Origin of the sequence: Paraburkholderia madseniana (genome assembly GCF_009690905.1) — a bacterium.
GTDB classification, from domain to species: Bacteria; Pseudomonadota; Gammaproteobacteria; order Burkholderiales; family Burkholderiaceae; genus Paraburkholderia; species Paraburkholderia madseniana.
Map to the genome: position 1 here is coordinate 1 of NZ_VOSW01000037.1, position 57,671 is coordinate 57,671.

The 57,671-nt window shown below is 62.1% G+C and carries 46 protein-coding genes (1 of these 46 running past the window's edge); 32 read left to right on the forward strand and 14 right to left on the reverse strand.

The genetic code is table 11. The annotated features are described in order from the left end of the window. Window positions 1–321: 321 nt before the first annotated feature. The 3 genes from FSO04_RS20125 to FSO04_RS20135 all read left to right on the forward strand — a co-directional run bounded on the left by FSO04_RS20125 (window position 322) and on the right by FSO04_RS20135 (window position 3,329). A complete protein-coding gene (locus FSO04_RS20125; protein ID WP_154561753.1) occupies window positions 322–981 on the forward strand; it encodes an alpha/beta hydrolase in 660 nt (219 codons plus the stop codon). A gap of 191 nt (window positions 982–1,172) precedes the next feature. Further along, window positions 1,173–2,225 carry a rod shape-determining protein gene (mreB, locus tag FSO04_RS20130; RefSeq protein WP_154561755.1) on the forward strand — a complete coding sequence of 351 codons (1,053 nt, stop codon included), beginning with the start codon at window positions 1,173–1,175 and terminating at the stop codon, window positions 2,223–2,225. A 318-nt stretch (window positions 2,226–2,543) separates the two neighbouring features. Continuing rightward, window positions 2,544–3,329, forward strand: a complete 786-nt coding sequence (locus tag FSO04_RS20135; RefSeq protein ID WP_154561869.1) for an alpha/beta fold hydrolase — start codon at window positions 2,544–2,546, stop codon at window positions 3,327–3,329. A gap of 14 nt (window positions 3,330–3,343) precedes the next feature. Here FSO04_RS20135 and FSO04_RS20140 read toward each other — a convergent pair whose 3' ends face one another. Continuing rightward, complete coding sequence (locus FSO04_RS20140) at window positions 3,344–3,745, reverse strand: hypothetical protein (protein ID WP_154561757.1); 402 nt, start codon at window positions 3,743–3,745, stop codon at window positions 3,344–3,346. A 434-nt stretch (window positions 3,746–4,179) separates the two neighbouring features. Between FSO04_RS20140 and gltA the strand changes: the two genes are divergently transcribed. The 3 genes from gltA to FSO04_RS20155 all read left to right on the forward strand — a co-directional run bounded on the left by gltA (window position 4,180) and on the right by FSO04_RS20155 (window position 9,523). Beyond that, window positions 4,180–5,478: a citrate synthase gene (gltA, locus tag FSO04_RS20145; RefSeq protein ID WP_154561759.1), complete on the forward strand. Its 1,299-nt coding sequence runs from the start codon at window positions 4,180–4,182 to the stop codon at window positions 5,476–5,478. Between the two features lie 1,030 nt (window positions 5,479–6,508). Then, window positions 6,509–8,791, forward strand: coding sequence for an amylo-alpha-1,6-glucosidase (locus tag FSO04_RS20150; RefSeq protein ID WP_154561761.1), 2,283 nt, complete (start codon window positions 6,509–6,511; stop codon window positions 8,789–8,791). A gap of 453 nt (window positions 8,792–9,244) precedes the next feature. After that, on the forward strand, window positions 9,245–9,523 hold the full coding sequence (locus FSO04_RS20155; protein ID WP_154561763.1) for a hypothetical protein: 279 nt from the start codon (window positions 9,245–9,247) through the stop codon (window positions 9,521–9,523). Between the two features lie 90 nt (window positions 9,524–9,613). Here the strand turns inward: FSO04_RS20155 and FSO04_RS20160 are convergent, their stop codons facing one another. Together FSO04_RS20160 and FSO04_RS20165 are read right to left on the reverse strand one after the other, a co-directional pair. Continuing rightward, a complete protein-coding gene (locus tag FSO04_RS20160) occupies window positions 9,614–10,825 on the reverse strand; it encodes an MFS transporter (protein WP_154561765.1) in 1,212 nt (403 codons plus the stop codon). Window positions 10,826–10,926: 101 nt separating this feature from the next. Beyond that, the gene (locus tag FSO04_RS20165) at window positions 10,927–11,982 is read right to left on the reverse strand and encodes a LacI family DNA-binding transcriptional regulator (RefSeq protein ID WP_154561767.1); all 1,056 of its coding nucleotides are present in this window, start codon (window positions 11,980–11,982) and stop codon (window positions 10,927–10,929) included. A gap of 223 nt (window positions 11,983–12,205) precedes the next feature. Between FSO04_RS20165 and FSO04_RS20170 the strand changes: the two genes are divergently transcribed. The 15 genes from FSO04_RS20170 (at window position 12,206) to FSO04_RS20240 (ending at window position 27,179) form a co-directional block, all read left to right on the forward strand. Further along, window positions 12,206–13,198, forward strand: a complete 993-nt coding sequence (locus tag FSO04_RS20170) for a substrate-binding domain-containing protein (RefSeq protein WP_154561769.1) — start codon at window positions 12,206–12,208, stop codon at window positions 13,196–13,198. 170 nt (window positions 13,199–13,368) lie between these two features. Continuing rightward, window positions 13,369–14,883, forward strand: coding sequence for a sugar ABC transporter ATP-binding protein (locus tag FSO04_RS20175; RefSeq protein ID WP_166618220.1), 1,515 nt, complete (start codon window positions 13,369–13,371; stop codon window positions 14,881–14,883). After that, window positions 14,876–15,889, forward strand: a complete 1,014-nt coding sequence (locus tag FSO04_RS20180; RefSeq protein ID WP_154561773.1) for an ABC transporter permease — start codon at window positions 14,876–14,878, stop codon at window positions 15,887–15,889. The genes FSO04_RS20175 and FSO04_RS20180 overlap by 8 nt, the downstream gene beginning before the upstream one ends. A 2-nt stretch (window positions 15,890–15,891) precedes the next feature. Next, entirely contained in the window at window positions 15,892–16,917 is a 1,026-nt protein-coding gene (locus FSO04_RS20185) for an ABC transporter permease (RefSeq protein WP_166618221.1), read from the forward strand. Next, window positions 16,914–17,789 carry a sugar phosphate isomerase/epimerase family protein gene (locus FSO04_RS20190; RefSeq protein ID WP_154561777.1) on the forward strand — a complete coding sequence of 292 codons (876 nt, stop codon included), beginning with the start codon at window positions 16,914–16,916 and terminating at the stop codon, window positions 17,787–17,789. Before FSO04_RS20185 ends, FSO04_RS20190 begins: the two co-directional genes overlap by 4 nt. Before the next feature lie 136 nt (window positions 17,790–17,925). After that, window positions 17,926–18,552, forward strand: coding sequence for a nucleoside/nucleotide kinase family protein (locus tag FSO04_RS20195; protein WP_154561871.1), 627 nt, complete (start codon window positions 17,926–17,928; stop codon window positions 18,550–18,552). A gap of 222 nt (window positions 18,553–18,774) precedes the next feature. Next, window positions 18,775–19,281: a gamma-glutamylcyclotransferase family protein gene (locus FSO04_RS20200; protein WP_154561779.1), complete on the forward strand. Its 507-nt coding sequence runs from the start codon at window positions 18,775–18,777 to the stop codon at window positions 19,279–19,281. A gap of 421 nt (window positions 19,282–19,702) precedes the next feature. Next, on the forward strand, window positions 19,703–20,557 hold the full coding sequence (locus FSO04_RS20205; protein WP_093635902.1) for a MurR/RpiR family transcriptional regulator: 855 nt from the start codon (window positions 19,703–19,705) through the stop codon (window positions 20,555–20,557). 231 nt (window positions 20,558–20,788) lie between these two features. Continuing rightward, on the forward strand, window positions 20,789–21,811 hold the full coding sequence (locus tag FSO04_RS20210) for an aspartate aminotransferase family protein (protein ID WP_168435760.1): 1,023 nt from the start codon (window positions 20,789–20,791) through the stop codon (window positions 21,809–21,811). 28 nt (window positions 21,812–21,839) lie between these two features. Beyond that, window positions 21,840–22,394: a carboxymuconolactone decarboxylase family protein gene (locus tag FSO04_RS20215; protein ID WP_154561783.1), complete on the forward strand. Its 555-nt coding sequence runs from the start codon at window positions 21,840–21,842 to the stop codon at window positions 22,392–22,394. 280 nt (window positions 22,395–22,674) lie between these two features. Then, window positions 22,675–23,100, forward strand: coding sequence for an OsmC family protein (locus FSO04_RS20220; RefSeq protein WP_054035350.1), 426 nt, complete (start codon window positions 22,675–22,677; stop codon window positions 23,098–23,100). A gap of 181 nt (window positions 23,101–23,281) precedes the next feature. Further along, on the forward strand, window positions 23,282–24,124 hold the full coding sequence (locus FSO04_RS20225) for an isocitrate lyase/PEP mutase family protein (RefSeq protein WP_154561785.1): 843 nt from the start codon (window positions 23,282–23,284) through the stop codon (window positions 24,122–24,124). 63 nt (window positions 24,125–24,187) lie between these two features. Further along, a complete protein-coding gene (locus tag FSO04_RS20230; protein ID WP_154561787.1) occupies window positions 24,188–24,826 on the forward strand; it encodes a TetR/AcrR family transcriptional regulator in 639 nt (212 codons plus the stop codon). Window positions 24,827–24,857: 31 nt separating this feature from the next. Then, entirely contained in the window at window positions 24,858–26,420 is a 1,563-nt protein-coding gene (locus tag FSO04_RS20235; RefSeq protein WP_154561789.1) for an MFS transporter, read from the forward strand. Window positions 26,421–26,906: 486 nt separating this feature from the next. Then, the gene (locus tag FSO04_RS20240; protein WP_054035352.1) at window positions 26,907–27,179 is read left to right on the forward strand and encodes a YodC family protein; all 273 of its coding nucleotides are present in this window, start codon (window positions 26,907–26,909) and stop codon (window positions 27,177–27,179) included. A gap of 40 nt (window positions 27,180–27,219) precedes the next feature. Here the strand turns inward: FSO04_RS20240 and FSO04_RS20245 are convergent, their stop codons facing one another. Beyond that, window positions 27,220–27,537 (reverse strand): DMT family transporter, encoded by a 318-nt coding sequence (locus tag FSO04_RS20245; protein WP_120345089.1) that lies wholly within the window; start codon window positions 27,535–27,537, stop codon window positions 27,220–27,222. Window positions 27,538–27,621: 84 nt separating this feature from the next. On the opposite strand from FSO04_RS20245, the gene FSO04_RS20250 reads away from it, so the two are divergent. Next, window positions 27,622–28,041, forward strand: coding sequence for a winged helix-turn-helix transcriptional regulator (locus FSO04_RS20250; protein WP_154561791.1), 420 nt, complete (start codon window positions 27,622–27,624; stop codon window positions 28,039–28,041). 38 nt (window positions 28,042–28,079) lie between these two features. Here FSO04_RS20250 and FSO04_RS20255 read toward each other — a convergent pair whose 3' ends face one another. Next, window positions 28,080–28,400, reverse strand: coding sequence for a superinfection immunity protein (locus FSO04_RS20255; protein ID WP_154561793.1), 321 nt, complete (start codon window positions 28,398–28,400; stop codon window positions 28,080–28,082). A gap of 164 nt (window positions 28,401–28,564) precedes the next feature. Between FSO04_RS20255 and FSO04_RS20260 the strand changes: the two genes are divergently transcribed. Together FSO04_RS20260 and FSO04_RS20265 are read left to right on the forward strand one after the other, a co-directional pair. After that, on the forward strand, window positions 28,565–30,028 hold the full coding sequence (locus tag FSO04_RS20260) for a M20 family metallopeptidase (protein WP_154561795.1): 1,464 nt from the start codon (window positions 28,565–28,567) through the stop codon (window positions 30,026–30,028). A gap of 454 nt (window positions 30,029–30,482) precedes the next feature. After that, window positions 30,483–31,370 (forward strand): crotonase/enoyl-CoA hydratase family protein, encoded by an 888-nt coding sequence (locus tag FSO04_RS20265; protein ID WP_154561797.1) that lies wholly within the window; start codon window positions 30,483–30,485, stop codon window positions 31,368–31,370. A 111-nt stretch (window positions 31,371–31,481) separates the two neighbouring features. Here FSO04_RS20265 and pdeR read toward each other — a convergent pair whose 3' ends face one another. The 3 genes from pdeR to FSO04_RS20280 all read right to left on the reverse strand — a co-directional run bounded on the left by pdeR (window position 31,482) and on the right by FSO04_RS20280 (window position 38,594). Further along, on the reverse strand, window positions 31,482–33,485 hold the full coding sequence (gene pdeR, locus FSO04_RS20270; protein WP_154561799.1) for a cyclic di-GMP phosphodiesterase: 2,004 nt from the start codon (window positions 33,483–33,485) through the stop codon (window positions 31,482–31,484). A gap of 240 nt (window positions 33,486–33,725) precedes the next feature. Next, window positions 33,726–38,204 (reverse strand): DEAD/DEAH box helicase, encoded by a 4,479-nt coding sequence (locus FSO04_RS20275; protein WP_414693441.1) that lies wholly within the window; start codon window positions 38,202–38,204, stop codon window positions 33,726–33,728. A gap of 198 nt (window positions 38,205–38,402) precedes the next feature. Next, on the reverse strand, window positions 38,403–38,594 hold the full coding sequence (locus FSO04_RS20280; RefSeq protein WP_154561803.1) for a hypothetical protein: 192 nt from the start codon (window positions 38,592–38,594) through the stop codon (window positions 38,403–38,405). Window positions 38,595–38,932: 338 nt separating this feature from the next. On the opposite strand from FSO04_RS20280, the gene FSO04_RS20285 reads away from it, so the two are divergent. Next, window positions 38,933–39,982, forward strand: a complete 1,050-nt coding sequence (locus FSO04_RS20285; protein ID WP_154561805.1) for an aldo/keto reductase — start codon at window positions 38,933–38,935, stop codon at window positions 39,980–39,982. A 25-nt stretch (window positions 39,983–40,007) separates the two neighbouring features. Here FSO04_RS20285 and FSO04_RS20290 read toward each other — a convergent pair whose 3' ends face one another. Then, window positions 40,008–40,364 carry a carboxymuconolactone decarboxylase family protein gene (locus FSO04_RS20290; protein ID WP_154561807.1) on the reverse strand — a complete coding sequence of 119 codons (357 nt, stop codon included), beginning with the start codon at window positions 40,362–40,364 and terminating at the stop codon, window positions 40,008–40,010. 117 nt (window positions 40,365–40,481) lie between these two features. Here FSO04_RS20290 and FSO04_RS20295 point away from each other — a divergent pair, with 117 nt between their 5' ends. Continuing rightward, entirely contained in the window at window positions 40,482–41,435 is a 954-nt protein-coding gene (locus tag FSO04_RS20295) for an AraC family transcriptional regulator (protein WP_154561809.1), read from the forward strand. Here FSO04_RS20295 and FSO04_RS20300 read toward each other — a convergent pair. Further along, on the reverse strand, window positions 41,432–42,001 hold the full coding sequence (locus FSO04_RS20300; RefSeq protein WP_154561811.1) for an FUSC family protein: 570 nt from the start codon (window positions 41,999–42,001) through the stop codon (window positions 41,432–41,434). The two genes, FSO04_RS20295 and FSO04_RS20300, sit on opposite strands and share 4 nt — an antisense overlap. A 193-nt stretch (window positions 42,002–42,194) precedes the next feature. Continuing rightward, on the reverse strand, window positions 42,195–42,533 hold the full coding sequence (locus FSO04_RS20305) for a BON domain-containing protein (protein ID WP_154561813.1): 339 nt from the start codon (window positions 42,531–42,533) through the stop codon (window positions 42,195–42,197). A 333-nt stretch (window positions 42,534–42,866) separates the two neighbouring features. Here FSO04_RS20305 and FSO04_RS20310 point away from each other — a divergent pair, with 333 nt between their 5' ends. The 6 genes from FSO04_RS20310 (at window position 42,867) to FSO04_RS20335 (ending at window position 52,908) form a co-directional block, all read left to right on the forward strand. Beyond that, on the forward strand, window positions 42,867–44,348 hold the full coding sequence (locus FSO04_RS20310; protein ID WP_154561815.1) for an RNA polymerase factor sigma-54: 1,482 nt from the start codon (window positions 42,867–42,869) through the stop codon (window positions 44,346–44,348). Window positions 44,349–44,484: 136 nt separating this feature from the next. After that, window positions 44,485–45,672, forward strand: coding sequence for a pyridoxal phosphate-dependent aminotransferase (locus FSO04_RS20315; protein WP_154561817.1), 1,188 nt, complete (start codon window positions 44,485–44,487; stop codon window positions 45,670–45,672). A gap of 257 nt (window positions 45,673–45,929) precedes the next feature. After that, complete coding sequence (locus tag FSO04_RS20320; RefSeq protein WP_154561819.1) at window positions 45,930–47,726, forward strand: S10 family peptidase; 1,797 nt, start codon at window positions 45,930–45,932, stop codon at window positions 47,724–47,726. 118 nt (window positions 47,727–47,844) lie between these two features. After that, window positions 47,845–49,611 (forward strand): VRR-NUC domain-containing protein, encoded by a 1,767-nt coding sequence (locus FSO04_RS20325; protein ID WP_168435758.1) that lies wholly within the window; start codon window positions 47,845–47,847, stop codon window positions 49,609–49,611. After that, window positions 49,608–51,884: an ATP-dependent DNA helicase gene (locus FSO04_RS20330; protein WP_154561821.1), complete on the forward strand. Its 2,277-nt coding sequence runs from the start codon at window positions 49,608–49,610 to the stop codon at window positions 51,882–51,884. Before FSO04_RS20325 ends, FSO04_RS20330 begins: the two co-directional genes overlap by 4 nt. A gap of 172 nt (window positions 51,885–52,056) precedes the next feature. Further along, complete coding sequence (locus FSO04_RS20335; protein ID WP_154561823.1) at window positions 52,057–52,908, forward strand: alpha/beta fold hydrolase; 852 nt, start codon at window positions 52,057–52,059, stop codon at window positions 52,906–52,908. Here the strand turns inward: FSO04_RS20335 and FSO04_RS20340 are convergent. The 3 genes from FSO04_RS20340 to FSO04_RS20350 all read right to left on the reverse strand — a co-directional run. Beyond that, the gene (locus FSO04_RS20340) at window positions 52,847–54,895 is read right to left on the reverse strand and encodes a mechanosensitive ion channel family protein (RefSeq protein WP_414693442.1); all 2,049 of its coding nucleotides are present in this window, start codon (window positions 54,893–54,895) and stop codon (window positions 52,847–52,849) included. The genes FSO04_RS20335 and FSO04_RS20340 overlap by 62 nt on opposite strands. An 878-nt stretch (window positions 54,896–55,773) precedes the next feature. Continuing rightward, window positions 55,774–56,124, reverse strand: a complete 351-nt coding sequence (locus FSO04_RS20345; protein WP_154561825.1) for an NIPSNAP family protein — start codon at window positions 56,122–56,124, stop codon at window positions 55,774–55,776. Between the two features lie 190 nt (window positions 56,125–56,314). After that, window positions 56,315–57,671, reverse strand: the 3' portion of a protein-coding gene (locus FSO04_RS20350) for an MFS transporter (protein ID WP_154561827.1). The gene runs 317 nt beyond the window's last position; only the last 1,357 of its 1,674 coding nucleotides appear in the window; its start codon lies beyond the right edge, outside the window; its stop codon occupies window positions 56,315–56,317.

The window sequence follows — 57,671 nt, forward strand, 5'->3', positions numbered from 1 at the left end:
AGATGTGTATAAGAGACAGGTGTAGGTGGTGCAGGCGGGGCAGCGGCGGGCGCGGAAGAGGGCTGGCTCAAACGATTCTCCGGATGGCGATGCGACGGACGTTCTGCACGGCTTTCTATTCACCACCCGGGCAATGAGCTGGGCGGTCCCTCGAATGCTCGCAAAAAAGCATACCTGTATTCGCGTTTTGGCGTCGTCGAGCCATGCAGATCGGGCGACAGAACTGAATCCGGCAGCGTATGCTCCCGCCTGAGGCCGCATGGAGCGACACCACGCGCGGTGAAACCGAAAGTACGGCGGGTACAGAGAGAGGAATTGAATATGGCTTGGGAGCAATTCGAACACGGCTGGCGGCGCGCGCCGGCGATCACGCCGGCCAAGGCACTCGTGGTGCTGATGCACGGCGTGGGCAGCAATGCGCGCGATCTGATGCCGCTCGCGGACATCTGGAGCGAGAGTCTGCCGGACGTGGCGTTTGTCTCGCTCGACGGCACTGACGCTTTCGACGGCGGCTTTGGCGGCCGCCAGTGGTTCAGCCTGCGCGATGTCAACGAGGGCAATCGCGAGGCGCGTGTGGCCGCCGCCTATCCGGCATTGCGGCACATGCTCGAGGTGGAACTGGCGCACTGGCAGCTTTCTTTCGATCGGCTTGCATTGGTCGGTTTCTCGCAAGGCTCCATCATGGCGATGCATCACGTGGCGACTAGCGCGGAAGGCGCTGCGGCCGTCGTCGCATTTTCGGGGCGGCTCGCCTCGGTGATCGTCGCGCAGAACGGTACGCCGCTCACGCTCGTGCACGGCGAAGAAGACGAAGTGATCCCGGTACAGGAACTGGAATACGCTGCGGATGCCTTCAGCAACGCCGGCTACACGGTCGATGCGTACGCCTTGCCCGGCATTGGCCACACGATTAACGCGGACGGCGTCGAACTCGGCAAGCAGGCGCTGGAGCATGCGCTCGGCGCTTTGTCGCGCGACTGACACGGTCCCAATTGAAAAGTGGCCCTAAAGATTCTGATCTGCTTGCCGTTAACTGCTCATTAGCATGAAAATCACTCCCGCCGCGCGGACCGCGCAACGCCCATCTGGGCGTGCCACGCGGTTCGGGTGACCGGGGGCGCATTTTCCATATTGCCCTGCAAGGGCGGATAACGACACATCAGAGCCTTCCTATGGCCAGACCGACGCCGTATTACCCGCTTTTCGATCGACTGTTCCGTCATTCCGTGGCGGTGGACCTCGGCACGGCCAATACCCTCATCTATACCGACAACGGCGGCATCGTGCTGAACGAGCCGTCCGTCGTGGCTTTCCAGAAAGAGTCGGCCGCCGGGCAAAAACGCGTGACGGCCGTGGGCACCGAAGCGCGCCAGTTGCTCGGCCGCGCGCCGGGCAACGTCGAAGCCATACGGCCGATGCGGCACGGCGTGATCGCCAACTTTTCCGCTGCCGAACAGATGATCCGGCAATTCGTCGACATGGCCCGGCCGCGGCCGCTGTTCAGCCGGCGCGCCGCATTCACCCTGTGCGTGCCGGCTGGCGCCACCCAGGTCGAGCGTCGCGCGATCAAGGAAGCCGCGGTGGCAGCCGGCGCTTGGAAGGTCAGTCTGATCGGCGAATCGCTGGCGTCGGCGGTCGGCGCGGGCCTGCCGGTTTCGGAGGCGACTGGCTCGATGGTGGTCGACATCGGCGGTGGCACGACCGAAGTCGGCGTGATCTCGCTCGGCGGCCTCGCGTATAGCGGCTCGATTCGCGTGGGCGGCGACAGTTTCGACATGGCGATCGTCAGTTACGTGCGCAATCTGTATGGCGTGCTGCTCGGCGAACAAACCGCCGAACACGTCAAGAAGGGCATCGGTTCGGCCTTGCGCGAGGTGCCGATCGAGCATATGAACGCGACCGGGCGCAGCGTCGATGACGGCTTGCCGCGCACGGTTCAGTTGAGCAATCACGATGTCGCCGATGCGATCGAGGGTCCGCTGCGTCAGGTGATCGGCGCGGTGAAACGTGCGCTTGAAACGGCGCCGGCCGAACTGGTGACCGATATTGCGCACAGCGGCATCGTGTTGACCGGCGGTGGCGCGCTGCTCGGCAATCTGGGGCGCCGCCTGACCAATGAACTCGGGCTCGAGGTCCGCGTCGCCGATGAACCGCTCACTTGCGCGGTGCGTGGCGCGGGCGCGGCGGCCGCCGCCGGTTTGCTCGACGATACCGCCTACGAATGATTTGATGCGGGACGTCCCGCGTTGCAGGTGGCATGACCCTTCGGGCACGGCGCGCGGCTCGCGAGGCGCTCGGCATATAAGGCGCGACACGCACGCCGAACGAGCCTCGGCGCATATTGAATGGCTGTGTGACAATACGCCCCTTGTCCCAAATTCAGGGACGCGAACACGCTTTCTTCTTCAAATCCTTTTCTAGCCGGCACCGCTGATGGTTTCAGCCGTTGCCGCGCCGTTCGTGAACCACCTGTGAATCAATCCGTTTCCGCTTCTTCCTCTCCCGCATCCCCGTCCTTTATCGAACTGCATAGCGGCTTGCGCATGCCCTATGTGGAAGCCGGGGAAGGTGAACTGCTGCTGTTCGTGCATGGCTCGCTGTGCGATTACCGCTATTGGCAGCCACAACTCGCGGGTCTGGCGAAGCAATACCGCTGCGTCACGGTGAGTCTCACGCATTACTGGCCGGTGACGGATACCGAGCCCGACCAGCCGTTTAGCTGGAGCGAACATGCGGATGACGTGGCCGAATTCATCGATCGTTTCGGTGCCGGGCCGGCGCACGTGGTGGGTCATTCTCGCGGCGGGTGTGTGGCCTTTCATTTCGCCCGGCGCCATCCGCAGTACGTGCGCACGTTGACGCTCGCCGACCCTGGCGGACCGTTGCAGATTGCCGGGCGACCGCCCGCGAGTTTGCCGGAGACCGTGAACGCATTGCGCGCAAAAGCCGCGCAGTTGATCGAAACAGGTGAGGTGGAAGCGGGCTTGCAACTGTTCGTCGATTCGGTGAGCCGCCCTGGTTTCTGGGCGATGAGCACGCCGGGTTTTCGCAAGATGGCGACTGACAACGCACACACGCTCGCGCGTCAATTCCGCGACCCGTTGCCGGCTTACCTACCCGAGCAGGCGGCCGAGGTGCGCTGCCCGGTGCTGCTGATCGACGGAGAAAAGAGTCCCGACATGTTCCGCCGCACGGCGACGGCCCTGCAAACATGGCTGCCGGATACACGCCGCGAAACGGTGCGCGGCGCCTCGCACGGGATGAATCTCGCGCATCCGGCAGCATTCAATCGTTACGTCGACGAGTTCATTCGCTCAGTGGACGTTTGAATTGCCGGTGCAGTTCAGGCCTTGCGATGCGCGTCTTTATCGAGCGCGCGTTCCGCGGCTTCGCCGACGAGGCCGTGGTAGTACAGATGCACGCCGATCGCGAGCGAATCGTTGCGAATTTCGTGGAAGGCCTTCCATGCCTTCACCGGGTCTTTGAACAGCAGATAGTGCGCTTCCTGCGCGATCAGATCCGCGACTTCATGCAGGCCATGGCCGTGCAAAACATCCACCAGCGTATCGAGACTGCGATGGGTGCGCGCATCGGTACGCGGGTAAAGCATATGCAGCACCGCCACGTCTTGCGTCTTCAACGCTGCTGACAACGCCACGACGATATCCTGATGATTCAGCGCGGTGACGATGTTGTCTTCGGTATGGACGTGATCCGGAAACAGTGTTTCGAGTGAGGCGTTCATCTGGTCCTTCCTTGTTCTTCTGGCTGATTAAAAAGGCCCGCCGTAGAACGGCGGGCCAAAGACAGCGATGTGTTCGCAGGGGAAGCAAAACACGGATTCAGTATCGCAGAGCAGCGTCGCTTGTGCAGCCTGACGGCCGCAAAACATTGTTGCAGCAAGCGTACTAACTTTCATTTGGCTGGCAACGTCGCCCGGCGGACTCAGCGCGTTTTCGTGCCGCGTACTTCGGCTTATTTCTGCGTGTTTCCGGCGATTACGCCTATCTGTCAGGCAACGAATGTTGCGCCAGCCGAGATGGATTGTTGCTGTCAATCGCCGCAATCAAAGCACCTTCGGACCGTAGAATGCGAAGCGGAGCCTGAGCATGCCACGCGGCGATCCGACGATCGAGCATGCCGGCACGTGTGCGATGTGAAAGTAAAAGGAACGTGTAGATGAACTCGAAGACACACGCAACGCTGAGCTTTTCCGACAGCGATCAGACGATTGATTTGCCGATTTATCAGGGCACGCTCGGGCCGGATGTCATCGACATTCGCAAGCTGTATGGCCAGACTGGCAAGTTCACGTACGACCCGGGTTTCATGTCCACGGCGGCATGCAATTCCGAAATCACGTATATCGACGGTGACAAAGGCGAGCTGCTGTACCGCGGTTATCCGATCGACAATCTGGCGCAAAACGCCGACTTCCTCGAATCCTGCTACCTGCTGCTGAAGGGCGAACTGCCGAATGCGGAGCAGAAGGAAGAGTTCGTCAACACGGTCACTCAGCACACGATGGTGCACGAGCAGATGCATTTCTTCTTCCGCGGTTTCCGCCGCGACGCGCACCCAATGGCGATTCTGGTCGCCGCAGTGGGTGCATTGTCGGCCTTCTATCACGACTCGCTCGACATCAATAACCAGCAACACCGTGACGTGTCCGCGATCCGCATGATTGCGAAGCTGCCGACGCTGGTGGCGATGGCGTACAAGTACACCGTGGGCCAGCCTTTCGTTTATCCGAAGAACGACCTGTCGTACAGCGCGAATTTCATGCGGATGATGTTCGCCAATCCGGCGGAAGAGTACGAGGTCAACGACGTGCTGGTGCGCGCGCTGGATCGCATTCTGATTCTGCATGCGGATCACGAGCAGAATGCGTCGACCTCGACGGTGCGTCTCGCGGGTTCGTCTGGCGCTAATCCTTTCGCGTGTATCGCAGCGGGTATTGCATGCCTGTGGGGTCCGGCGCACGGTGGTGCGAATGAAGCCGCATTGAACATGCTGGAAGAGATTGGTTCGGTCGACAACATTCCTGAGTTCATTGCGAAGGTGAAGGACAAGAACTCCGGCGTGAAGCTGATGGGGTTTGGTCATCGCGTCTACAAGAACTATGATCCGCGCGCGAAGCTGATGCGTGAGACCTGTCACGAAGTGCTCGAAGAGCTGGGTCTGCATGATGACCCGTTGTTCAAGCTCGCGATGGCGCTCGAGAAGATTGCGCTTGAAGATGAATACTTCGTTTCGCGCAAGCTTTATCCGAATGTCGATTTCTACTCGGGGATTGTGCAGCGTGCGTTGGGGATTCCGACTGCGATGTTTACGTGTATCTTCGCGATGGCGCGGACGGTGGGGTGGATTGCGCAGTGGAATGAAATGATCGCTGATCCTGAGCAGAAGATTGGGCGGCCGCGGCAATTGTTCGTGGGGGAGACTCAGCGTGAGGCTCTGCCGCTTTCCAAGCGGTAAAGGTTTTGGGTTTTTGCCTTTGCGGCGCTTATTTGTCTGAGTGCCTGGGGCTTTGGCCTTTCCTTGATTTGTTAGTGGTCGATTAGCGTTGCCCCTGTGCGGGGCGGCACTTACTTCTCTTTGCCGGCTGCAAAGAGAAGTAAGCAAGAGAAAGCAGCTCAAACCGCTACTGCTAAGTGGGGCCCGTGGTCTGCTGCGGGTAGTGGCGCATCTGGAATCTGTGTTCGTGCCCCTGCATACGCCAGTGACAAGGGCGTCATACTTCCGGCGGCGCTGCGCGCGCCGAAGCGTACTTCATCAAACCACCCGCTACGTTTTGACGCTCACGCCTCGCCAACAGGTCGTGGCTCGTCGTTGCACCGCCATTACCATTGCGATTCCGATTGGAACGGTAACCGCGTCTGCGATCGGGACGGGGACGATGATTGCCGCGCACCGACATATCATTTGAAGAGGGGTTCCGGGGTGAATGCGGAGGCGCGTCGCCGAGGCGAAGCCGACGGCCCCCACGGACCTCGACCGAAGCCCGTGGTTTCCCATGCAGACCCGTCCGCGACGCACGTAGTGCGGAGTGGGAGCGGATGAGTCCTTTGTCACTAACGCGGAATGTGCGAGAACACAGATTCCAGATGCACCACTACCCGCGGCAGACCACGGTGCCCACTTAGCAGGAGCGGTTTGAGCTGCTTTCTCTTGCTTACTTCTCTTTGCAGCCGGCAAAGAGAAGTAAGTGCCGCCCCGCACAGGGGCAACGCTAATAGACCACTAACAAAACAAGGAAAGGCCAAAGCCCCAAGAACACAGACAAAAGCGCCGCGCAGGCAAAAAACCTGCACTTGGTGCAAAAAACCCTGCACATCCCATGCCAAACCAAAACCCAGAAACTCCTCTGTGATAAGTTCGTCTGACGCGGACAGACCCTCTACAATCGGAATCGACCAGCCAGCCCTCAACAGCATCCGAACCCGAAAGTCAACGTGAAAGCGAAAGCGAAAGCGAACCCGAACCCGAACACCATAGGAGCGACCTGATGCAGCAGCCAGAAGCCCTCGGCGGCCTGTCCCACTCGGGCGGAATCGACCACCGCGAACCCGAGCCGGACGGCGCATTCATCCCGACGGAAAACCTCAACGTCGCAAGCGCCACCCAGCACGTGCTGAAGTCTGGCGACACCTTTATCGTCAACGACCCCCTCGGCGATATCACCGGCCACGACGACGGCCTGTTCGTCAACGACACCCGCGTCCTCTCGAACCTGCGCCTTACATTCGGCGGCCGCGCGCCCTCGCTGCTGTCAGGCAGCGTCAGCAGCGACAACACCTCGTTCACCGCGCATCTGACCAACCGCCCCCTGCCGCCGCTCGGCGGCGACAGCACACCGGAAGGCGTGATCCACGTCGAACGCGTGCGTGTGCTCTCCGGCACCGTGCTCAACGAAGCCATCGAACTCACCAACTACGGCACGAGCGATGCAGTCGTGCCACTGTCCATCTCCTTCGCCAGCGACTTTCGCGACATGTTCGAAGTGCGCGGCCTCAGGCGCGACAAACAGGGTCGTGTCGAACCGGCGCGCGTCGAGAACCGCGAAGTGCTGCTCGGCTATGTCGGCCTCGATGACGTGGCGCGCAATGTGCAGATCGCCTTCTTGCCGGAACCGGACAAGCTCTTCGCCGATCGCGCGGACTACACCGTCAAGCTGCCGGCGCAAGCGTGCGTATCGATCTATCTGTCCATCTCGGTGCAAGTCGTCGCGCAAGCCGACAAGCCTGCCGCGGGCGTTGCGCAACCCACCCATGCGGTGAGCGAAGCCCATCTTTCGCAAATCGATGCGGAGCGCCCACGCGTCGGCCGCGCTGCTGTGCGCGCCGCACTGGTCGACGCCCACCTGGTGATGCGTGAGCGCCGCCGCGTCACCGCCCGAGTGCGTTCGAGCAATCCGCTCTTCAACGCATGGATCGACCGTTCGCTTGCCGACCTGGGTCTGCTGACGACCGATCTCGCCACCGGCCCGTATCCCTACGCCGGTATCCCGTGGTTCTCAACGCCGTTCGGCCGCGATGCAATCATCACGTCGTTGCAAACGCTGTGGCTGCAACCGAATCTCGCCGCGGGCGTACTGCGCTTTCTAGCCGAACATCAGGCACGCGAGAATTCGCCGTTTCGTGACGCAGCGCCCGGAAAGATCATGCACGAGATGCGTAAGGGCGAAATGGCCGCCACCGGCGAAGTGCCGTTCGCGCTGTACTACGGCGGCGTCGACAGCACGCCGCTCTTCATCGTGCTGGCCGGCGCTTATGCGGCACGCACGGGTGATCTCGCACTGGTCGACGAACTGTGGCCGGCATTGGAGCGCGCGGCGCAGTGGGTCGCGGGCGTGTGCGACAAGAACCGTTACGGTCTGCTGGACTATCAGCGCGAGTCCGACGGCGGTCTCGCCAATCAAGGCTGGAAAGACAGCCACGATTCGGTCTTCCACGCCGACGGCCGTTTCCCCGACGGCCCGATTGCACTCGTCGAAGTGCAGGCATATGCGAGTGCCGCCTTCGATACGATGGCTCACTTTGCCAAGCTGCGCGGACTGCACGATCAGGCCAAGCAATACAGCGAGCGCGCCAAGAAAATCCGTCAGTGCGTCGAAGAAAAGTACTGGATGGAAGAATCCGGCTTCTACGGCATCGCGCTCGACGGCCACGGCGAACTGTGCCGCGTGATGGCGTCGAATGCGGGCCACTTGCTCGCCTTCGGTTTGCCCTCGCGTGAGCGGGGCGAAGCGGTGGTGCACGCGCTCGACTCCACGCTGTTCCATACCGGCTGGGGCGTGCGTACGCTGGCCGCAAGCCAGGCGCGCTTCAACCCGATGGCGTACCACAACGGCTCGGTCTGGCCGCATGACAACGCGCTCTGCGCACGCGGCCTATCACGCTACGGCGGCAAGGCGGCGGCCGTGCGGCTGTTGCAGGCGCTGTTCCAGGCAGCAGTCAATTTCGACATGCGCTTACCCGAGCTGTTCTGCGGTTTCCCTCGGCGGCGGGGCGAGCCGCCTACCGCCTATCCGGTCGCCTGTCTGCCGCAAGCCTGGGCGGCGGGCTCGCCGTTCATGATGCTCGAAGCCTGTCTGGGTATCACGATCGATGCGGAGCGGCGCGAAGTCGTGATCGAGCAGCCCATGCTGCCCGAGGGCATCGACTGGCTCGAAGTCGGCGATCTGAAGGTGGGCGATTCGTCGGTGTCGATCACGTTCCGGCGGATCGGCGACAAGGTGGTCGCGTCGGCAGCCGAGCAGGGCGACGTGCGGGTGGTCGCGCTGCTGTAGAACCGCGTCTTCGCGAGGCACGAAGCGCACGGGCGGCTCGCAAACGATACCTGTCCTAGGGGCGCGGGCGAGTCAGCCGAAATTGCTTCGGTTGCTCACCGGCCCAATCAAAAGGCAACTCGAGCGGAGTGCATGTGCTGATGTTCAATACGGACACAAAAAATCCATTTCCACGTAGCTGTCATCATCACTGACGGTACGCCACATACCGTATCAGTGATAGAGAATTGGGGGCTGACGGTCCCTGTGACGAGCCGATGTCCGACGGCCGGCCTGACAGAGCCGCCTTCAAAGAACGCGCTTCGGATTGACGGGCAACTCGACGTTAAGCTTACAAAAGGTTACAGGAGTCGCCTCGACGTTTCACCTGCCGGTAGTTCCCTCATCTACCATCAAATTTGGGGATGTATCGAGCCGCTTGGGCGGACTACCTAACTTGAACGGAAGTGCATCATGAAACGCGCGATGGTTTTATTCGCTTTGGGAATTTGTGGTGCCAGCGCCTCAGGGCTAGCGTCGGCACATGCAGACGTCAACGTTTTTCTCGGCGTGCCCGGTCCGGTATATGTAGTGCCACCCCCCGTTGTCTATCAACCGCCTCCAGTGGTCTATGCGCCGGCGCCTGTATATGGTTACGGATATCAGGGCGAATACCGTGATGAACGTCATTGGCATGACAACGGCAAACACAAGGGCTGGTACAAGCACCACGGGGACGATGACGAACAATGAATCGTTGCGTAATCGTTATCTGATGTCGCGCAGGGTTCGCAACAACATTGCCCGTGCCCGGTTAGACGCACCTCTCGGCACCGTTTTCAACTAGATGGCGCGCTTTCGGCGTATTCCTCCGCCGATAGCCAGAGCGCACAGGGTCAGCAAACAGAACCCCGCTCCCGCGTAGAACGTCGCGCCGGCTCCCAGGCGGTCCCACAACTCACCTGCGACCACGCTCGCCACAAGCATCGCCAGACCGCTCATCAAATTGAAGAAACCGAACGCGGTGCCTTTCAGGTCCGGTGGTGCTGCATGCGCGACCATGGTCGCCAGCAAGCCCTGCGTGAGCCCCATATGCAGGCCCCACAACGCGACACCCAGCAGTACGACCGGCCAGTGGTTTCCATGCGCAAGTACGACATCCGATGCAATGAGTACCACTAGCCCGATGGCCAGCAGTTTCGTGTGGCTCATTGAATCGGCCAGCTTGCCAGATGGATAAGCAGACGTCGAATACACCAGGTTCATCGCAACCATAACGAGTGGCACCAGCGCCACCGGGACTCCACCCTGCATCGCGCGCAAGACAAGGAATGCCTCGCTGAATCGTGCGAGCGTGAACACCGCCCCAATGAATACAACCCACCAGTACGGCCGGCTCAGCTTCTTCAGGCTTTCGAGCTTCATCGGGTTGACGCGCTTCGCGTCCGAATGGTGCGCTGGTTCCTTGATGCCGAACACCAGCAACGACACCGCAACGAGCCCTGGAATCACAGCCACCCAGAATACGAGACGAAAGTTGTCTGCCCACAGCAGCATCAACACGACGGCGAGCAACGGCCCGAGAAACGCGCCGACCGTGTCGAGCGACTGTCGCAAACCATAGGCGGCGCCCCGCAGGTGAGCGGGCGTGATATCAGCTACGAGCGCGTCGCGCGGCGCACCCCGCACACCTTTCCCGATTCTGTCCGCGATGCGCGCCGTCAGAACGATGCCAGATGTTGGCGCGAGCGCAAACAACGGTTTGCTCAACGCACCCATGCCGTATCCGATGACCGCGAGCCATTTCCGGTTGCCAAGGTAGTCGCTGAGCGCGCCGGAGAACATTTTCACAATGGGTGCAGTCGCTTCCGCGACGCCTTCAATCAGGCCCACCATCATCGCGCTCGCGCCCAGACTCGTCACCAGGAACATCGGCAAAAGGCTGTGAATGATTTCCGAAGAAATGTCCATGAACATGCTGACGAAGCCGAGCATCCAGATACCACGTGGGATTTGGCTAAGCGTGCCGGCGCGCGGCGTGGAATTGGTCTGCATGTTTTCTCGATTCAGACGGCCTGGCGACGACCGTGGTCTTCACGGTCTCGCTTCGGAAATTACGACTGATGATTGTGACCGCAACCATTTCTAGACCGAAGTTATCGGTCAAACTCCTTCGTTTGCTCGGCTTCTTCAAACTTCTTGCCCAGAACTGTTGGCACGAGAATCAGAGAGCGGTCCGTCGAGTCATGGTTTTCGGCCAACTTGAACGCTTCAGAAATGATTGCTTGCACGTCCTGCCGCAACATGGTCACGTCGAAAGGTAGATTTGCCGCGAATGGGTCCCAGTCGAAGCAGCCAACAACCGCAGACTTCCACGCGTCGGGCGACAACGTCGATGTGAACTGAACCACCCCTTCAAACGCGGTAATCGAATTCATCAGCAAACCGGCTGGAAGTCGTCCAAGTTTTTCATAGCGAATTGAGAGTACGCGTTTGGCAGCAGCGGCGTTATATCCGCAACACTCGATTGCATCTGCAGCAGGCGTCATTTGACGAGCTTCGAAAGCGTCTCTGAATCCTGCGATACGCATCTCGGTCGCATATTCATCCGCTACACCTCCTAGCAAGACCAACTCGTCTGGCGCCGCGCCCCGTGCCAGCAGCTTTTCAATCAGCACATCCGTAATAGTTTGAGCGCCTTTGCGGTTATCGGAAACGACCGACGGCGCACCGTCTCCTGGCAGGTCCAGATTGATGGAAGGGACGCCTGCCGCCGAACAGAGCGTGTTCAGTGGTGTCGGGTTACGCACGCCGGCGATAAATAGCAGCTCAACCCGCTGCGATAGAAGTGTTTCAGTAACGCTCACCTCGACTGCAGGGTCGCGCTGAGTGCCCACGACTATCGGACAAAGGCCACGACTACGAGCCTGCTCTTCGAAGGTCTCGGCGAGTCCCGCGAAAAAACGGTTCCGATAATGGGGAAGAACCATACCCACTAGACCCGAGCGCGATAGCCTGAGTCCTCGAGCTTTCATGTTGACGTTATACCCAAGCTGGCGGGCGCTTTCGAGTATTCGGTTCGCGGTTTCCTCCTTGATTCGATAGCGAACCCAACTGCCGTTCAACACCATGCTGACTGTAGCCGTCGAGGAGCCGGTCGCCTTTGCGACGTCATAAATCGTGGACTTGCGTCCTGGGTTGCTGCTTGCCATCAAGTTGCTCCGAGGGCATTGCGCCGTTGTGTCCCGAAAAGGTAGCCGTTTCGCGACAGTACCCAACACCAGGGTTTTTACGGCTCGACCGAACTGCTAAATAGATTCAGCATACACCCACCCGAATTGCTAAATGGATTTAGCAACTTTAGCAAAATACGAAATCGGGCCTTTTATCACTCATTTAGGGCGTCTGCGTGCCCAGGCGTCTACCGGAGGAGACATGTTCAAGAACATCATCCGCAATTTGGGTGCCGGCGCAGTCGCGCTCGCTTTGACGACGAGTTTTGCATCGGCCTCGCCTGACAAGCCTGTAATCGGTGTCGTTGTGAAGATTGGCGGCATTCCATGGTTCAACGCCATGGAAGCGGGAATCAAGAAGCGCGCTGACCAGCTCGGCGTCAAGGCATTCATGGTCGGGCCGACGAGCGCTGACCCTGCGCTCCAGGTCCGAGCAATCGAGGACTTGATTGCGCAGCACGTAGACGTCATCGGCGTCGTGCCGAACGACGCACAGGTTTTGGAACCCGTTCTTCAGCGTGCCAGAGCCGCCGGTATCAAGGTCATCATCCACGAGTCCCCGAAGCAGCAGAACGTGGACTGGGACTTTGAACTGGCCTCGTCCAAAGGTTTCGGCGAAGCCTACGGAAAACGCCTTGGCGAGGCGCTGGGGGGGAAGGGCGAATACGCCGTTTTCGTCGGTTCGCTGACCGTGCCGCTCCATAACGCCTGGGCGGATGCGGCAATCGCCTACATCAAGGCCAACTATCCCGGGATGACCCTCGTCGGGGACCGCTACGGCGTCGCTGAAGACGTGGACGCGTCGCGCAAGACTGCGCTCGACCTGATGCGCGCTCATCCTAACTTGAAGGGCATCCTTGCGTTCGGCAGTCAGGGCCCGATTGGGGCAGCTCGCGCCGTCGCGGAGCAGCAGGCGAAAGGAAAGGTTCTGGTTCTCGGGCCGTTCTCGCCTGGACAGGGCCGAAAGCTCGTCCACGACGGCGTGTTGAGCGGCGGGTACATGTGGAATCCGGAAGTCGCTGGCGAAGTGTTTGTGACGCTGGGCACGATGCTCGTAAAGGGGCAGCCGATTAAGGACGGCACGAACATCCCAGGTCTGGGTGTTGTTCATCCCGACGGTCACAACTTGATTGTCGACCAACTGGTGGACCTCAACGCCAAAACCGTTGACGACCTCGCAAAGATGGGCCTCTGACCGCAATCCTTTTGCCGAACGGGTGAGCGCAGTTGTAGCGCCGCTTACCCGGAAGTTAACGGTACGACACATCTGGTCGCCAGCCAGTCACGTGCAAGTACCATCGGAGCGTTTCCATGAGTCAACCAGCTTCCATCAACGTCCTCCGTTCTCAACGAGGTGATGCGCACATGGCACCGGGTGCGCTCGACACCGGCGGCATGCCCCTGCTCAAGCTCGAGAACATTTCCAAAATCTTCGGTGGCGTTAAGGCGCTGCGGGCCGTGAAGTTCGACGTCATGCCCGGAGAAGTTCTCTGCCTTGCGGGCGAGAATGGCTGCGGCAAGAGCACCATCATCAAGATTATCAGTGGGGTCTATCGGCCGGAACCTGGCGCAGTGATGCTCATGGACGGTGAGTCAATCGAAGGGCTCGACCCGGGCAGGGCCCGTGACCTCGGTATTCAGGTCATCTGGCAAGATCTGGCGCTTTTCCCAGAAATGACCGTCGCGGAAAACATTGCTTTCGAGCAGAACCTGGGCTCTCGTCCGCGTATCGTCAGATACGGAAAGATGAAGGAGGCGGCACGCCGGATTCTCGAGCGGCTCGGAGTCTCCATCGACCTCAACCGTTCTGTTCGCTCGCTATCAATCGCCCAGCGCCAGGTCGTGGCAATCGCCAGAGCGCTTGTTCGCGACGCACGTCTTGTCTTCATGGACGAGCCGACTGCCTCGCTCAGCCATGCTGAGACCGAAGCTCTGCTGAAAATTGTCCGGCGACTTTCTGCGGACGGAATTGCCGTGGTGTTCGTCAGCCATCGGCTCGCTGAAGTGCTAGACGTCTGCACTCGCGTGACCGTTTTCCGCGATGGACAGTACGTCGGCACCTTTCCCACCGAAGGGATGACGCAAACCCGCCTCACGGAATTGATGACGGGCCGCACTTTCGACTATGAAGTACGCACGACAGACCTGACGAAAGCGCCGGTTGTGCTGGAGGTACAGGGGGTGTCACGAGCCCGTCAATACCATGACGTGTCGTTCAAAGTGCGACGAGGCGAGATTCTTGGCGTCACGGGACGCCTTGGCGCAGGAAGAACAGAAGTCGCATTGTCGCTTTTCGGAATGACCCGCCCCGGTACGGGTTCCATCCAGCTCGACGGAAAAGAGATTTCGCTGCGAACAAATCGTGACGCTATCCAGGCCGGGATAGCTTACGTATCCGAAGACCGACTTCAACTCGGCCTTGTACAGCCGCAATCAATCGGAGACAACACAGTCGCGGCGGTGTTGGACAAGCTTCTGGACGGCACACATCTCATCGCTTCCAAAAAGCGAAACGCGCTGATTCAAGACTGGATTCAGCAACTGGCCGTGAAAATCGGGAAACCGGACGACGCGGTCTCAACGCTGTCCGGCGGGAATCAGCAGCGCATTGTGCTCGCCAAGTGGTTGGCAACAAACCCGAAGCTTCTGATTCTGGATTCGCCCACCGTCGGCGTCGACGTCGGCGCCCGTGCTGGCATCTTTGCCATCATCCACAAGCTCGCTGCTGAGGGTATGGCCATCTTGCTGATATCGGACGAAATTCCGGAGGTTTACTTCAACTCCGACCGAATTCTGCATATGCGCGACGGCCGCATCGTTAAAGAGTACGTGCCGGGAACGACAACGATGGAACAAATCGAGCGAGACGTTCATGCCTGATTTTCGCAAACTCGGAATCGGTTCGATTGAGGCTCTGCTGATTCTCGTTATCGCCGTCATGGTGATTGGCCTCAGTCTTTCAACCTCGACATTCCTTACTCTTCCAAACCTGTTCGACCTGCTTAATCAGAGTTCTGTCAACATCATTTTCGCAGTCGGGCTACTGGTCGTGCTGATTGCTGGTGGCATTGATATCTCATTCGCCGTCGGCGCATCGGTGATCCAGTACCTCACTGCGTTGACAGTGTTGCGACTCGGTGGCGGTAACTGGGCGCTAGGTTTCATTGTCTCTGCCTGCTTCGGCTTCGTGCTTGGCTCCATCAACGCCACGATTATCTACAGATTTCGCATCGTCTCGATTGTCGTGACGATTGCCACGTTCAACGTGTTTTTCGGTGGATTGATGTTTCTCACGGGCGGGGTGTCCATCTACGACCTGCCGGACTGGTGGACTAATAGAGTCTCTATTATCAATTTCAACACCGCGAGTGGTAATGCGAATCTCGCACTGCCTGTGGCCGTGATGATCGTCATGGTCATAGCAACATGGTTTCTGCTGCGGCGCACGACAACCGGTCGACAGCTCTACGCCATGGGCGACAACCCCGAGGCGGCGCGACGCGTGGGGGTCAACATAGGTGCGATGCATTACATCGCTTTTGGCTGGCTCGGCATGATGGCGGGGATTGCCGGACTCATGCAAGCCCACTACGTGCAGGAAGTCGTTCCGAACGCGTTTTATGGCCGTGAACTGGATGTGCTCGCTGCTGTGGTGCTCGGTGGTGCAAGGTTAGGCGGTGGGCGCGGCACAATCCTCGGCGCCATTCTTGGCATCCTCCTGACCGCTATCACCGCCAACGGCCTGAACTTGCTAGGTATCTCGCCGTATGCGTTCAAGATGATTATCGGCGCCATCATTCTTATCGCCATTACGTTGTCGAGCGGAGGTTTCGCCAAGCTCGTCGGAACGCGATTCACGTCACAAAGCGTAAAGGCCTCGTCATGAAAATGTCCTCATCTCAACGCGCGGCCGCGCCGCTCGTACCCGCAGACGTCGCCGGCTTGCTTGGGTTTCTGCTGCTCGTCATCGCAGTCCTGAGCTTCGCATCTGAGCGTTTTTTCTCAGCGAGCACATTCGTGTCGGTAGCGTTCCAGTTGCCGGAACTCGGGTTCTTTACGCTGGCCATGCTGATGCCCTTGATTTCCGGTGGCTTCAATCTCGCGGTGACTTTCACGGCGAACATATCGGGGTTGGCGATGGCGTGGGTGCTTCATACGTACGGCGGAGCGGACGCCGGCGCCGTAGCCATCATCCTCGGCATTGCTGCTGCATTGGCCACCGGCTCCGCAGCCGGTTGGGTGATGGGTGCCGTCATTGCGCGCACCGGAGCAAGCCCAATCCTCGTGTCTTTATCGATGATGATTTTCTTGCGCGGATTAGGGGAGTTCCTCACACGTGGGGGCGACATCTCCGGGTTTCCGCCGTTTGTGCGCGAAATGGGCAACGGTGTCTTCCTCGGCGTACCGATTCCCCTCCTGATTTTTCTCGGCTGCGCATTACTTTGGCACGTTGTCATGACACGGTCGCGGCTAGGTTTCGCCACACGCATGATTGGTTCAAATCTGGAAGCAACGCGATATTCCGGCATCGCGACGACACGCGCCGTCACGCGAATCTACATGCTGTCGGGGCTGATGTGCGGCGTCGCTGGCGTGGTGATGGCGGCCCAGTTCAACTCGGTTCGCGTTGGCCATGGAGAGGCCTTTCTGCTCATCTCCGTGCTTGCGTGCTTCCTGGGCCGCGTCGACCCATTCGGCGGCTTTGGCCGTGTGGTTCCGGTCGTGATTGCACTGGTAATTCTGCAGGTTATCGCTTCAGGCCTCAATTTGCTCGGTGCCAACCAACACCTGGCGACTGCGTTGTGGGGTGTCTTCTTGCTTGCCGTGATGCTCTTCCGTTGGGCATGGGCGAACAGCATTTCGAAAACTTTGGTCCGCAGGCGCGTGACCGCATCTGAAGGAGTGACACAATGAATAAGCTTGGCGTACACGCACTGGTATGGGCTGGCGATCTCACCCCCGAATCGACTCGCAAGGTTCTGAGCCGGACCAAAGCCGCTGGGTTCGAGCTGGCTGAACTGTCCTTGCATGGTCCGAAGGTCATGGACCTGGCGCTCACGCGGGATTTGCTGCAAGAACATGAGCTGGATATCGGTTGCTCGCGCGGTCTCACCTTTGATGCGGACGTGTCCAGCGAGGATTCTGCTACGGTCGCACGCGGGGTTTCGATGCTGGAGGAAGGTATCAGCGTCACGGCTGAGCTGGGTGGAGGCTACTTCGGCGGGATTCTTTACGGCGCGATGGGAAAATACAACGCACCGGTTACCAGACAAGGCCGCCGCAACGCGATTGATTCGCTCAAGCGCATTGCTGATTTCGCGCTGAAGAAGAACGTGACGCTTGGGCTTGAAGTGGTAAATCGCTACGAGAGCAATTTACTGAACACTGCATCGCAGGCGCTTGCCATGATTGACGAAGTCGATGCGCCCAATGTTGTCGTTCATCTCGATACGTATCACATGAACATTGAGGAATCCGATTTCATGCAACCGGTTCTTCAATGTGGCAAGCGTCTTGGCTATGTTCATATCGGGGAAAGCAATCGCGGGTACCTCGGGTCGGGGACTATCGACTTCTCTCAGTTCTTCCATGCACTCGCCATGATTGACTACAAGGGAGTCGTGACTTTTGAGAGCTTCTCGTCGACGGTCGTCAACGAGCAGTTGTCCAATGCGTTGGCAATCTGGCGCAACTTGTGGGACGACGGTATGGACCTGGCGAAACATGCGCGGGAGTTCATCGCGGGTGGCATCAACGCCGCCGCGCGAGCAAAATCGCACCACTAGACGCCCACCGGGTGAAGCAAGTGTCGCGACAGCACAATGCGTTGAGAAACGTTGATGCGAGCGGTTCGGCAATCGGGCCTCGGCGAGGATAAGAATAGTGCTCGCCGACCGCCACTTTTTTGGAATACCCTGGATTATGTCGACGATTGAAGACCGCTACCTCGGTCGCCTCCACCAGTTAATTTCTGACGGGCGGCGCCAAATCCTCGGTTTGGTTGGTGCGCCGGGTGCGGGCAAATCAACACTGGCGCAAGCAATCCTTGATGCTTTTCCCGGAAAGGCAGTGGTTGTGCCGATGGACGGGTTTCATCTTGCGAATGTCGAACTCGCACGGCTCGGTCGCGCATCCCGCAAAGGTGCCGAAGATACGTTTGACAGTGCGGGGTATGTCGCACTTCTGAGGCGCCTGCGTGAGCAGCGTCACGACGAAACAATTTACGCTCCCACATTTCGCCGGGAAATTGAAGAACCCATCGCCGGCGCAATCCCTGTGGCGCCTGATATGCCGCTTGTAATCACTGAAGGGAATTACCTCCTTCTCGAGCATGGCCATTGGAAAGCTGCGCGACCGTTGCTCGACGAAGTTTGGTATGTCAACGTCGACCCAGACCTGCGACGGCAGCGTCTTGTTAGCCGGCATATTGGTTTCGGGCGGGACCAGGCTGCAGCAGAGCAGTGGGTTCAGAAAACTGACGAAGTGAACGCGACCTTGATTGATTTAACTAGAGAGCGTGCCGATCTTCAATTCCATTGGTCATCGTAAGGCACATTGAGGGATTCTGGCACCCCACGAGGCGATGCATTATGCGTTGGTCTCCTCGAGTATCTATGGATTTCCGGTTGAACATTGATAAAACTTCACGATGGAATCAATCAAGCGCTGGTCGTCTCACTTACCCTCTACGCGGAACTATTTGCAGCGACGGCGACCGTCTAAGCCGACTAGCGAAATTGTGACATCGGCCATTCTATTGAGGGGGCAAGCATGTTCACAACCGACGAATTCGCGTATTTCGCATATGGCTCAAACATGTCGGCACGCCGATTGGTCGCACGGGTGCCGTCCGCGAGGGTCGTCGCGTCAGGATTCGTAAGCGGATGCCGACTCGCGTTCGACAAGATCAGTAACGACGGGTCGGGCAAATGCGATTGCGAGAACACTGGGGTTGCTGGCGACAGAGTGTACGGCGTCATTTTCGGGGTGGCCTTTCGGGACCGTGTCGTGCTCGACAGGTTCGAAGGGGCCGGCGCCGGTTATGAACCTAAAACAGTACATGTTGAAACCAACGTTTGCGGCTTAGACGCGCTCACATACTTCGCCACGAAAAAACGTTTCGGCCTCACACCGTATCACTGGTACAAGCGGCATGTGCTCATCGGTGCACGGGAGGCAGGTCTTCCCGCCGACTACATTCGTGCCATCGAAGCGGTCGCTTCTGTTGACGACTCCCAGCAGTCAAGGGCCGAGAAGGAGGCACGTCTGTACGACTGATTGAGTAAGGTCGCTAGGCCAGATGTTGTTCGCAACTGGTTTTTTTCAGACCAGCTTTGTTTGCGATGCTGAGAGCTAAGCCTTTGATTTTGCAACGGTCAGATTTGGCGCAGATATGACTCTCTTGAATCCAATTGCCATTGTAACTATTGCAACGCCCTAGAAGACGCCATCCGCTCGGATGTTTGTTGTTGCGCTTGCGTGGCCATTGCGCAATCAAATCAGCCCGTTAGCGAGAATGGGACGAGAAGCCCTCCCAGTCGGGCCAGTTTGTTTTGCGAAAAGCTAGCCAGGACAGAATTGATTGCGATAGGACAGGTATTGTTTGCGAGCCACCACGAACTGGAAGTTCTGTTGGATGCGATACACCGGGTGGTAACATTTGTTGTCATTCTTATCGACCGTTCGCCCGGTATATCGCATGCCAGACAGTTTTGACCAGCTCGCCGCCCTGATCCGGGCGCGCTTCTCCGAACTGAGTCCGCAGTTCCAGATGGGAGCAGGGTTCCTGCTCGATCATCCCGATGAAGTCGCGGTCTCGTCGATGCGCAAAGTGGCCGAGCGCGCGCAGGTGCAGCCGGCTTCGCTGGTGCGTCTGTCGCAGCAACTGGGTTTTCCCGGCTGGAACGAGTTGCGCAACCTGTTCGTCGCGCGCGTGCGCACGCGGCCCGAGCCGCTCACCAGTCGCGCCCGTTCGCTCGTCAAATCGAAAGATGCGCTGGCCAGTGACCTGCTGGTCGCGCAACAACACAACCTTGAGGTCACCGCCGCGCATAACGGTCGCGTGATCGTGGAAGCCGCGCGTCTGTTGCGGCGCGCGCCGCATGTGCATGTAGCAGGCTTTCGCTCCTGTTATGCGGTGGCGTTTGGCCTTGTCTACGGCTACCGGCTGTTTCGTTCTTCGGTGTCGCTGCTCAACGGCGAAGCTGGCACGCTCGAGATGCAACTGCGAACGGTCGCGCGTGACAGCGCCACCATCGTCATCAGCTTCGCGCCCTATTCAGTCGAAGCGGCACGCGTGGCCGAAGCCGCGCTAGAAAAGGGCAGCAAGCTGATTGCAATCACGGATAGCGCGGTTTCGCCGATCGCGTTGAATGCCGACAAGGTGCTGATTTTTTCGCACGAAAGCCCGTCGTTCTTTCCATCGCTGGTGGCGGCCACGGCGATTGCCGAATCGCTGGTCGCGCATCTGCTTGCGCTGGAAGGGGCGGGTGCCGTCGAGCAACTCGGCATCGCCGAGCAGTCGCTGCATGAAAAGGGCGCGTACGTACCTTGAAGTTTTTCCTCTGAACTAGGCAGCAGCGTGTCACGGAGCGCAGATGCTCCGTTTACTTCATCGTCACATTGTTTTGCAACAACTGTTGTTTATAAGTATAAATGCGTACCAATTGTTGAATGGATGCGAGCCGTGGTGTCGAAGCAGAATTTAAGCCATCTTTCAGATGGGCGGTGAGCCGTATGACATCGGTTACCGGCTGGGTGAACTCGCCAGACCGGTGTTCGCCGAATACATGGAGCAAAGCAGCCACTGCCGGTGGCTATCGCCGGCGACGGCATCGAGATCATCGATTCCACCGGCAAGCGCTATATCGATGCCTCGGGCGGCGCAGCCGTCTCGTGCCTCGGCCACAGCAACCAGCGTGTGATCGACGCGATCAAGCGGCATGCGCAGCAATTGCCGTATGCGCACACGTCGTTCTTCACCACCCTGGTCGCCGAGGAACTCGCCGACCGCCTGGTGGCGAGCGCACCGCAAGGGCTCGAACACGTGTACTTCGTGTCGGGCGGTTCGGAAGCGATGGAGGCGGCGCTGAAACTGGCGCGGCAGTATTTTGTGGAGAAGGGCGAGTTGCAGCGCCGTCATTTCATCGCGCGTCGCCAGAGCTATCACGGCAACACGCTGGGCGCGCTGGCGATCGGCGGCAATGCGTGGCGGCGCGAGCCTTTTCTGCCGATTCTGATCGAAGCGCATCACGTGAGCCCGTGTTACGCGTATCGCGAGCAGCGCATCGACGAAACCGAAGAGCAGTTCGCGCAGCGTCTCGCGGATGAACTCGAACAGAAGATTCTCGAACTCGGCGCTGACACGGTAGCCGCATTCGTTGCGGAAACGGTGGTGGGCGCAACGGCCGGCGCCGTGCCGCCGGTGCGCGAATACTTCCGCAAGATCCGCGCGGTGTGCGATCGGTACGGCGTGCTGCTGATCCTCGACGAGATCATGTCGGGCATGGGCCGCACAGGCTACGTGTATGCGTGTGAAGAAGACGGCGTTGCGCCGGACATCCTCACGATCGCCAAGGGGCTCGGCGCCGGCTATCAACCGATCGACGCGCAGCTGAAACTGCACGCGGCGATCCGGCGCGAAGCGTTCGTGCGTGGTTTGATGGTGTATCCGATGGGTGGCACGGTCGACGGCAAGATCGGCGATCATGTGCTGCTGGCGCCGCCGTTCATCTGCACGGCGCGCGACATCGACGGGATCGTCGGCCGGTTGAGCGATGCGATCGAAGGCGCGTTGACCGCCATCTGACACCCTTTCCCTTTCAGCGAGATCCGCGATGACCGAGCGTTTGCCTCACTTCGAACTATCTGAAGCCACAGCCGAGCAAAAGGCCGTACTCGACGAGATTCTGTCCGGTCCACGCGGCAATCTGAACGGGCCGTTTCTGGGCTGGATTCATAGTCCGGAGCTGGCGCAGCAGGCGCAGCGACTCGGCGCGTTCTGCCGCTATCGCACCGGCTTGCCGCTGCGCCTGTCGGAGCTGGCGATTCTGGTGACCGCGGCGCGCTGGCAGGCGCAGGCCGAGTGGTATATCCACTATCCGATCGCTCTCGATGCCGGGGTAGCCGAAGCGGATGCCGAGGCGATCCGACAGGGTCATCAGCCTTCCTTCGCGGATGCCGATGACGCATTGATCCATGACTTCGCGAGCGAACTGTACGATACCAAACGGGTGTCGGATGTCACCTATAGAAAGGCGGTCGGGCGCTTCGGCCACCAGGTCGTGATCAACCTGGTGGGCTTGCTCGGCTATTACGCCCTAGTGGCGATGACACTGAACGTGTTCGACATGCGCGCAGTGGGGCAGGAGAGTTTGCCGTTCGCGGAGTAGCGACTGCGCGCTGCGTCTGCTGCACGCACTGCTGCACGGACTGTGACGCGCATCGGCGAACCGTATCCCGGCGTCGTCACGACACTGGCACACGGAAGCGCCTATGATGAAGTTCGGTCCACGCCCGCACCTCTTGCGCCGCGCGGCACGCCCCGAAGGCATACCCCTCGGGGCACTCGCGACCGATGCCGATACTACGAATACCCGGGCTGGACCGTTGTGGGCGGCATCACGTAGGGTTGAGGAGCGGTGCGAAGCAGGGCACAAACAGGAGAGAGCGATGAAGCGCAAGGCATCAGCAGTCTGGCAAGGCGGCCTGCAAGACGGCAAGGGCTCGATTTCCACCGACAGCGGCGTCCTCAAGGACACCCAATACTCGTTTGCCACGCGCTTCGCGGACGGCATCGGCACGAATCCGGAAGAGCTGATTGCGGCTGCGCACGCGGGTTGTTTCTCGATGGCGCTATCGGCCGAACTGAGCAAGGCGGGCATCAAGCCTGAACGTATCGGCACCACGGCAACCGTCACGCTCGACAAGGACGGCGGCGGCTTTTCGATTACCGCGGTGCATCTGGATGTGGCCGTGAAAATTCCCGGTGGCGACAAAGCGGCGTTCGAGAAGGCGACCGCGGACGCCAAGGCGGGCTGCCCGGTTTCCAAGGTACTGAACGCCACCATTACGATGGACGCGAAGCTCGAAACCTGAGCGCGCGGTTCATCTATTGCGGACAGATGAAGGGCTGGCTGGCGGGGGTAGCCGGACCGCCGGCTGCCACTCTCCGTTCATTTCCTTCATTTGCTGCTTATTTGCCATTTAACGAACGCACAACGACGATCCGGCAGCGCGTGGGCGCAAACGCCGGTCGCCGTCTTCAATGGGACCGTCGATGACAACGCAAACCGAAAAAGCACGGCAATTCCAGTCATATCACGCAGCGGGCGAGGCCTTCATCATCCCGAATCCCTGGGACATCGGTACCGCGCGGCTGCTCGCGCTGACCGGCTTCAAGGCGCTCGCCACCAGCAGCGCAGGCTATGCTTTTTCGCGTGGCCTGCCGGATAACGCCATCGGCCGCGCGCAGATGATGGTGCATCTTGCCGAAATCGCGGGTGCGACCGATTTGCCGGTCAGCGCTGATCTGGAAAACGGTTTCGGCGACGCCCCGGAAGACTGCGCCGAGACGATCATGCAGGCCGCGGCTGCGGGTGTGGTCGGCGGTTCGATCGAGGATGCAACCGGTCGTGCGGACGAGCCGATCTACCCGTTCGAGGCTGCCGTGGAGCGCGTGCGCGCGGCAGTCGTCGCGGCGCGTGCTCTGCCGTTTCCCTTCACGCTGACGGCGCGAGCCGAGAACTACCTCGTTGGTCGGCCCGATCTGGACGATACGATCCGGCGTCTGCAGGCTTACCAGGAGGCTGGGGCGGATGTGCTTTATGCGCCCGGCCTGAAGACGCGCGAAGAGATCGCCACCGTGGTCAGCTCGCTCGACCGGCCGGTCAATGTGCTAATGGGCTTGCAGGGCGTCCTGCTCAGTTTCGAGGACCTGCAGGCGCTGGGTGTGCGGCGTGTCAGTGTGGGCGGCTCGTTGGCGCGCGCGGCGTTGGGTGCGTTTCTCCGTGCCGCGCACGAAATGCGCGATCACGGCACCTTCAACTACACGAAAGAGGCCGCCAGCGGCAACGAGATCAACCAGCTCTTCACGAGCGCTGCGCAGAAGTGGGGCAAATAGACGGTCGTGCCCGTTTCGAATCTCGCCTTGCTTTCTTGAACGGTTGGTCATAATATCCGTCGGATGAAGCAATCTGGCAATTCGAAACAATTCGCGAAAAAAGAGGGTGAGGCCTGCCCTCGCGGGCGGCCGCGCGAGTTCGACACGGACACCGTCTTAACGAGCGCGAGCCAGGTTTTCTGGAATCACGGCTACCACGCCACCTCGATCGACGACCTCTGCAAGGCTACCGGCCTGTTGCGAGGCAGTCTGTACGGCGTATTCGGCGACAAGCACGGCATCATGCTCGCCGCGCTCGATCACTACGCGGAAGGTTCGGTCGCCCGGTTGGCCGAACGGTTGAACGCACCGGTGTCGGCGGAAGAGGCACTGCGCAACGCTTTGCTGCATTACGCCCGGGTCGCGTGCGCGCTGACCGGCGAGCGTAGCTGCTTCATCACCAACACCACGCTGGAGATGCAACCCGGGGACGAGGAACTGCGTACCCGCGTCGCGGCGATTCAACGCCGCATGGCGACGTTGCTGGCGGCCTCGGTGATTCGCGGCCAGGCGAGCGGCGCGTTCAATTCCACGCTCGACGAAAAAGCCGTCGGCGATTTCCTCCTGTGCGTGATGCAAGGACTGCGCGTATTGGGGCGAGTCGCCCACAAGGAAGATGCGCTGATCGGAATCGTGGACGTCGCCATGCGCGCGCTCGTCTAATTTTTTTTACCTAATTTTTGAACGAACGGTCATGAATAGAGACCCGATCAAGTCCGCTCCGGCGGCATTTGCTGGACCGGTAGGCGGAGCCGCCGCCGCTTGCCCAGGCGTCGGTGCGGTGGCCGCCAGCGAAGTTGCCACAGGTACGACGGCCACCAGTGCCGGGAAGGCTGCGTCCGGCTTCGAGCGCCAGGGGCTCGCGCTCGCTGTGCTGTTCGTCGGCGCCTTCCTCGCACCGCTCGACTATTTCATCGTCAACCTCGCGCTGCCGTCGATTCACACCGACCTGAACGCCACCGACGCGCAATTGCAACTCGTGGTGTCCGCCTACGCATCCGCTTATGCCGTGCTGCTGATCACGGGCGGGCGTCTCGGTGATCTGTTTGGCCGGCGCCGCATGTTCATGACGGGCATGGCGGCCTTCGTGGTCGCCTCCGCGCTGTGCGGCTTCGCCACCAGTGGCCACATGCTGGTGATCTCGCGGATCGTGCAGGGCATCGCCGCCGCGGTCATGGCGCCGCAAGTGCTCGCGACCATCCGTGCGGTCGTGCCGCTGCATCGGCAGACCAAGGTCATGAGCCTCTATGGTTTCGTGTTCGGGCTTTCGTCGATCGTCGGGCAACTAGGCGGCGGCGCGCTGATCACCTATCACCCGTTCGGGCTCGACTGGCGCATCATCTTTCTGATCAACATTCCGATCGGCATCGTGGCCTTCATCGGCACATGGAAGTTCGTGCCGGAAAATCAGCCGGCCACGAACACCGGCATCGACCTGAAGGGCGTCGCGCTGCTCTCGATGGTGCTGCTGCTGGTCATCTATCCGATGACGCACGGCCGTGAAGCCGGCTGGCCGACGTGGACCTTCGTGATGTTCGCGCTGGCAGTCCCCGTATTCGCGCTATTCGTGGCGACCGAGCGGCGCGTCGAGCGCGGCGGCGGCCATCCTCTGGTGGATCTGCAATTGTTCCGCAACCCGGCCTTCGCACTGGGCCTCGTGCTCGCGTTCCTGTTCTATTGCAACAGCGCGTTTTTCCTGACCTATGGGATCTTCCTGCAAACCGGTTTGCACTGGACGCCGCTCGCTTCGGGTATGGCCATCATGCCGTTCGCGATCGGCTTCGTGGTCGGGCCGCTGACGTCGCCGGCGGTGGTCAAGCGCATCGGCGGTCACGTGCTGGCGCTCGGCTTCTCGATGATGACCGTCGGCTTCACGGTCACCGGCTGGTCCGCGACCCATGCCGCTACGCCTGATCTGTTGTTCTACTGCGGACTGGTGTGCGCGGGCGTCGGTCACGGTCTGCTCCTGCCGTCGATCATGCGCATCGTGCTGCTGGAAGTCGTGCCGGAGAAGGCCGGGCTTGCCTCGGGCGTGGTGTCGTCGACTTTGCAGATCGGCTCGGCGTTCGGCACGGCGGCCATCAGCGGTGCGTTTTTCGGTGTGATCGGCGGCCGCGAGACACCGGCTGCCTATGCGCACGCGTTCCAGTACAGCCTCGCGATCAACGCGTGTCTGATGTTTGTGTGTATCGGTTTGAGCGTGCTGCTCGTGCGGCATCAACAACTCGCACTGCGCCGGGCTGCCCAGCCGGTTTGAAAATAGCGGACGGGAAATCGTTTTCAACGGTGGTCGCTAAAAACTATTATGCACTTTAAACAGAACTGGTTTTGGAGTGGCTGCATTTACCGATGAGTTTCCCGTTCATAGGTAATTCCGCGTGTGAGTGATCAGAATAAACCCGAATCGGGTTTGTCGGTGGCAGTGTAGATATGACAAATCCAGTGCGCATTTTCTACTTGCGGACCGGGTTTGCCGCCGTAAGTTTTGCGATCGTGCAATGCCGCACGGGTGGTGGCCTGGCGTCGTTATAAAGGGTTTTCCCCGGCTTTACCCATCGATAGCCGGGGTGGAAAGCACTATTCCAGTGCCAATGAAAACGGTATCAATAAAAAGCGCTTGCCGTGGTTAATTTCGATTGTTAATCTTGGCCAACTTTTAGAGTTTTCATTCGGCAGGGTTCTATGTTGCAAAGCACGGTGCGATGACTTTATTCCGCTCAACGGGTTCCGTAGGGGATTGAATATGCTGACCGCTACCATTGACGTATTCGAAACACCGGCAGCCGCACGCTTCAATGTCGGCGATGTTGTCACGCTGAAGGAAGGCGGTCCGCGCATGACGGTGACGTATGCGGGACCGGTGGCGCTCAATCCTGGCGACTGGCTGATTTGCGAGTGGTTCGACGAACATGGCGAACTGCGCCGCGAAATGTTCGCGCACGAGAGCGTGCGGGCCGAGCCGCGCTCGATTCCCGCCGGTTCGGTGATGTGGGGCAGAATGGGCCGGGCGGCCTGAGAGAAGCGGCCCGCCGCACGTACTAGCCCCGCGAGCCGGTTTATCCGTCGATCAGTTTCAACCCCGCCACTGACAGCACGATCAAGGTCATGCAGATCACGCGGGGCGCCGAAACCGGGTCGTTGAACAGCATCACGCCGAGCACCGTGATGCCAAGCGATCCGATCCCTGTCCATACCACGTAAGCCGTACCTGCCGGCAAATGCTTCATCGCCAGCGTCAGTAAAAACACGCTGCCGAGCGCGGCCGCAACGCCGCCGATGCTCGGCCACAAGCGTGTCCATCCATTTGCATATTTCAACGCCAACGCCATCAGGATTTCGACCGCGCTTGCGGCGAGCAGAATGAGCCATGCCATCGTGAGCCCTATCGGTGAGTGGTTAATGAGCGGCCAGCTTAGGGCTATAGTGATGCGCTCACCATTACTTACCCACTGGTAACCATGGCATTTCCCGAGTCCGCCAACGCGTCCCTCGCCTCGACCGAACAGCCCTATCGCGGTGACGTTTTCGACGCCGCCTGTTCGTCGCGCCTCGCGCTCGAACTGATCGCAGGAAAGTGGACGCTGCTCATCATGCCGGCGCTGCTGCCCGGCGCGATGCGCAATAACGCCTTGCTGCGCAAGATCGGCGGCATTTCCCAAAAGGTGCTGACGCAGACGCTCAAGGAACTCGAGCGGAACGGTCTGGTGATCCGCGAGGAGCAGCCGGGCGCGGTGGCGCACGTGGAATACCGGCTCAGCGAACTGGGGCGAACGCTCAGTGACGCGCTGGTGACGCTCGATCATTGGGCCGAGGAAAACGCGGCCGAACTCGACGCTGCGCGTGAGCGCTATGACGCGCGGCAGCAAACGCACCGCTAGCTGCCTGCCCGCGGTTGCTGCGCACCATTGTTGTCGAATCAAGGTTGCTTGTTTTCCGGGTGCTCACGCGACGCGGCCCGCCTTTGCACGCGCACCAGAAGCGCCGATGAGAATGCGCGCATCCGCACGATCTTGCGCGTCTCTACCACTTCGCCGGCCACGTTCTTCGGCGGGTTGGGCTGTAGCGACCAGTAGAGTGCGAGCAGCCAGCCAAAGCCGGTCCAACCGAGGCACGCGTTGAAGAGCGCCAGCGTCAGCACGTCATGACGCTTGCGCCGGTCCGCGAGAATGCTCGGCAGAAAATACAGCGCCAGCGCGAGCACCGCGGCGATGGCCTGTACCACGATGTTGCCACCCATAGCCTGGCTCCTCAGGACGTGATGTATCCCCCGATTGTCGCGCGATTGTTTTCTTTGCGCTGGGTCGCTCTGAAACATGCATGCAAGGCGAGGGGGTTCAGCGCATCGCGCATCAGGACTATCATGGACGTTTCGACTGAACAGAACCGCCACGGACCGCCACCATGATCTCCGACGATACGACCCAGCAGACCCAGCGCATCAACCAGGACACGCTACGCGAATTCGTAGACCGTAAATGGAATGACGAGATTGTTCCTGCGCTCACGGACTACATTGCCGTGCCGGCCAAGAGTCCGGCGTTCGATCCCGAGTGGGTCAAGCACGGCTATCTCGAGCGCGTGATTACCGACGCGGCGCAATGGGCCGAACAGCAACCCGTGCGTGGCCTGAAGCTCGAAGTGATCCGCTTGCCGGGCCGCACGCCGGTGATTTTCTTTGAAACGGCCGCGACCCGATCGGGCAGCGAAGAAACCATCGTGCTGTACGGCCACCTCGACAAGCAGCCTGAATTTGACGGCTGGCGCAACGACCTCGGCCCCTGGACGCCCAAGCTCGAAAACGACAAACTGTACGGCCGCGGCGGTGCCGACGACGGCTACGCGATCTATGCGAGCATCACGGCGCTGGCCGCGCTGGACGCGCAAGGCATCGAGCGTCCGCGCTGCGTCGGCCTGATCGAAACCTGCGAGGAATCGGGTAGCTACGATCTGCTGCCGTACGTCGACGCGTTGCGTGAACGTCTCGGCAAAGTCGGGCTTGTGGTGTGTCTCGATTCGGGTGCGGGCAACTACGATCAACTGTGGCTCACTACGTCGTTGCGCGGGCTGGTCGCCGGCGACCTCGAAGTCCAGGTGCTCGACGAAGGCATTCATTCGGGTGGTTACGGCGGCATCGCGCCGTCGAGCTTCCGCATCATGCGGCAACTGTTCGACCGTCTCGAAGACTCCGCCAACGGTACCTTGTTGCCGAAGGGTTTCCACGTTCAGATCCCGGCGGACCGTTTGCGCGAAGCGGAAGCGACCGCGCAGATTCTCGGCGACGACGTCTGGAAGAAGCTGCCGTGGGCCTGCGGGCAGGACGGCCGTCAGGTGCTGCCCACCACCACCGATCCGCAGGAAGCCTTGCTCAACTCGACGTGGCGTCCGTCGCTGTCGGTGACCGGCGCAGCCGGCTTGCCCGCGCTTGCCGACGCCGGCAACGTGCTGCGTCCGCGCACGGCGTTCAAGCTGTCGCTGCGCCTGCCTCCGCTGATCGAAGCGGAAAAGGCCGTCGCCGAACTGAAGGCGCTGCTCGAATTCGATCCGCCATACAACGCCAAGGTCACCTTCAAACCGGACGCCGGCGCGGCGAGCGGCTGGAGCGCGCCCGATCTCGCACCGTGGCTCGCCACCGCGCTTAACGACGCATCGCGCACGCACTACGGCGCGGACGTTGCCTACATGGGGCAGGGCGGCACGATCCCGTTGATGAACGTATTGAAGTCGGGCTTCCCGAAGTCGCAGTTCATGGTGTGCGGCGTGCTCGGGCCGAAATCGAACGCACACGGACCGAACGAGTTCCTGCACGTGCCGTATGGCAAGAAGCTGACGGCAGCGGTTGCTCAGGTGATCGCGGCCGCGCCTTGACGAGCGTTTTGCCTCGAGCTTTCCTGCAATACCGTTCCAGGCGAATCAGCGGGCGCTCCGGAGCGCCCGCGTTTAAATATGCGAATTGAATAGTCCGTCTGTTAGCCCACAAATAAAAAAACAAGCCTCCGCAAGCTATATTTTCGATTGCATTACCTAATCGACGACTATTTCTTTTTCTTTCAAATCCGGCAAGAAATTCAAGCTTTGTTCGTTCGCTAATTGATTGCGGCCGGGTGCTCATTTTCGGGCTAATTTCGCCCTTCTTCGGTGCGCAAGCGTTTGCGTCCGCAGCATCTTTTGTCCGTCCGTTCGCCGCCCCGCAGAGCGCCATCTGGCGAGGCTTCACGCGCGTGTTGCATTCATCTGTTGGTTACCCCGCTCCCATCCGATTCCGGTCTGCTTTAGGCTCGCATTGCAATGCCAGTGTTTAACCTTAAAAGGACCGTTCAAAATGAACCTGCATAATCACCACGCCTGCCGTCCGTTCCTTGAGGCCGGCAATTTGTCGCAAGTCTCCGCCTACTACGAAGAAGGCCGCAACATCATGTGGATGATGCTGCGGGCGCAGCCGCGTCCCTGTTTCAATCTCGATCTGGTGCATGACATTCTGGGTCTCGCGCAGGCAGCACGAGAGTCCGGCTTGCCGATCGATTTCTGGGTGACCGGCTCGTTGATTCCGACCATGTTCAACGTTGGGGGCGACCTCGATTTCTTCGCCGACACGATCCGCGCCGGCAAGCGCCAGGCGCTGATGGCGTACGCGCGCGCCTGCGTCGATTGCGTGCACGCGGCGGCGCGCGGTTTCGATACGGGGGCGATTTCAATCGCGATGGTGGAGGGCACAGCGCTTGGAGGAGGGTTCGAGGCGGCGCTCGCGCATCATTTCCTGCTGGCGCAGAACGACGCACGCATGGGCTTTCCGGAGATCGCGTTCAATCTGTTCCCGGGCATGGGCGGCTATTCTCTGGTCGCGCGCAAGGTGGGTATGCGTCTGGCCGAGGAACTGATCGGCATGGGCGAGTCGCACACCGCTGAGTGGCACTTCGGCAAGGGACTGGTCGATCAGCTATTCGAACCGGGCGACGCCTATATGGCGACGCGCACCTTCATCGATACGCTCCGGCCGAAAATGAACGGGATCCGCGCGATGCTGCGGGCGCGTCAGCGGGTGCTGCAACTCTCGCGCGCCGAGCTGATGGAAATTACCGAGGACTGGGTGAATGCCGCTTTCACGATCGAGGAGAAGGACCTCGTCTTTATGGAGCGGCTGGTGATGCTGCAGAACCGCCGTACTTCGAACCTGCGCCAGACGGCCTCCAGCGCGGCCAATTTCGCCTGAATCGCCCCGGGTCTCGAGGATATCGAGCCGCCGCGGGCGGGTCCCCCAACCCCCCAATCCCCCAAGGGGACTTCCTTCGGAGCGGGGGACGCCCTTCGGGCGCGTGGAAGCTCAGGCAATCAGTCTGAGCTTCTGCCTATCCTGCAACCAGCGTTCGAATTCCGCGACCGGCATGGCCTGACCGTACAGGAAGCCCTGTACGTATTCGACGCCCAGCCCCCTCATGAACACCTCTTCCGATTCGGTTTCGATGCCTTCGGCGACCACCTTGAAATTCAGCTCCTGCGCGACCACCACCATGGAGCGCACGAGTGCTTGCGCTTTGGTGTCGGCATTGATCGAGCGGACGAAACTGCGGTCGAGCTTGATGACGTCGAGCGGAATGCGGCCCAACTGCGAGAGCGACGAATAGCCGGTGCCGAAGTCGTCCAGATGAACCTGCGCCCCGAGTTGGCGAAACTGCTTGATCAGATCGATTGCCGCCGCTTCGTCCTCGATCAGGCAACTTTCGGTGAGTTCCAGGTCGATCAGACACGGATCGAGATTCGCGCGCTGCAGCGCTTCGCTGAAATGCCGCACCACGGCGGTGTCGACCAGTTGCCGTGCCGACACATTGATCGCGATGCGCAGGTTGTAGCCGTCCGCCTTCCATTTGGCCGCTTGCTTCGCGGCCGTTTCCATGACCCAGCGGCCGAGCACGCCGATCAGCCCGGATTCTTCCGCATAGCGGATGAACTCGGTGGGCATGATCTGCCCGCGCTCCGGCGAGTTCCAGCGGACCAGCGCTTCCGCGCCCTGCACCACGCCGGTGGCGAGCACGATCTTGGGTTGATAGTGCAGCGTCAACTGGCCCTCTTCGAGACCGCGCCGCAGGTTGGTGTCGAGCCACATGTACTCGGCGACCTTGCGGTTCATCTCGGGCGAGAACACGCGATAGGTGCGCTTGCCTTCGTCTTTGGCAACGTACATCGCCGTGTCCGCCGAACGGATCAGCGATTCGAGGTCGTTGCCGTGTTCCGGATAGCGCGCGATGCCGATCGAGCAGCCGGTGTAGACCTCGACGAGCCCCAGGCTGAACGGCGTGCGCAGGCGTTCGAGAATGCGCTGCGCGGTGGCTTCGAGATCGTGGGCGGTGCCTTGGGCGGCGAGCACAATGAACTCGTCGCCGCCGAGGCGCGCGAGCACGTCGCCTTCGTTCAGGCAGGTGCTGATGGCCGACGACACATCGCGAATCAGCCGGTCGCCGAAGACATGGCCGTAGTGGTCGTTGACCTTCTTGAAGTTGTCGAGGTCGAGGAACAGCACGCCGACCGATTCGCCTCGCGCGGCTGCTTCGATCGCGGCACTGATCTTGTCCTGGATCGCGTTGCGATTGGCGAGGCCGGTGAGCGAATCGGTGTTCGCCAGTTCGGTGAGACGTTCCTGCGCGAGCCGTTCTTCGGTGATGTCGGTGCCCGAGCAGATCAGAAACTGTTCTTCGACGCCGCTGCCGCTGTGAACGAACTTGTTGCGAAACAGGAATAGCCGTTCGCCGCGAAGGGTTTTCACGCGCCGCTCGACTTCGTACGAGACGCCGCGATTGAAGAAACCTGTGATGTTCTGGCTCGACGCCGCGCCGGACTCGGTGCTCATGAACAGCGCCCACACATTGCGGCCGACGATGTCTTCTTCCTTGACGCCGGTGAGTTCCTCGGCGAGACGGTTGAAGCGCTGTATGCGACCGTGCCTGTCGACGATGACCACGACCGAATTGACTTCGGAGACGACCTGTTCGGCGAAAGACAGACCGTGGACGAGGTCGCGTGCGACGGATTCCGTATCGTCGTAGGCCGAGGCGGTGCCTGCCCACGTATTGCTGGCGAGTTTTTTACCGACGAGGTGCAGACGCAGCGGTTCGCCGAACAGCCGCACGTCGAGGATGAGGTGCGAGGTGACACCGGTGAGGCAGCGGATCTGCGAGGCCTGTTGGGGATTCAGCGGAATGGCGACATTAGCCGGCACGTCGCCGGTGACGGGCGTGAGTTCCAGCGCGTTGCTGTCGTTCGACAGACGCCAGCAAGGGCTGCTTGTGCCGAACTGGGCAAACAGCACCTGATCGTGTTGGTCGTCGTTCATGAGATCCCCGGGCAGTGTGCCGATGAGCCAACCATGAAGGTGGGGTGGCGGCAAACAGTCTTCATCATACTTAAAGACTGGCCCCATTGTAGCGAAGCGGCTGGCGTTCGGGCCTATAAACATTAACGGTCGTGATGGCCTTCGTCTTAAGGCTTTTATTTTGGCGTGCGCGCTGGTATGAAGCCTCGAAATCGCATCGAAATGGCATTGAAACTGCTGTGGAATTACCTCAGGACTGCCTCAAAACCGCCGGGCCAACGCGCTTCTGGCGTGTTCCCGCTCTGTGGGAATCGCTTCCACCGTGGGGTCAAACCAGAAAACCCCGGCAACAAGCGTCGCGATAACGATTCCATCGCGATACAGAACCCGATTCCCGGCAATAGCAGGCACGCGTTCACCCACCAGCAACGTACCGGCAAGATTCAAAGGATCGGTTCCTGCGACACACACAAAAGCACCATCGTTCGCATGCCGTCGAACTTCGCGCAAGATCGGAATCGCTTCCGGTAAAGCAAATTGTTCGCCAGCGAGGCCATTCACAAACCGCCCGCCGCGAATGACGCCGCGCGCTTCGAGCCGTTGAAACACGCGCAACAGGTCCCGCCACGGCGGCAACCACTCGGCCTCGCGTTGGAGCAAACGCCAGAACACCACACCATAGCGGCGCAGCAACGTCATGGCGACATGTTCGAGTACTTCTGGGGCGAACTGCTGACGGCGCGCCGGCGATGCTTCGGCTGCAGCAACAACGGGCTGCCGGCTAACCAGAGCCCAGCGGCCCGCGTCGTCCATTCCTCCGATCAATGCACTCGACCTGACACGCCGGCTACTGGAATACGCACTGCGTTTGGCGACGGGTTTCAACAACGCCCGCAAGCCGGCGAAACTGTCGGAATTCACGAGGCCCGCGGCAACCAGCTCGCCCAGCGCGTTTTCCAGTTCCATGCGCAAGCCGTGTACCTCGGCCAGCAATTCGTCGAAGAACATCGCGCCATGCTGCGATAACGTGTCATGGACGCTCTGCGCGCGCGCCGATAGCTCCGGTTGTTTCGACGGGTCGATCAGCGCGCGCCAGACGCGTACCTGTGCGCGTGGCAAAAGCACGATCGGCGTGCTGCGCACCGGTCCCGCGGCACCGCGCGCCCGCTCGGTCAGGCGCGTCCACACGATCTTGCCGGCACGGCATAGTTCGTCGAGCGAAATGTTCGCGTACGCCTTCACGCGCGCCGGCAGAATGTCTTCTTCCCACGCGCCTGCCGCGGCCTGAAAACCCTCCATCTGGTCGAGCACAGCGGCTAAAGCGTCGCGTCCCTCGCTGCGGGTGTCCGGCGTCAAATGCTGCCACTCGAACAGAAAACGCATGAAGTCGTGCCGTTCCACCGGCTCGATTTCGCGTCGCAAGCGTTTCACCGTGTAACGGTGGATCCGCGCAAGCAGATGACGTTCGCACCATTCTTCTTCGGTCGCGCCCGGCGAGAAACGGCCGCGCATCACGTAGCCTTCCGCTTCGAGGCGCGTCAGCGTGTGTTCGACCGGTGCCGCGGGCAACCTCAGCGCCTGCGCGATCGCGTGCACCGGCAGCGGGCCGAAGCCGGTCAGCCGGGCGCGCAGCACGTCGAGCAGGGCGTCGTCGGCGCTCCACGTATCGGTGTAGCCGTTTGGTGCGGCGAGCGGCGGTTCAAACTGGGCGTCAGGGTAGAGCGCCTGGAAACAGGTCAGGCGCTCGGCAGATAGCCACAGCGCGTCGTCGGCAGCGATCCGCAGACGGGTCGCGCGGCCGGATTCGGCAAGCAACGCGAGCCATGACGGCCAGCCTTCGACATTGCGCGCCTCGGTCTCGGTGATGCAGGCGAGACCCGTTAGCGCTTCGTGCATCTCGTCGGCGGTGCGTGCCTGCGGCCATGCCTCGTCGCGCACGCTGTCGATCGCGTCGGCATCGAGCGCGCCGAGGTCGTCGGCGCTGGACGGATCGCTCCAGCGGCGGTTCTGCACGGCTTGCGTGCGGCGCTCTTCGATCGGCGCATCGTCGAGAAAGGCGTAGGGCTTGGCTGTGAGGATTTCGGCGGCAAGCGGCGAGGGCGCCGGCAGATCGCGGACGATCAGTTGCACTTCGCCCTGTTCGATACGACGCAGCAAGGCAATCCAGCTCTCGCTGTCCATCGCGTCGTGCAGGCAATCGTCGACGGTTTGGTCGACTAAGGGATGACGCGGCAGTTCGCGCTCGCCGACGATGTTTTCCAGGCACGCGGCCTGTTCGGGAAACACGCTCGCCAGCAGATCTTCGCTACGCATGCGCTGCAATTGCGGCGGGGTCTTGCGCCCGCCGGTATAACGCGGCAGGCCGAGCGAGGTGGTCGCGTTCCAGCGCCAGCGCACGCCGAAGAGCGGCGCGTCGAGCAGCGCCTGGATCAGCAGATGCTCGGCACTGTTCGAATGGAGGTAGCGCCATACTTCGTCGAGTACGAAGGAATGGCTGCCGGTCAGTGAGAGGATGATCGCGTCTTCGGTAGCGGCGGCTTGCAGTTCGAAGTTGAAGGTCCGGCAAAAACGCTTGCGCAACGCGAGACCCCACGCGCGGTTCACGCGACTGCCGAACGGCGCATGGATCACGAGTTGCGTGCCGCCGGATTCGTCGAAGAAGCGTTCCATCACGAGTGTGTTTTGCGTCGGCAGCACGCTGAGCGCGGCGCGTGCGCGGGCGAGATAGTCGACGATTTGCCGCGCGGCGGCTTCGTCGAGACCGAGAGCGTCGACGAGCCAGTCGGTTGCGCGCTGGATGCGCACCGTCATGAGCTCTTCCCCATCGAGCAGGCGCCCGATCTGCTCACGCAAGCGCGCGACGCCGAACGACAGTTCATCGCTGCGCCCTGGCGCCTCGCCGAGCCAGAACGGAATATTCGGCGGCTGCCCTTGCGCGTCCTCGACCCGCACGCGGCCGCTCTCGATCCGCAGAATCCGGTACGACGCATTGCCGAGTTGAAACACGTCGCCAGCCAGACTCTCGACAGCGAAATCCTCGTTGACGGTGCCGATATTGATCGCCTGCGGCTCGAGCACCACCGCATAGTCGGCGTTCTCGGGAATCGTGCCACCTGAGGTCACGGCGATCAGTTTGCCGCCACGCCGGCCGCGCAAGGTGCCGCTCACCACGTCGCGATGAATATAGGCGCCGCGCGGGCCGTGACGGCTGGTATAGCCTTCGGCCAGCATGCGCAGCACCGCGTCGTATTGCTCGCGTTCGAGGCCCGCGTAGGGGGCCGCGCGCCGCAGCATCTCGAACAGCGCGTCTTCGCTCCATTCGGTGCTCGATACCTCCGCGACGATCTGTTGTGCAAGCACATCGAGCGGTGCGCGCGGAATCCGCAGCGCGTCGAGTTCGCCACGCCGCACGCAATCGAGCAGCGCGGCGCATTCGATCAGATCGTCTCGCGAAGCCGGAAAGAGCCGGCCCTTCGGCATGCCGCCCACGTGGTGGCCCGAGCGTCCCACACGTTGCAGGAACGGCGCGATCGCGCGCGGCGAACCCATCTGGCAGACCAGATCGACGTCGCCGATATCGATGCCCAGTTCCAGTGAAGCGGTCGCGATCAGGACCCGCAACTCGCCGCGTTTGAGGCGCTGCTCCGCGTCGAAGCGATGTTCCTTGGCGAGACTGCCGTGGTGCGCGGCGACCGCGTCCTTGCCGAGCCGCTCGGTCAGATGACGCGCCGCGCGTTCGGCCATGCGGCGCGTGTTGACGAAAATCAGCGTGGTGCGATGCGTCGCGATCAGTTCGGCGAGGCGATCGTAGACGCGCTCCCACACTTCGTTCGGCATCACCGCTTCGAGCGGCACGGGCGGAATCTCCAGCGCGAGATCGCGCTCGCGAATGTGGCCCACGTCGATGATCGCGCAGTCCGCCGGAATATCGCTTTCGATGCTCACATCGCCCACCAGAAAGCGCGCGACTGCGCTGACCGGTTTTTGCGTCGCCGACAGACCGATCCGTGGCAGGCGCCGCTGACACAACGCATCGAGCCGTTCGAGGCTGAGCGCCAGATGGCTCCCGCGCTTGCTGCCGGCGAGCGCGTGAATTTCATCGACGATCACCGTGCGCACGGTCGACAGCATGCGTCGGCCGGAATCCGAACCGAGCAGGACGTATAGCGATTCCGGCGTGGTCACGAGAATATGCGGCGCGCGTTTTTTCAGCGCATTGCGTTCCTGCTGCGTGGTGTCGCCTGTGCGTACGGCGGTGCGGATGTCGAGCGGCGGCAGGCCGCGCGCGTCGAGTTCCGCGGCGATGCCTTGCAAGGGCACTTGCAGATTGATGCGGATGTCGTTGGAGAGTGCTTTCAGCGGCGAAACGTAGACCACCAGGGTTTCGTCCGGCAACGCGCCGCCGTTGGCCAGGCCTTGCTGGACGAGTTCGTCGAGCGCGGACAGGAAGGCGGTGAGGGTTTTGCCCGAACCGGTGGGCGCGGCCACCAGGGTCGAGCGTCCGCTGCGAATCTGCGGCCAGGCGGCAGCCTGGGCGTCGGTGGGGGCGGGGAAGGTCTTCAGGAACCAACTGGCTACTGCCGGATGGAAATCATCCAGCGCGCCGGGCGTGAAAGGGCCTGAAGCGGGGGCCGAAGCGTGGCCCGAAGTAGCATCTGAAGTTGCCTGCAATGCCGCATCGAAGCGCGAAGAATCAGAGCGCGCGTCCAGGGCGGTGGCGGATGTCGAGGCCGAAGTCATGCTGGCATAGATGGGGACGCGGTGTGCCATATCCAGAGGGCGGCAAGCGCCGGCCTGTTTCAAGGATCAACAATCAGTCTGGCAGGTTTTCGGCGGCTTTGCCGATGCCTGGGTGGCGGCTATCGCGCGGAATAAGGCGGCAATCACTGCGGGTGCGGCCCGCACAGCACCCGCTGCACCGCACAGCACGGCGCGAAACTACCAGACCCAGCGCATGCCTGTGCTGCCGGTTTGCGCAACGACGGCGGCGAGGCCGGTGCCCGTGCAGGTGACTGTGGTGTTGCTCGGCGGCGCGGTATTGCTGCACGCGGCCATCGCTGAAGGGGTGAATGCCTTTGAGAGCAGCACGACGCTGCCGAGGCCGATTCCAAATGTTTTCTTCTTCTTCATACGCACGGTCCTTGTTAAAGGCACTGCACCATACGAGCGGAATGGTCAGACTTATACACGCCTTACCAGAACTTTCCAAATGCCCCCGGCATAACATTACGGGTATGTTGCGCATCGCCGACGCTTGCCGGAGACCCGCATGGCGCCTCGCTTTTGGCAAAGAAGGAAATTTTTCCGGGCCAAAAAAGCTGCGGTAACTACTGCGGGAACCGTAAGTGGTTTGAAACATACGTTCGCCGGATGGCTGGTCAGAACTCACGCCGGGTCCTGTCGAAATTTTCCAGGTGCAGTACTCTGTACGGCTCACCGATTCACGAATCCACGATGGGGTCTCGACGATGCGATACAACCAGTTAGGCCGTACCGGTGTGTTTGTTTCAGAGCTGTGCCTGGGCACGATGACCTTCGGCGGTGGCGAGGGCATCTGGAAGCAGATCGGCGATCTGCAGCAGGGGGACGCGGAGCGGCTGGTCGGCCGGGCGCTCGATGCGGGCATCAATTTCATCGACACGGCCGACGTCTATGCCGATGGCCTGTCCGAACAGATCACGGGTCAGGCGTTGAAGAACCTGAAAGTGCCGCGCGACAAGGTTGTGGTCGCAACCAAAGTATTCGGCCAGACGGCAGCGTTTCCGAACGCGCGCGGGGCCTCGCGTTATCACATCATCGACGGGATCAAGGCGAGCCTGAAGCGCCTGCAACTCGACCACGTCGACCTGTATCAGATCCACGGTTTCGATCTGGCCACACCGATCGAAGAAACCGTGCGCGCGCTCGATACGCTGGTTCAGCATGGCCATGTGCGCTATGTCGGGGTGTCGAACTGGGCCGCGTGGCAGATCGTGAAGGCGCTGGGCATTGCGGAGCGCCTCGGCCTCGCGCGCTTTGAATCGCTCCAGGCGTATTACACGCTGGCGGGCCGCGACCTCGAACGCGAACTCGTGCCGATGCTGCACAGCGAAGGGCTTGGATTGATGGTGTGGAGTCCGCTCGCGGGCGGCTTGCTGAGCGGCAAATATGGGCGCGAGCAGCAGGGCGAAGCGGGCAGCCGTCGCACGACCTTCGATTTTCCCCCGGTCAATCGCGAGCGCGCCTATGACTGTATCGACGTGATGCGCGATATCGCGGAGACGAAGAAAGTGTCGGTGGCACAGATCGCGCTTGCGTGGCTGCTGCATCAACGCGTGGTGAGCTCGGTGATCGTCGGGGCGAAGAAAGTCGAGCAACTCGACGACAACATTGCCGCCACCGGCGTCGCGTTGACCGCCGACGAGCTTGCGAAGCTCGATCAGGTCAGCACGCTGCCGGCTGAGTACCCGGGCTGGATGCTGGAACGCCAGGGCGAAGTGCGCCGCAAGCAGCTTGAAGAGGCGCGTCATCCGGCGTAACGGCGCGTAGTGGGCGCCGCTTCCCTCAATCTGCCTGCTTGCTATCCGCCTGATAAGCGGCGACGGCGTCCATCGTGCGTGCCGAGTACACCATGGTGGCGCCCGCGTTCATGGCGACCGCCACGCCGAGCGCTTCGGCGATCTCTTCACGTGTCGCGCCGTGTTTCAACGCTTCGGCAGTGTGCACGGTGATACAGCCGTCGCATCGCAAGCTCACGGCCACCGCAAGCGAAATCAGCTCGCGCGTCTTCGCACCGAGAAGGTCGGCCTTCTGGCCCGCGCTCGACATCGTTTGATAGGCCTTCACCGTATCCGGCGACAGTTTGGCGATCTCGCCGATGCGGCCGAACAGTTCCTTGCGGTAATCGATCCAGTTCAACATGACAGTGCTCCTTTGTTTGCCACGCCCCGGCGGGTGCCGGTGTCGTTAGGCAAAGTATTGCGCTGTGCCGCGATATCCTGAATACTCGATTCGCTCAACTTTTAGCGCGACCGTCTCATGGATACGCTCAGCCGACTGATCGACCTCGCCCGGCCGCAAGCCAGCCTCGATCTGCGTTGCCTGCTCACGGGCGGCTTCGACATCGATCACGCGCCGATGGAGGCGGGCATTGCACCGTTTCATCTGGTGCTGGATGGAGCGTGCGTCGTCGAGACTGCGGGTGGCGCGCAGGTTGCGCTGCAGGCGGGGGATTTCATGCTGTTCCCGCGTGGCGCCGCGCATCGGGTGCGCGATATCGGGCGAGCGGCTGCCACCGCGCCGCTGACGTTGAGTCATGACGGCATGCTGCCGTTGCGCCGCAATGACGAGCGCAATGACGAGCAAGAGGGCTGCGCCGATCTTGATCTTCTATGCGGCCGGTTCGTCTACGCGCCCGGTTCCTCGGCGTTGCTGCTCAACGCGCTGCCGGATCCATTTCACGTGTCGCTCGGCGGCGTGCAAACGCTCGGCGCGCTGCAGACGGTGATTGCGTTGATGCGAACCGAAGCCGAACAACGTCAGCCCGGCGCGCTCGCGATCGTCACCGCATTGAGCCACGCGCTCTTCGCGATGGCTTTGCGCGTGCATGGCGAACAGAATGCATCGAGCGCAGGCGTGCTGGCGCTGCTGGCCGATACGCGTCTGGGTGCGTCGGTACAGGGCATGCTGGATGCCCCCGAGCGGGCGTGGACGATTGCCGAGCTCGGTGAACGCGCGGCGATGTCCCGCGCGACTTACGCACGCCATTTCAACGAGCGTGCGGGTATGACGGTGATGGACTTCCTCACGCAGATTCGTATGACGATCGCGTGCGATCTGCTGCTACGCACGCAGCGCAGCGCCGCGGAGATCGGTGAGGCAGTGGGGTATCAATCGGAAGCCGCCTTCGGCAAGGCGTTTCAGCAGAGCGTCGGCGCGACGCCGGGGCGTTACCGGCGTCAACCGCAAGAGAACGATCAGAAATCCGGCTAGGCTTTGTCGGTTCTGCCGAACCAGTGCTTCTCTATTCTCGACATGATCAAGGTCACCAGCAGTGCGCAGACCGTGCCCAAGGTGACTTCGCCGAGGCGCAGCAAGGCCTTGTCCCACGGCGAACCGACGCCCGGCACCAGCAGCATGATGGTCGCCGTAATGCCGCCCAGACGCGCGGCGCTGCCCACGTTCACGACCCAGCAAATCACGATTGCCGCGGCAACGGTGGCGGCGTAAGCGGCGAGATAGCCACCGCCGAGGGTTGCGCCGATGAGCCCGCAAACGGCTCCGACCATCGCGCCGATGAACTGATCGCGCGACAGATTGCGGGTGTCGATATAACTGTGCTGGCTGACCGCGATCGCCGTAATCGCGGCCCAGAAAGCTTGCTCCGTATGCAGCCAACGGCCGATCACGAACGCAAGGCCGCCGCCGGCCACCGCCTGCGCGGCCATCACACTGCCTTCGGCCAGCCGGTCGCCCAGCGGCAGCGCCTTGAGAAAAGCAAACAGCGAATTGGCGGCGTTCGTCCGCGCTTCACGTCTTGATTCGTCGGGAGCGGTCATTGGAGGGGGAGGAGCTTGTCGCAGCACGAGGGATTCGTATTCTAGCGAGGTCGACGGCGGGGCGTCGTGTCCGCGGCACCGCCGCGTAGTCCGGGCGCATGCCTGCCGGCCGCGCGTATTTTTCAGCGCGATTCCGGCGTGCTGGCTTCCTAAAACGGGACAGCGGCGAAGATGCCGCGCTTAGTCCGCTACGTTATTCCGCTACGACTTTCAGATGGTTCCTCACGCTCGAGACGCCATCGATGCCTTTCACGACTTCTCCTGCTGCGGCCTTGTCGTCAGCCGACGGCACCGAGCCCGTGAGCCACACCACCCCCTTGCGGGTCTTCACATGGATGTGGGTCGATTTGACGTTCTTCGCGCTGAGCAGTTCGGCCTTGGCCTTGGTGGTGATGGTGCCGTCGTCGACGTGCTGGCCGATGGTTTCGGATGCGGCCGACGGGGCCGAGCCGCTGGTTTGCGCCGTAGCGTTCAGTGCGAATGCGACGCAAGCGATGCTGCCTGCGGTCTTCAGAAATTGAATGGTCTTCATGGTTTCTCCTTCGGGTGTTGATAAATAGTGTTGACCCGCAAGCTGTGTGCCTGGTACACAGCACGAATGCCCGAGGTCGGGAGAAGCCGTTGCTGCGCATGCGTTTAGGCTGACGAATAGAGGGGCGGCCACGTGTGGCGTGCTGTCCAATGGTCCGTAAGGCCGGCGACCGGAAATTGCCGGGACCTTGTAAAAAGGGCGCTCGCCCAGTGCGCAATCGGCGGGCCTGAAAAGGCAAAACTTAGAAAAAACAGCGTGTTGGGCGAGCTGGTATGACAGTTGCTCTATTGAGGTCAGATACCTTTTCTCAGCTATTCACGGGACCTCACTACAATGCCGTCAATTGAACTACGCGCAAGGCAGGCCCTCGCACTCACGCCGCGTCTGCAGCAATCGGTGCGCCTGTTGCAGTTGTCGTCTCTGGAGTTCCAGCAGGAGTTGCGCACCGCACTCGACACCAATCCCTTCCTCGAGTACGACTCGACAGACACGGAAGACGTCGCGCTTGCCACCACAACGCCAGGCGATGATGCCGGCGCGACACCCGCCACGGACACAGTCTCCGCGGCCGAACCCGAATCGTCACCGGTTGACAACAGCGGCGGCGACACGATGGAAAGCGCAGGGCAGGACGACATACCCGGCGACTTTTCGGGCGACTACAGCAGCCGCAGTTCGACGCGCCAGAACGGCGACTCCGACAGTAGCGATCCTGCGGAATGGGCGCGTTCCCAACCGACCTTGCGCGAGCAGTTGCACGACTCGCTGCGTCTGTATCGACTCGACGACCGTGACCGCGCGGTGGCCCGCTTCATCATCGAGGCGCTCGACGACGACGGCTATCTGCGTCAGGAACTCTCCGAGCTCGCAGATAGCGTCGACCTCGAACCCGAATTGACCGAAGAAGAATTGCTGGTGGCGCTGCGGCTCGTGCAATCGCTCGATCGTCCCGGTCTCGGCGCGCGCTCGCTGTCCGAGTGTCTGTCGCTGCAGGTCAACGCCTTGCCCGCTGACACGCCGGGACGCGATGTGGCGCGGCAAATCGTCGACCATCATCTGGAACGTCTCGCGCGCCGCGAACAGGCTGAACTGCAAAAGCAGATCGGCTGCAGCGCCGAGGAACTGCGGGTGGCCTGCGCGCTGGTGCGCAAGCTCGATCCGAAGCCGGGCAACAACTACGGCCGTACCGAAGACAACTACGTGGTGCCGGACGTGATCGTGCGTCAGGTGCGCAACAAATGGGCGGTGACGATCAACCCGGCCGTGCAGCCGCGCGCTCGCATCCATCGTATGTACGCCGAGCTGTTCGCGCAGTCGGCCGGTGCAAGCCGCTCGCCGCTCGCGCAGCAATTGCAGGAAGCGCGCTGGTTGATCCGCAATGCGCAGCAGCGCTTCGATACGATTCAACGCGTGGCCGAATGCATCGTCGCGCATCAACGAGCCTTCTTCCAGTACGGTGAAATCGCGCTCAGGCCGATGGTGCTGCGCGATGTGGCCGAGGAGCTCGGTCTGCACGAGTCCACCATCTCGCGTGCGACCGGCAACAAATATATGGCCACTCCGCGCGGCATTTTCGAGTTCAAGCACTTCTTCCCGCGTGAACTCGGCACGGAAAGCGGCGGCACCTGTTCGGCCGCGGCCGTCCGTGCGCTGCTCAAGGAAATGATCGCCGCGGAGAACACGCACGATCCGCTGTCGGACGTGACACTCGCCAGGATGCTCGCGGATCAGGGCGTGCTGGTGGCGCGGCGCACCGTGGCGAAATATCGTCACTTGATGAAAGTGCCGCCGGCGGAATTGCGCCGCCAGGTTTAAACGCATTGCCCTTTGGGGCCAGGGCTTCAGCGAAGCGCCACACGAGACTCAGTACTCGCGTGGCGCTTTTTCGTATCTGGACGTTTCGCACGCGCCCCATTACATTGGCGGCTCAAGTCGAAACGGGGTGAGTTCCATGAAGTATTCGAATCTGGTTGAGCGTTTGCAGGGCAGGCGTACGTCGGCGTGGGAAATCCATCGTGTCGCTCAACAGGCGCTCGCCAATGGCGAAGACGTGATCGTGCTGAGCGTCGGCGACCCCGACTTTGCGACGCCCGCGCCGATCGTGGAGCGCGCCGTCGAGGCGTTGCGCGGCGGCGATACGCATTACAGCGCCGTGTCCGGGCGTGAGCCGGTGCGCGCGGCGATTGCCGAAGACCATGCGCGCACCACCGGTTGCACCGTAAGCGCGGCCAACGTGATCCTGACGGCGGGGGCGCAGAACGGCGTGTTCGCGACCTCACTGTGCCTGCTGGAAGCGGGTGACGAAGTGATCGTTCCGGAGCCGATGTACCTCACGTACGAGGCCTGCGTGCGCGCGGCGGGCGCCACGCTCGTGCCGGTGCCGGTCGATCCGGCGCGGGCGTTCCACCTCGACTGCGATGCGCTCGAAGCGGCCATCACGCCGCGCACCCAGGCCATTTTCTTCGCGACACCCTGTAACCCGACCGGCGTGGTGATGCCGCGCGCCGATCTGGAACGCATCGCGCAGATCGCGTGCGAGCACGATCTGTGGGTGCTCTCCGACGAGGTCTATGCGGATCTCACGTTCGAGCGCGAGCACGTGAGCATCGCCGCGTTGCCGGGCATGGCGGAGCGCACGGTGACGCTCGGCAGTCTGTCGAAATCACATGCAATGGCGGGTTGGCGTGTGGGCTGGGCGATCGGGCCTGCCACGCTGATCGAGCATATGGGGCGGCTCGCGCTGGCGATGCTGTATGGCTTGCCCGGCTTCATCCAGCAGGCTGCATTGACGGCCCTGCAGAACAAGGCGCCGATCGTCGCCGAGATGCGCGAGATTTACCGGCGTCGCCGCGACGTCGTGTTCGAGCGCTTGCACCGCGTGCCGGGCTTGCGTTGCCTGTTGCCCGAAGCCGGCATGTTCATGATGGTGGACGTCAGCGGCACGGGCCTCGATACGGTCGATTTCACCTGGCAACTGTTTCGCGCACAGGGCGTGTCGCTGCTTGACGCCAGCGCCTTCGGCGAGACCGCGAATGGCTTCGTGCGGCTGGGTTTCGTGGTCGACGAGGCAAGCCTGATCGACGCGTGCGAACGGATTGCTGCGTTCGTCGGCGGATTGCCGGTGCGTATGAAGGCGTAGGCTGTGAACAGGGAAAGCCGCCCAAGCCGCGAACGCCAGACGAAGTCCTCGTGGCGCCGCGATAGCGGAGCGGCTTTCTTAAGTATTTCGTATTACTTTCGTTTTCCCCAAGGAAACGATGCGGCTTGGGAGGGACGCGCGTTAGAGCCCGTTTTCGATTGACGGCTTCGATGCTTGCGTCAAGAATCAGTCGCCTGATTCGTCTTAAGCTGGACAATCGGGACATCGACGCCAATCGACTCGCAGCCGGATACCCCATGGCCATTCGCTTCTATCTCTCGTGGCGCCGATCACTGATGGCAGGATCCATGGCGGCTGCGCTGGTGGCGATGGCGTTGGTCCTTGCCGTCATCGCCACGTTCAGTCAGATGTGCGCGGCGGCCGAACTGGACGACTCAGCCACTGCGGCAGCCGACACGGAAACAGCCACCGCGCCGGCTAGCTCGGTAAGCGTGCCCGGCGCGCCTGGCGCCCAGGCAGACACTGCCGGCCAGACCGTCGATGCGAACGGCCAGCCAGTCATGGAGCCGCGCGCAAATCCATCTCGTACCGGCCATCCGCCACGGGTTTCCGCGGCGGCTCAGAACGATACGCAGGACAACCCGCCGCACGCTGTCAAACCCGAGACCTCGCCGATCCCTGTACCGCCGGAAAGCGCTGCCGTGACGCAGCATTCGATCCGGCTCGGCGGCCGCAACATCGACTACACCGCGACGGCGGGCAACCTGCTGCTGCGTGACAAAACCGGGCAGGCCAATGCGAGCGTCTTCTATACCGCCTACACCGTCGCGACCAAGGCGCCCTCGACACGTCCCGTCACGTTCCTTTTCAACGGCGGACCGGGTGCGGGCAGCGTGTTCCTGCTGATCGGCTCGTTCGGACCGAAGCGGGTGCGCACGGCGAGTCCCGCGAGTACGCCGCCCGCGCCGTATGTGCTGGACGACAACCCCGATAGCCTGCTCGACACCACCGATCTGGTCTTTATCGATGCTGTCGGCGCAGGCCTGTCGAGGGTTGTCGGCCATGGCACGGGGAAGGACTTCTGGGGTGTCGACAAGGACCTTGACGCGTTCTCGCAATTCATCGACCGCTATCTGACGGTGAACCAGCGCTGGAATTCGCCGAAGTACCTGCTCGGCGAATCGTATGGCACCGCGCGCGCCGCGATGCTCGCGTATCAACTGGGGCAAAACAATATCGCGTTGAATGGCGTGATCCTGATGTCGTCGGTGCTCGATTCCTCGGCGTTTTCACCCGGCTTCGATTTCAAGAGCGAGAGCTACTTGCCGAGCTTCGCGGCCATCGCGTGGTACCACGACAAGATCGTGCCAAAGCCGGCCAGTCTGCCGGCCTTCCTCGACGAGGCCCGCGCGTTCGCCCGCGGGCCTTATGCGCAAGCGCTCGCGCAGGGCGACGCGTTGCCCGACGCGCAGCGCGACGAAATCGCCGCACGCGTCGCGCAGTTCACTGGGCTCGACGTCGATTACGTGAAGCGAAGCCGCCTGCGTCTCTATCCCTCGCGTTTTCGCAATCAATTGCTGCGCGATCAATCGCGCAGCATTGGCCGTTTCGATGCACGCTTTAAAGGACTCGAGTACGACGGCGTGTCCGAGCGTCCCGATTACGACGCATCGGTGAGCAGTGTGGCGAGCGCTTTCGACGCCGCGCTTCATCAGCATTTTGCGCAGGACCTGCACTTCACGCCTGCCGACCGCTATCGCGTCTTCAACGACGACGCGTTGACGCAGTGGGACTGGAAACACCGTGAGTGGTGGGGGGAACACTTGTCCGTGCCGTATGCGGCGGGCGATCTCGCCGAAGCGATGCGGCAGAATCCGCACCTGCGCGTGATGTCGCTGAACGGCTATTTCGACCTCGCCACGCCGTTCTATGCGACCGAATACGCGCTCGCGCATCTGGGCATCGATGCGCCGCTGCGCGCCAACGTGCGCATCGCCTACTACCCGACCGGGCACATGATCTATCTCGACGACGCCGCGTTGCATGCGCTCAAGCGGGACCTGGCGAGCTTCTATGCGGCGGGCGCGGGCTAGGCTGGCATGTGGGTGGCGGCACCGCAAGGAATCTAGCTCCCTTGCCGCGTTGTCAGCCGGCTCCCCCACGGATTTTGATATCATCACTGTATAAACATACAGGTTTCATGAAAACCCCGTGGCGACAGATGCTCCGTCAGACCTCCGTTCTGATGTCCCCTATTACCTGCTGAACTTCGAGCGTGCGCTGGCGTGGCTCGCCGAGCGTTACGACGATCTGCTGGACGCGCACGAACACAGCTTCCTGCGCGATTTCGCCGCCTTGCCGCAGCCCTCGCGCGCGTTGCTGGTTCGCATGCTGATGCGCAAGGGCACGTTGTTCCGCTCCAGCCGTCTTTCTTACGACGAGATTGGTTGTCCTTTGCAGGCGGTTGCGCCCCTGGCAGTGCTGGGTTGGGTCGACACTGAACCGGGCCTGACGCTCGACGATCTGTTCGCGCTCACCACGCGCCCGGAGTTGCTGCTGATCTTTGCGGACGCCATCGCGTTGATTCCTGGCGCGAAAGGCTTGCGCAAACCCGATCTGCTGGAAACGCTGCGGCCGTTTTACGAAGGCGAAGGCGAGGGCGAATGTGACGGACGAGGCGCCGCCGCGCATCCGTTGTCCACATGGCGCGGCCAGACCACCGACCGCGTCTTCCACGTCGCCATCGCGCCCCTTTGCGAGCGTCTGCGCCTGATGTTCTTCGGCAATTTGCAGCAGGACTGGTCGGAGTTCGTGCTTGCCGATCTCGGCGTGTTCCAGTACGAGAAGGTTGCATTCGCGCCGTCGTCGCGCGCATTCCAGCAACGCGCGGACGTCGACGTCTATCTTGCGTTACATGCATGCCGCGAAGCGCTCGAATGGCTGCCCACGGGTGACGCGGAGTCAGAGGCGATCGACGAACTCGTCGCCGCAATTGCCGCCATCGAAACCTCGAATCCCTGGCTCGAAACGCGTCGCGCGAAACTGCTGTTTCGTATCGGCCAACATTGCGAGCGTCAGCAGAACTGGGCCGCCGCGCTCGCTGTCTATGAGCGTTGCGCGTGGCCCGGCGCGCGCCATCGGCGCTTGCGTGTGCTGGAACGCAGCGAGCGATTCGACGAAGCCTTCGCCCTCGCTTCGCAAGCCGCGGCCAAACCTGAAAGCGAAGAGGAGGCGCAGCGCGTCGAGCGCATGTTGCCGCGTTTGCAGCGCAAGCGCGGAGAGCGAGTGCCGCGTGTGCCCGCCGCCCGGCCGGTCGAGCGCAGCACACTGGTGCTGCCGAGGCCAGACGCGCCGCAACCGGTCGAATACGTTGCACGCGACCATTTGACTTGCGACGCGGCGCCGGTTCATTACGTCGAAAACGCGCTGATTAACTCGCTGTTCGGCTTGCTGTGCTGGGAGCCGGTGTTCGCGGCGCTGCCCGGCGCATTTTTTCATCCGTTCCAGCGCGGACCGGCCGATCTGCATGCGCCGGATTTTCATGCGCGCCGCGCGGAACAATTCGCCGCGTGTCTCGCGCAACTCGACAGCAATGCCTATCGCGAGACGATTCTGCGGCATCTGCAAAGCAAGGCGGGTCTGCAATCGCCGTTCGTATTCTGGGGCTTGCTGACGCCGGAACTGGTCGAGTTGGCGCTCGACTGCCTGCCTGCCGCGCATCTGAAACTATGGTTCGAGCGTCTGCTGCGTGACATCCGCGGCAACCGCTCGGGCCTGCCGGACCTGATTCGGTTCTGGCCGGCCGAGCGCCGCTATGAGTTGATCGAAGTGAAAGGCCCCGGCGACCGCTTGCAGGACAACCAGATCCGCTGGCTCGCGTACTGCGCGCAGCACGGCATGCCGGTGCGCGTGCTCGACGTGCGATGGGCCGATGAAGAGATCGTCGCGTTGGAAGGCGTGACGGAGATCACCCCATGACCTACGTGGTCGCCGTGCGGGCGATGTGCGAATTCACCGCGCGGCGCGGCGATCTGGATCTGCGCTTCACGCCTGCGCCTACCTCGCTGGAAGGCATGGCCGGCCATGTGACGGTCGCCGGGCGGCGTGCGAGCGGCTATGAAGCCGAGGTCACGCTGACCGGCACGCATCGCGGTTTGACCGTGCGTGGCCGCGCCGACGGTTACGACCCGGTGTCGAACCGGCTGGAAGAGATCAAGACCCATCGTGGCGCGCTTGAACGGATGCCCGCCAATCACCGCGCGCTGCATTGGGCGCAGGCGTTCGTGTACGGGCACCTGTTGTGCCAGGCCCGCGGGCTCGCCGGATTGACGGTCGCGCTGGTGTATTTCGATGTCGGCAGTCAGAAGGAAACCTTGCTGACCGAAACGCACACGGCGCGTGAGCTGGAGATTTTCTTCGTCGAGCAATGCGAGCGCTTTCTCGATTGGGCTGTGCAGGAAGAGGCCCATCGCGCCGCGCGCAATGCCGCGCTCGGTGCGTTGCAGTTTCCGCATGGCCAGTTCCGCAGTGGTCAGCGCGAGCTTGCGGTGTCGGTGTATCGCGCGGCGCGTGACGGCAAGCCCTTGATGGCGCAGGCGCCGACCGGCATCGGCAAAACGCTGGCGACGATTTTTCCGCTGCTCAAGGCGTGTGCGTCGGATCAGATCGACCGCGTGTTCTTCCTGACCGCGAAGACGCCAGGCCGCGCGCTTGCCCTCGATGCGATCGAAACGCTCCATCGAAGCGCCGAGCTGACTTCTGGGCGCTTGCCGCTGAGAACCCTGGAATTGGTCGCACGCGACAAGGCCTGCGAGCATCCCGACAAGGCTTGCAACGGCGAGTCCTGTCCGCTTGCACGCGGCTTCTACGACCGGCTCGACGCGGCCCGCAGCGCGGCGTTGGCCGGCCCGCGGCTCGACCGGGTGTCGGTGCGCGAAGCGGCGCTCCAGCACGACGTCTGCCCGTACTATCTCGCGCAGGAACTGGCGCGCTGGTCCGACGTGGTGGTCGGCGACTACAACTACTACTACGACAGCAGCGCGATGTTGTACGCGCTCACGCAGATCAATCAGTGGCGCGTCGGCGTGCTGGTCGACGAGGCGCACAACCTGCTCGAGCGGGCACGGCGCATGTACAGCGCGTCGCTCGATCAGGCGGCGTTCCGGCTCGCCCGCAAAACCGCGCCTGCGACATTGAAGAAGCCGCTTGAGCGGCTTCAGCGCGAGTGGAACGCCGTCAAGCGCGCCCAGACCGACGCGTATCAGGTCTACCCCGACGTCCCCGGTAAACTGCTTTCGGCCGCACAGAATCTGATCGGCGCGGTGACGGATCAACTCGCCGAAGCGCCGCTTTCGATCGACGAAGCATCGCTGCGATTTTTCTTCGACGCCATGCACTTCGTCGCGCTGGCGGAGCAATTCGGCGAGCATTCGATTTTCGACATCACGCTCACCGCGGATCGCTACGCGCCGCGCGACAAAAGCAGCAGCACGCTGTGCGTGCGCAACGTGATCCCGGCGCCGTTTCTTGCGGGGCGTTACGCGGCCGCGCGCACCACAGTGATGTTTTCAGGCACGCTCAATCCGCATCATTTCTATCGCGACACGCTGGGTCTGCCGGAGCAGACGAACTGGCTGGACGTTGAAGGACCGTTCCGCGCCGAGCAGTTGCAGGTGCGGGTGGCCGGCAACGTATCCACGCGCTGGCGGGATCGCGAACGCTCGCTCGTACCCATCGTCGATCTGATCGCAAAGCAGTACGCCGCGCAGCCGGGCAATTATCTCGGGTTCCTGAGCAGCTTCGAGTATCTGCAACAGGTGATGGGGTTGATGCGCTCGCGTCATCCCGAACTGCCGGTATGGGCACAGGAACAGGGCATGGACGAGGCGGCGCGCGACGCGTTCCTTGCGCGCTTTCGCACCATGAACCAGGGCGTCGGCTTCGCGGTGCTAGGGGGCGCGTTCTCCGAGGGTATCGATCTGGTCGGGCAGCAACTGATTGGCGCCTTCATCGCGACGCTCGGCCTGCCGCAGATGAACGACGTCAACGAGCAGATGCGCCGCACGATGGAGGCGAAGTTCGGCAACGGCTACGACTACATGTATCTGTATCCGGGCTTGCAGAAGGTCGTGCAGGCCGCTGGCCGCGTGATTCGCACGGAGCAGGATCAGGGGGTGGTGCATCTGATCGATGACCGGTATCGGCGGCCGGAAGTGCGGCGCTTGTTGCCGCGCTGGTGGCAGGTGCAATAAGCCAATGCAATAAGCCGCTGCAATAAGCCGCTGCAATAAGCCGCTGCAATAAGCGCCTCGTCGCTGGCTCGCAAGCCCGTCTCTTTACCTCTCAGGTAATCGACCTGCCTACACCCGCCAGGCAAAGTGGCGGCACGGTACGACGATTCCGACCCAAGGTAAGGAGGCTTCCATGAACGCGACCGCACCGTATCTCACCGACGATCCCAACACCATCCGCACCGCCGACCACGCGCGCCTTTTCTACCGCGATTGGGGGCAAGGCGCGCCGCTCGTGTTCCTGTCCGGCTGGACGCTGAATTCCGACATGTGGTCCTATCAGATGGAGCCGCTGTCGCGCCTCGGCTGCCGCTGCATCGCTTATGACCGCCGCGGCCACGGCCGTTCGAGCGATCCCGGCCGTGGCTACGACTTCGACACGCTCGCCGACGATCTCGACAGCGTGCTCAGCACACTCGATCTGACCAACGTGACACTGGTCGCACATTCGATCGCGAGCGGCGAAGTGGTGCGTTATCTGACGCGGCACGGTTCGGAGCGCGTGGCCAGGATTGCGTTCATCGCGCCCGCAGCTACGCCATATCTGCTGAAAACCGAAGACAACCCGAACGGGATCGACGCCGCATTGTTCGAGCAGGGCCGCCTCGCGCTGAGCCGTTCCTTCCCCGACTGGATCGAGGCGAATGCCGCACCGTACTTCGGCCCAGGTGTGTCGCGCGCGCCGCTGGACTGGACGATCCGCATGATGCTGCAGACCTCGCATCAGGCCATCCTCGAACTCGCCCGTATCCAGACCATCACCGATTTCCGCGCGGAGCTGGCCCGCATCCGGGTGCCGTCGCTGGTCGTGCAAGGTGACCGGGACGCCTCTGCGCCGCTCGAGCTGACTGGGCGGCCGACCGCGGCGTTGATAGCAGGCGCTTCACTGAACGTCTACGAAGGCGCCGGCCACGGCCTGTACTTCACTCATGCGGAGAAGTTGAACCAGGATTTGCTGGCGTTCCTGGGCCACCGGCCGGCTTAGGGTCGACCGGCACTTGATCTTCAACCGGCGCGTCGGCCTTGCCGGCCGCCGCTTTCAGCGAGGCGCCGGCATGCGCTGTTGAAGGCGGTTCGCCTTTCGCTGCAGCGTTGGGGCCAACGTCCGGTGCGCCGTTCGATTCGACTTGGGCCGGTACGCTCTCAGGGTCCCACGTCAGCAGATGCCGCTGCGGGTTCGCGATCTCGATGCCGCGCGCGCTGAACTGGTCGAGAATGCGCCGGTTGAATTCGCGCTGCACGCCCCAGCGCGCGGTGTCGCGACATTGGATCTGGCCGGCCAGCGTGACCGCTGAACCATCCACGCCATCCACGCCCCAGAAGCTGAAGTCGGACAGGATGCCGTCCTTGAACTTCTCGTCTTCGCGCAACGCGGCGCCGATTTCCTTCAGCGTGGCGATCGCCAGATCGACGTCCTCGCCGAACACGATATTCACTTTCACCGCCGCATTGCCGAGTCCGCGGTTGGTGTTGTTCACCGTCGTGACCGAACTGAACGGCACGGTGAAGAGCGAACCGTCGCTGCCGCGCAAGCGTACGGTGCGGATCGACAGATATTCGACCGTACCGGATACGCCCGCGAGCGTGACCCAGTCGCCGACCTGCATGGCGTTTTCCATCAGCAGGAACATGCCGGTGATGAAATCCTGCACCAGCTTTTGCGAGCCGAAGCCGAGCGCCACGCCGAAAATACTCGCGCCGGCCAGCAGCGGCCCGATGTTCACACCGAGTTCGCTCAGGCCAGTGAGTACCACCACCAGCGCGATCACGCAAAAGAGCGCGCTGCGCAACATCGGCAGCAGGGTACGCAGACGTGCGGCGCGCACGAGGTCGCCGCTGGTGGTCCAGCGGTCCAGCCGCCGTTCGATCGACACGTTGGCGCCTTCCCATACCACCAGCGCGATCACCGCGGCGACCCCGATCGTGACCAGCGCTGAAGCCAGCCGATGGCCGATCGAACCGGCCCGGAACAGCTCGCCCACGTCGACGCCCCAAACCTGCAGCAGCGCGAGCGCGGTGACGATGCCGATGAGCCACGCGACGACCCGCCGCACCAGCGGGTAATAGCGGTAGGCATGCTGTTGCACGAGCGACTTCTCCGCGTCGCCCTGTACATTGAACAGCCGCGCCATGGCGCCAAAAATCACGATCGCGACGACCCGCGCGCCCACCAGAATCGCCAGCGTAATGCCACCGAGATGCAGCAGGGTGCGATAGCCGTTCTGCACGTCGAGCGCCCAGATGAACCACAGCGCCATCACCACGAAGGCCGCGAACCCTGCCCACGCATCGGCGAGCGCGTTGCCGAACATTTGCAGCGATTCGCTCGCGGCAAAGCGCCTGCGGATCAATTCGCCGACCGGCTTCCTGCATTTCAAAATCAGAATCGAGATCATGATGTGGCCGGCGAGCGCGACCACTTTCATGAGCGCGAGATGCGCCGCGTCGTTCAGGCCGAGCGACTGTGCGATCTCCGCGATCGCCGAACCGGCGCCGACCACGGCGACGATCCGTACAATCCAGCGCTGCACGAAAACGGCCCACGCATCGCTCATGCGCAACAGGCGCAGGCGCGGCGCGCTCGGCTGCAGGAAGAAGCCGCTGACTATCACAATCAGGCGGCACAGCACGTAGATGTCGATCAGCGAATCGAGCGCGCGGTCTTGCGGCGTGCCGTCCTCGGTGAAGATCGACATCAGCGCGCTCGCTGCGCCGACGAACACCGCCAGCGGCAACAGGCGCAGCACCATCGTCAGGAGCGCGCGCGGCAGGCGCTGCAGCAGCGTCAGGTGATGCACGGCCTTCTGCTCGCCTTTGGCCTCGGTGGCTTTGCCGGTGGTGCCGGTGGCGGGCGTAGGCGTCGTAATGGGCGCGCCGGCCGGCTGCGGTGCCCCCGTCTTCTGCTGCCCGTGCGGGGCGCGCGGCGAGGGCGGTGTACGCGCGGCGCAACAGGCGGCGCGCGAGCCATTCAAGCGCGAGCGCGGGCAGCAGTGCCGCCAGCAGCGACCCCGCGACCTGGCCGAGCACGCCGCGCGCCTGCGGGTTGGTCGATTGCGAATGCCACCAAGCACGCACCGACGCGACGTCGAGCAGCGCGGCGACCGAACTGCGCAATGACTTGCCGAGGTGCACGGCCCAATGCGCGCCCTGACGCGCCAGTTGCGAGGCGAGGCCATTGGATTGGAAGGCGGCTGGGACGAGCGCGGTGGCGCTGCTGGCCGCGGTGGGTGCCGACGCAGCCGCGGCCGCCAAGGCAGGTGGAGCGCTGAGTGCGCCCGCTGCGGCGATCGCCTGTAGCGTGTCGCTGACTTGCGCGCGGCGTGTGGGGTCATTGAGGACGCTGAGGGCCTGGCGGGCCTGCTCGGGCGTCAGGGTGGGCGCGGCGCCAGATGCCGCAGAGGCGGAGGCGGTGGGTTGCGCCGCGGCGGCAAAGGCCGGCGAGGCGCTCAGGAGGAGAAAAATGACAAGCCAGGCGTGGAGTTTTTTGCGCATAGGGTGTAAGGCGGGGTACCAGGTGCGGACGGCGGTGCCGGGACGCGTGGGTCGATGCGGCGGCGTGACCTTGGACCGACACGCGTTGAGTCGTACAAGTTCCATCCGAGGCGGCTATCTGTCATCACGAGGAGGTTCGGCCAGTTGCTGCGAATTGTAACCGTCAGGTAGCAGAAAGCTTGCCTGGCGTAGGCGCCGTCCACGGCATAGCGCGCAAGATCGCGCGGCTTGAGGCTGGAGGTGCCGTGTGACAGGCAGCCATGCACGGACGCAGCCCTGTGCGGGGCCGCGTCGTCAAAAGGGTTGGCGCGAAAGCGCACTGGCTCCGCACCATAGGGGCGCTCAGGCCCGGCAATGCCTATTCCGTTGCTTCCACCGAGTCCCTCGCCGCCACCCCGAGCGTGCCTTCGACCACCTCGGTGAAGGTGCGCTCCTCGCGCAGAATGAAGCGCTTCGTCTGCGCAAACAGGAAATTTTCCCGTGCTTCGGCGTCGGAGCGCAGCCGCGCCCGATACGTTTCGTACGCGGCGAGGCTGTCGAACGCGATCAATCCCCAGGCGACGTCGTTGGTCCCTTCGTGGGGCAGAAAGTAGCCGATCAGATGGCCGCCGCAGCGCGGAATAATGCGGCCCCAGTTGCGAGCGTAGTCGTTGAAGGCATCGCGTTGGAATGGGTCGATCTGATAGCGGATGAAGCAGGTAATCGTCATGTGCAAGCTCCCGATCGGGTAGAGGTGGTTTGAAGCAGGTGAGTACCAGTATGGAGACTGCTCGACTGCGACGTTTCACTGCTTTCTGAACTGTCGTTGAGCGGGGCGTGCGGCATTTAATGGCCGCGTTCAATGGCGGTATGAAAGCCCGTGCAGATCGCAAGCGGCGCCGTGTCTCGAGGCTCACTCCTTAGCCTGGCGCGGCTGTTTTTCCGCTAGCCTCGTGGATCGTCAACATCGCGAGCGCCGCGCCGGCCAGCGCGCACATCGCCGATACCAGTGCCACCGCCCGCAAGGCAGCCCCGAGTGCCTCGGCTTGCGCGCGCGCTACTTCTCGTGTCGTCGCGTCCGTTGCGCCCGGCGGCGCCGAACTCGCATTCATCGTGCCTTGCGTCAACCGTGCCGTCTCACGCGCCGCTTGCGGCACGTTCGACGCATCGAGCCGCGCGTCGAGCGCCGCATCGTGCGACCACACGAACACGATCCCGAGCACTGCGATCGCGAGCAGACTCGCCACCCTGGCGACGGCGTTATTAATGCCCGAGGCGACACCCGTGCGGGCGGCGGAAACGGATGTCATCACCGTCGTCGTCAACGGTGCGACGGTAATCGTCATGCCGAGCCCGAGCACGACGAGCGCCGGAAAGAAGCCGCGCCAATAGTCGCCGCGGACCCAGGGCAGCGCAAGCATCGCAAAGCCGACCGCCGCGACCACCGGCCCGATGCCCAACAAGGCCCGTGCGCCGTATCGGCTCGTCAGGCCGCCGGTGAAACGCGACAACAGGCCGATCGTGACCGGCACCGGCAGCAGAGCGGCGCCTGCCTCGGTCGCGCTATAGCCATACGCGCGGATCAGCGTGAACGGCAGGAAGAACAGCGCGCCGCCCAGCCCGAAGTAAAGCAGCAGCGTGACGAGATTCGCACCGACGAAGTCACGCGAACGGAACACGTCGAGCGGCATCATCGGATTGCGGGTCTTCGCTTCGAGCACGACGAAACCGGACAGCACCAGGAGGCCGCCGAGGATCGACGCCAGCACCCAGCGGTCGCCGAAGCCGCGCGCCGAGGCGATGGTCAGGCCGTAGGTCAACGCGGCGAGCCCTGCGGCGGCTGTGACGGCGCCCGGCCAGTCGAGCCCGGGCAGCGCTAGTCCTTTGGACGCAGGGTCCAGGTGCGATGGGTCTTTTTCCTGCCGGCTGTCCGGCACGGCGACGACCGCCAGCGCGATGGTTGCGCACGCAATCGGTACGTTCAGAAAGAAAATCGCCCGCCACGAAAACGCATCGACGAGCCAGCCACCCGCCACCGGTCCGACCGCCGACGTGATCGCGCCGACGCCGGCCCAGGTGCCGATCGCCTTGCCGCGCTCCTTGTCGTCGAATACCGCGCCGATGATGGCGAGACTGCTCGGCACCAGCAGCGCCGCGCCGACGCCTTGCACGGCGCGCGCCGCGATCAGCGCGCCGACGCCAGGCGCCAGGCCGCAGCCGATCGAGGCCAGCGTGAACAAGCCGATTCCCGCGATGAACACGGTGCGCCGGCCGAGC

What these genes read in the sequence shown, in the direction of transcription:
- FSO04_RS20125 (WP_154561753.1), top strand. Translation starts at nt 322, where the DNA reads ATGGCTTGGGAGCAATTCGAACACGGCTGGCGGCGCGCGCCGGCGATC.
- mreB (WP_154561755.1), top strand. Translation starts at nt 1,173, where the DNA reads ATGGCCAGACCGACGCCGTATTACCCGCTTTTCGATCGACTGTTCCGT.
- FSO04_RS20135 (WP_154561869.1), top strand. Translation starts at nt 2,544, where the DNA reads ATGCCCTATGTGGAAGCCGGGGAAGGTGAACTGCTGCTGTTCGTGCAT.
- FSO04_RS20140 (WP_154561757.1), bottom strand. Translation starts at nt 3,745, where the DNA reads ATGAACGCCTCACTCGAAACACTGTTTCCGGATCACGTCCATACCGAA.
- gltA (WP_154561759.1), top strand. Translation starts at nt 4,180, where the DNA reads ATGAACTCGAAGACACACGCAACGCTGAGCTTTTCCGACAGCGATCAG.
- FSO04_RS20150 (WP_154561761.1), top strand. Translation starts at nt 6,509, where the DNA reads ATGCAGCAGCCAGAAGCCCTCGGCGGCCTGTCCCACTCGGGCGGAATC.
- FSO04_RS20155 (WP_154561763.1), top strand. Translation starts at nt 9,245, where the DNA reads ATGAAACGCGCGATGGTTTTATTCGCTTTGGGAATTTGTGGTGCCAGC.
- FSO04_RS20160 (WP_154561765.1), bottom strand. Translation starts at nt 10,825, where the DNA reads ATGCAGACCAATTCCACGCCGCGCGCCGGCACGCTTAGCCAAATCCCA.
- FSO04_RS20165 (WP_154561767.1), bottom strand. Translation starts at nt 11,982, where the DNA reads ATGGCAAGCAGCAACCCAGGACGCAAGTCCACGATTTATGACGTCGCA.
- FSO04_RS20170 (WP_154561769.1), top strand. Translation starts at nt 12,206, where the DNA reads ATGTTCAAGAACATCATCCGCAATTTGGGTGCCGGCGCAGTCGCGCTC.
- FSO04_RS20175 (WP_166618220.1), top strand. Translation starts at nt 13,369, where the DNA reads ATGGCACCGGGTGCGCTCGACACCGGCGGCATGCCCCTGCTCAAGCTC.
- FSO04_RS20180 (WP_154561773.1), top strand. Translation starts at nt 14,876, where the DNA reads ATGCCTGATTTTCGCAAACTCGGAATCGGTTCGATTGAGGCTCTGCTG.
- FSO04_RS20185 (WP_166618221.1), top strand. Translation starts at nt 15,892, where the DNA reads ATGTCCTCATCTCAACGCGCGGCCGCGCCGCTCGTACCCGCAGACGTC.
- FSO04_RS20190 (WP_154561777.1), top strand. Translation starts at nt 16,914, where the DNA reads ATGAATAAGCTTGGCGTACACGCACTGGTATGGGCTGGCGATCTCACC.
- FSO04_RS20195 (WP_154561871.1), top strand. Translation starts at nt 17,926, where the DNA reads ATGTCGACGATTGAAGACCGCTACCTCGGTCGCCTCCACCAGTTAATT.
- FSO04_RS20200 (WP_154561779.1), top strand. Translation starts at nt 18,775, where the DNA reads ATGTTCACAACCGACGAATTCGCGTATTTCGCATATGGCTCAAACATG.
- FSO04_RS20205 (WP_093635902.1), top strand. Translation starts at nt 19,703, where the DNA reads ATGCCAGACAGTTTTGACCAGCTCGCCGCCCTGATCCGGGCGCGCTTC.
- FSO04_RS20215 (WP_154561783.1), top strand. Translation starts at nt 21,840, where the DNA reads ATGACCGAGCGTTTGCCTCACTTCGAACTATCTGAAGCCACAGCCGAG.
- FSO04_RS20220 (WP_054035350.1), top strand. Translation starts at nt 22,675, where the DNA reads ATGAAGCGCAAGGCATCAGCAGTCTGGCAAGGCGGCCTGCAAGACGGC.
- FSO04_RS20225 (WP_154561785.1), top strand. Translation starts at nt 23,282, where the DNA reads ATGACAACGCAAACCGAAAAAGCACGGCAATTCCAGTCATATCACGCA.
- FSO04_RS20230 (WP_154561787.1), top strand. Translation starts at nt 24,188, where the DNA reads ATGAAGCAATCTGGCAATTCGAAACAATTCGCGAAAAAAGAGGGTGAG.
- FSO04_RS20235 (WP_154561789.1), top strand. Translation starts at nt 24,858, where the DNA reads ATGAATAGAGACCCGATCAAGTCCGCTCCGGCGGCATTTGCTGGACCG.
- FSO04_RS20240 (WP_054035352.1), top strand. Translation starts at nt 26,907, where the DNA reads ATGCTGACCGCTACCATTGACGTATTCGAAACACCGGCAGCCGCACGC.
- FSO04_RS20245 (WP_120345089.1), bottom strand. Translation starts at nt 27,537, where the DNA reads ATGGCATGGCTCATTCTGCTCGCCGCAAGCGCGGTCGAAATCCTGATG.
- FSO04_RS20250 (WP_154561791.1), top strand. Translation starts at nt 27,622, where the DNA reads ATGGCATTTCCCGAGTCCGCCAACGCGTCCCTCGCCTCGACCGAACAG.
- FSO04_RS20255 (WP_154561793.1), bottom strand. Translation starts at nt 28,400, where the DNA reads ATGGGTGGCAACATCGTGGTACAGGCCATCGCCGCGGTGCTCGCGCTG.
- FSO04_RS20260 (WP_154561795.1), top strand. Translation starts at nt 28,565, where the DNA reads ATGATCTCCGACGATACGACCCAGCAGACCCAGCGCATCAACCAGGAC.
- FSO04_RS20265 (WP_154561797.1), top strand. Translation starts at nt 30,483, where the DNA reads ATGAACCTGCATAATCACCACGCCTGCCGTCCGTTCCTTGAGGCCGGC.
- pdeR (WP_154561799.1), bottom strand. Translation starts at nt 33,485, where the DNA reads ATGAACGACGACCAACACGATCAGGTGCTGTTTGCCCAGTTCGGCACA.
- FSO04_RS20275 (WP_414693441.1), bottom strand. Translation starts at nt 38,204, where the DNA reads ATGACTTCGGCCTCGACATCCGCCACCGCCCTGGACGCGCGCTCTGAT.
- FSO04_RS20280 (WP_154561803.1), bottom strand. Translation starts at nt 38,594, where the DNA reads ATGAAGAAGAAGAAAACATTTGGAATCGGCCTCGGCAGCGTCGTGCTG.
- FSO04_RS20285 (WP_154561805.1), top strand. Translation starts at nt 38,933, where the DNA reads ATGCGATACAACCAGTTAGGCCGTACCGGTGTGTTTGTTTCAGAGCTG.
- FSO04_RS20290 (WP_154561807.1), bottom strand. Translation starts at nt 40,364, where the DNA reads ATGTTGAACTGGATCGATTACCGCAAGGAACTGTTCGGCCGCATCGGC.
- FSO04_RS20295 (WP_154561809.1), top strand. Translation starts at nt 40,482, where the DNA reads ATGGATACGCTCAGCCGACTGATCGACCTCGCCCGGCCGCAAGCCAGC.
- FSO04_RS20300 (WP_154561811.1), bottom strand. Translation starts at nt 42,001, where the DNA reads ATGACCGCTCCCGACGAATCAAGACGTGAAGCGCGGACGAACGCCGCC.
- FSO04_RS20305 (WP_154561813.1), bottom strand. Translation starts at nt 42,533, where the DNA reads ATGAAGACCATTCAATTTCTGAAGACCGCAGGCAGCATCGCTTGCGTC.
- FSO04_RS20310 (WP_154561815.1), top strand. Translation starts at nt 42,867, where the DNA reads ATGCCGTCAATTGAACTACGCGCAAGGCAGGCCCTCGCACTCACGCCG.
- FSO04_RS20315 (WP_154561817.1), top strand. Translation starts at nt 44,485, where the DNA reads ATGAAGTATTCGAATCTGGTTGAGCGTTTGCAGGGCAGGCGTACGTCG.
- FSO04_RS20320 (WP_154561819.1), top strand. Translation starts at nt 45,930, where the DNA reads ATGGCCATTCGCTTCTATCTCTCGTGGCGCCGATCACTGATGGCAGGA.
- FSO04_RS20330 (WP_154561821.1), top strand. Translation starts at nt 49,608, where the DNA reads ATGACCTACGTGGTCGCCGTGCGGGCGATGTGCGAATTCACCGCGCGG.
- FSO04_RS20335 (WP_154561823.1), top strand. Translation starts at nt 52,057, where the DNA reads ATGAACGCGACCGCACCGTATCTCACCGACGATCCCAACACCATCCGC.
- FSO04_RS20345 (WP_154561825.1), bottom strand. Translation starts at nt 56,124, where the DNA reads ATGACGATTACCTGCTTCATCCGCTATCAGATCGACCCATTCCAACGC.